This window comes from Streptomyces sp. NPDC030838, assembly GCF_055572035.1.
In genome coordinates this window covers 171727-227651 of the sequence record NZ_JBVIED010000017.1, presented here as the reverse complement: position 1 = coordinate 227651, position 55925 = coordinate 171727, and the positions used below count along the sequence as shown (strand labels likewise).

Below are 55925 nucleotides of genomic sequence, written 5' to 3'. Positions count from 1 at the left end.
AAGCGGGCCACGAAGAAGCCGCAGACCACGCCCAGGGCGATCAGGGCGGCCATGTCCAGGCCCCAGGTGCCCAGGCTGTGCTCCCACAGCGGGTCGTTGTCGGCGCCCTCCTCGGGCGGGCTGATCTTGTTGAAGTCCAGCGTGGCGCCCGCGGCGGCGACCGCCCAGCGCGACGGCATCAGGTACGAGAACTGGTTGACGCCGACCGTGCCGTTCAGGGCGAAGAGGCAGCCGGTGAAGACGACCTGGATGATCGCGAACATGACCAGCAGCGGCATCGTCTTCTCGGCGGTCTTCACCAGCGAGGAGATGATCAGGCCGAACATCATCGAGGTGAAGCCCAGCGCCATGATCGGCAGGGACAGCTCGACGAGGGTGGCGCCGCCGAGCAGCAGGCCCTCCTCCGGGATCTCCCGGCTGGCGAAGCCGATCACGCCGACCATCAGGCCCTGGAGCACGGTGATCAGGCCGAGCACGAACACCTTGGACATCAGGTACGCCGAGCGGGACAGGCCGGTGGCGCGCTCCCGCTCGTAGATGACCCGTTCCTTGATCAGCTCACGGACCGAGTTGGCCGCGCCGGCGAAGCAGGCGCCGACGGCGAGGATCAGCAGGACGGTGGTGGCCGTGCCGTTCGGGATGATCCGGCCGCTCTGCGGGTTGACCGGGTTGGGCAGCAGGCCGCGGTCCGGGTCGATGAGCAGGCTGACCGCGCCGAGGACGGCGGGCAGGATCACCATCAGGGCGAGGAAGCCCTTGTCGGAGGCGATCACCGAGACGTAGCGGCGCACCAGCGTGATGAACTGCGACATCCAGCCCTGCGGCTTCGGCGGCTTCATCGCCTGCAGCTGCGGCATCTGTACGGCCTGCGGGGCGACGGCGTCGATGTCCGCGGCGTACATCTGGTAGTGCTGCGAGCCCTTCCAGCGGCCCGCCCAGTCGTAGTCGCGGTAGTTCTCGAAGGCGGAGAAGACGTCGGCCCAGGTGTCGTAGCCGAAGAAGTTCAGCGCCTCCTCGGGCGGGCCGAAGTAGGCGACGGAACCGCCGGGCGCCATCACCAGGAGCTTGTCGCACATCGCCAGCTCGGCCACCGAGTGGGTGACGACGAGGACCGTGCGGCCGTCGTCGGCGAGGTCGCGCAGCAGCTTCATGACGTCGCGGTCCATGCCCGGGTCGAGGCCGGAGGTCGGCTCGTCCAGGAAGATCAGCGACGGCTTGGTCAACAGCTCCAGGGCGACGGAGACGCGCTTGCGCTGGCCGCCGGAGAGGGAGGTGACCTTCTTCTCCTTGTGGATGTCGAGCTTCAGCTCGCGCAGCACCTCGTCGATACGGGCCTCGCGCTCGGCCGCCGTGGTGTCGGCGGGGAAGCGGAGCTTGGCCGCGTACTTGAGCGCCTTCTTGACGGTCAGCTCCTTGTGCAGGATGTCGTCCTGCGGGACCAGACCGATGCGCTGGCGCAGCTCGGCGAACTGCTTGTAGAGGTTCCGGTTGTCGTACAGCACCTCGCCCTGGTTGGCCGGGCGGTAGCCGGTGAGCGCCTTGAGCAGGGTCGACTTGCCGGAGCCGGACGGGCCGATGACCGCGATCAGCGACTTCTCCGGGACGCCGAAGGAGACGTCCTTGAGGATCTGCTTGCCGCCGTCGACCGTGACGGTGAGGTGGCGGGCGGAGAAGGACACCTCACCGGTGTCGACGAACTCCTCCAGCCGGTCGCCGACGATCCGGAACGTCGAGTGGCCGACGCCGACGATGTCGGCCGGGCCGAGCAGCTGCGAGCCGCCCTTGGGGATCGGCTGGCCGTTGACGTACGTGCCGTTGTGCGAGCCGAGGTCGCGGATCTCCATGCGGCCGTCGGGCGTGGCGTGGAACTCCGCGTGGTGCCGGGAGACCTGGAGGTCGGAGACGACCAGATCGTTCTCCAGGGCACGGCCGATGCGCATGACGCGACCGAGCGCGAACTGGTGGAACGTGGTCGGGCTGCGGTCACCGTAGACCGGCGGCGCCCCCGCGGCACCACCGGGGACCTTCTGGGCGTAGTTCTCCGCCGGGGCCTGCTGCTGCGGCGGGATGTGCGCGGCGGGCTGCTGCGGCTGCTGCCAGCCGGCCTGCGGTGCCTGCTGCGGGACCTGCTGCTGCGGCGCCTGCGGCTGGGCCCAGCCGGCGCCGGCGCCCTGCGCGGCGTACGGCTGCTGCTGGGGCTGCGCCTGCGGTGTCACGGCGGCCGCGGCGCCGGAGAGCGTCACGAGCGGGCCGTCGGTCGCGTTGCCCAGGTGCACCGCCGAGCCCGGGCCGATCTCCATCTGATGGATCCGCTGGCCCTGCACGAACGTGCCGTTGGTGCTGCCGTGGTCCTCGATGACCCAACTGCGGCCGTTGAAGCTGACCGTGGCGTGCCGCCAGGAGACCCTGGCGTCGTCGAACACGACGTCACCCTGAGGATCGCGTCCGAGTGTGTAGGCCCTGGACGCGTCCAGCGTCCAGGTCCGTCCGTTTGATTCCAGTACGAGTTCCGGCACTCCATGCCCCACTGAGTTGTCCCCCGAGTTACCCCCATCGCAGGGAGTCTAGGGATGTCGAACATCGGGGGGAACTATTTCAGGAGCGGCCCCCTGACCGAAAGTCGGGCCTTGTGAAGACCGCGTACGGGCGCATCGAAGCACTGTCGTTGACGGGGTTGAAACCTGCCCGGAGAGTGGTAATCCCCCGCGAGGGGGACAAGCGCGGCAGTCGTGCCGCGCCGCGGATCGGGGGGTCTGCCATGAGCGTCGAGACCGCGCGGCACGGTACGAGGGTGCCCTGGGTGGATGTGCTGGTGTCCGCGATCGCCGCCGTGAGCTGGGCGTTGATCGGGATGGCGGGGACGGCCGCGCTCGGGCTGCGGCTGCTGGAGGCCGATGCGGCGGGTTCTTTGGGGCCGATGACCGCGGCGGTCGTGGCGCTCGGGGCGGGTGGTTCGGTCACGCCGTCCGGTGATGTGTCCGTGTTCGGCCTGGAGGGCGCGGAGGCCACGACCGCCATCGAGATCACGCCATTGGGCGTGAGCCTGGTCGGTGCGCTGCTGTTGTCATGGTTCTTTCTACGGTCCTTGCGGACGGCCGGAGTTGTCGTCGCGCCGGCCGAACTCCTCGCCCGCGCGGGGGCGGTGGTCGCGCTGTTCGTGGCGACGCTGGGCGGGCTGGCGTGGGCGGGGCACGACGTCATCACGCTCGACGGGGGCTCCCTCGGGCTCGACGACCTGACCGGCGGGAGTGGGAACGGGGGGCTTGAGGTTCCGGGGCTCGGGGACATCGGCGGGCTGCTGCCCGACCGGCTCGGCGACCTCGTCGGCGCGGAGGCGGCGGTCGGGTTCACCGTCGACACGGCGCCGACGCTGCTGGGCGGTGCGGTCTGGGTGACCGGGGTGCTGCTCGTCGCGTTGCTCGCCTCGCGCCGCACGCCCCTGCCGCGCGGCTGGGACGTGGTGCGCCGCGCGGTACGGCCGGCCGTGTCGGCGCTCGTCGCGGTACTGCTGGTCGCCGTGGCGGCGGGGTACGCGGCGGCGGGGTACGCGGCGATCGGCGACGACCACCCGAAGCGGATCGCGGGCGCCGCGCTGCTCGGGGCGCCGAACGGAGTGTGGCTCGGACTGTCGATCGGCCTGCTCGTGCCCTGGGACGGCGAGGCCTCGGGGGCGCTGACCCGTTTCCTCCCCGACCCGCTCGACGACCTGCTCGTCGACTCCGACCAGCCGGTCACGCTGGGTCGGCTCGCCGAGCTGGACGGGCGGGTGTGGCTGCTGGCGGTGGCGGCGGGGCTGGCGATGCTGCTGGCGGGGGTGGTGCAGGCGGTGCGGACGCCGGTCGCCTCGCGGGGTCTGGGGGCCGCCGGTTTCGCGGGCCGGTGCGCGGTACGGCTGGGCGCGGCGACGGCGCTCGCGCTGCCGCTGCTGGGATTGCTGACGGAGGTGTCGCTCGATGCCTCGCTGTCCGTGCTGGGGATCGACGCCTTCGGGGCCGGGGTGGACCTCCACGCCCACCTCGGCATGGCGCTGCTGCTCGGCGCGGTGTGGGGCGCGGCGGCGGGGGCCGGCGGGGCACTGCCGGCCTGGGCGAGCGGAGCGGCGGGGCGATGGGCGGCGCCGCCGGCAGGGGCTGACGCGCCCCGGGGTCGGGCTGTGTCCGCGCACGGGCCCGGCCCGTACGTCCCGGGCACCCCGTACCGCCCGCCGAACCCCGCCACCAACCCGTATCTGCGTCTCCCGGAGGGGCCGCGGGACCGGGACACGGAGGTGCTGCGAGCGCCGGAGGACCAGCCGCCGGCAGAGCACGAGCGGCAGGACCTGTACGGCGCCCCGACCATGGCGCGCCCTGTTGAGCCGCCTCCGCGTTCGCCCCGGCGGCCGCCGGGTGGGCGGGCACCGGGCTCGCCGGGGGGCGGGCCCCCGCCACCGCCGCCCCCTCCCCCGCCAGTGCCGCGGGGCCGGCCCAAGCCGCCACCGCCGGGCGAGTCCGAGTAGGGTCTCGGCGGGCTGCCGGTCCGGTCCGTGATCGGTATGTCAGGTGGACGTCACCTGGGCGACGCCCAGTGTTCCGTGTCCGCTAGGCGGACCTCGGGGGCGGGCGGCACTGGGTGCCGGTTACCGTGGGAGCACCATGAGCGCTTCGCAGACCTCTGACGTCCCCACTCTCCTGGTCAAGATCTTTGGCAAGGACAGGCCGGGCCTCACGGCCGGACTCTTCGACACCCTCGCCGCCTACTCCGTCGACGTGGTCGACATCGAGCAGGTCGTCACCCGAGGCCGGATCGTGCTGTGCGCGCTCGTCACCGAGCCGCCGCGCGGGACGGAGGGCGATCTGCGGGCGACCGTGCACAGCTGGGCCGAGTCGATGAAGATGCAGGCCGAGATCATCTCCGGCCTCGGCGACAACCGTCCGCGCGGGCTCGGCCGCTCCCTGGTGACCGTGCTCGGTCACCCGCTCACCGCGGAGGCCACCGCCGCCATCGCCGCCAGGATCACCAAGGTCGGCGGCAACATCGACCGTATCTTCCGGCTGGCCAAGTACCCCGTCACCGCAGTCGAGTTCGCCGTCTCCGGCGTGGAGACGGAACCGCTGCGCACCACTCTGGTCACCGACGCGGCGGCGCTCGGCGTCGACGTCGCGGTCGTCGCGGCGGGGCTGCACCGCCGGGCCCAGCGGCTGGTCGTGATGGACGTGGACTCGACCCTGATCCAGGACGAGGTGATCGAGCTCTTCGCCGCGCACGCCGGCTGCGAGGACCAGGTCGCCGAGGTGACCGCCGCGGCGATGCGCGGGGAGCTGGACTTCGAGCAGTCGCTGCACGCGCGGGTGGCGCTGCTGAAGGGACTGGACGCCTCGGTGGTGGACAAGGTGCGCAGCGAGGTCCGGCTGACGCCGGGCGCCCGCACCCTGATCCGTACGCTGAAGCGGCTCGGCTACCAAGTCGGTGTGGTCTCCGGCGGGTTCACCCAGGTCACGGACGATCTGAAGGAGCGCCTCGGGCTGGACTTCGCCCAGGCCAACACCCTGGAGATCGTCGACGGGAAGCTGACCGGCAAGGTCACCGGCGAGATCGTGGACCGCGCGGGCAAGGCGCGGCTGCTGCGCCGGTTCGCCGCGGAGGCGGGCGTACCGCTGTCGCAGACCGTGGCGATCGGCGACGGTGCCAACGACCTGGACATGCTGAACGCGGCGGGGCTCGGGGTCGCCTTCAACGCCAAGCCGGTGGTGCGGGAGGCGGCGCACACGGCGGTGAACGTGCCGTTCCTGGACACCGTGCTGTATCTGCTGGGCGTGACCCGCGAAGAGGTCGAGGCGGCGGACGCGCACGAGGAGAGCTGACCGGGCGGCTCCGGGGCCCGGGGCCGCCGCCGACAGCGTGAGGGGGCCGGCACCGCGGTGGTGCCGGCCCTTTTCAGCTGTGCCGGGGTCGGCTCACTCGCTCGGCGCCCAGTAGTCGAGCAGGGTGGCCACGCCCGGCTCCAAGGTCTTCCAGGAGCCGGAGAAGGACAGCACGGCGAAGGCGGCGGCAGGGAAGCCGCGGCGGGCCATGTGCTCGCGGGCCTCGTCGTCGGCCGAGCCGGCCAGCACCTCGGCGAGGCCGTGCACGCCGGGGTTGTGGCCGATCAGCAGGAGGTTCTGGGCGTCGTCGGGGGTTTCGTTGAGCACGGCGATCAGCTCGCCGGGCGAGGCCTCGTAGATCCGCTCCTCGTAGACCGTTTTCGGCCGGTGCGAGAACTCGTGGACGGCGAGCTTCCAGGTCTCGCGGGTCCGGGTCGCGGTGGAGCAGAGGGCCAGGTCGAAGGGGATGCCGGTGTCGGCCAGCCTGCGTCCGGCTTCGGCGGCGTCCTTGCGGCCCCGTTCGGCGAGCGGCCGTTCGTGGTCGTTCACCTGTGGCCAGTCGGCCTTCGCATGCCGGAAGAGGACGATCCTGCGGGGTTCTGCGACGCTCATGGCTCCCAGCTTCGCATGAAACAGACCATGAGGCGCAGGGAGTTGACGGGCGGCGGCGCCCGTGCTCAACGGGTCAGCAGCTGCTGCACGCGCTCCAGGAGCCGGGCTATGACCGGGTCGCCGGCCGCCGCGTGGGCGTCGGACGGGTTGAGGATCAGCGTCAGCAGGGCGACGAAGGCGAGCGTCGGCAGGGCGAGGGCCCACCAGGGCAGCCGCGTGTCGGCGCCACGCGGGGTCGCCGGGCGGGGGCGGGACTGGGTGCGGGCCGACATGATGCCTCCGGGGATCCGTCCTCGTCTGGGTGTGGTCCGCCTCCCGCGGCCACACTTCGACGCTACGGAATGGAGAGCCGCCAACCCATCCGGTGATCCACCCACTTGACCCTGAGCCTCGCCCCCTAGGGGATGGTGGGGCCAGCCCCACCATCGGCGGGACGCAGGACCTTCAGGCCGCCGGGCAGGCTGTCGGGCTCAGGGTGCGGCGATCGACGCGATGACGGCGATGATCACGAAGATGGCGAAGAACGAGCCGAAGACGAGCAGCATCTTCTTCTGGCCGTTCTGCGGGTTCGGGTCGAGCACTGGCATACGGCAAGTCTCGCACCCGCCATCCGCGCCCGCGCCGCCGGGGTCGGGTCAGCGCCCGCGCCACCGGGGTCGGGGTCGGGTCAGCGCGCGGCCGCCTCGTCCTCCACCGTGCGGTCGCGGCCCGCCAGCCAGCCCACCGCCATCTGCGGGATCATCAGGGCCACCATCAGCGCGATGGGCAGCCCCCAGCCGCCGCCGTGCTGGTAGAGCACGCCCACCAGGAGCGGGCCGGGGATGGAGATCAGATAGCCGGTGCTCTGCGCGAAGGCGGACAGCTGGGCCACGCCCGGACCGGACCGCGCGCGCATCCCGACCATGGTCAGGGCCAGCGGGAAGGAGCAGTTGGAGACGCCGAGCAGCAGGGCCCAGGCCCAGGCGCCGCCGGCCGGGGCGACGTACAGACCGGCGTATCCGGCGAGGCCGCAGACGCCGAGCGCGAGCACGATGGGCCCCTGGTGGGGCAGCCGGGTGGCCAGGCGCGGGATGACGAAGGCCAGCGGCACGCCCATCACCATCGTCACGGCCAGCAGCAGACCGGCCGTGCCGGCGGGAACGCCGGCGTCGCGGAAGATCTGCGCCATCCAGCCCATCGTGATGTAGGCGGCGGTGGCCTGGAGCCCGAAGAACACGGCGAGCGCCCACGCGGTACGGCTGCGGGTGATCCGCAGCGCGGGCGCCTGCGCCTCGCCCTGGGCGGCCCCGGAGTCGGCCTGCCCGGCACCGGAGGACGCGCCCCGGTCCCGCAGGACCGGCAGCCACGGCAGGACGGCCGCCGCCGCGAGCGCGGCCCACACGGCGAGCCCGGACCGCCAGTCGCCGCCCAGCGCGTCGGTCACCGGCACGGTCACGGCGGCGGCGGTCGAGGTGCCGAGGGCGAGGGCCATGGAGTACGCGCCGGTCATGGAGCCGACCCGGTCCGGGAACCAGCGCTTGACGATGACCGGCATCAGGACGTTGCTGACCGCGATGCCCATCAGCGCGAGCGCGGTGGCGGCCAGGAAGCCGGGCGTACCGCCGGTGTACGGCCGGATGATCAGGCCGGCGGCGATGGCGGCCATACCGGCGCACACCACCGCGGCGGGCCCGAAGCGGCGGGCCAGGCGGGGTGCCATGACGCCGAAGACGGCGAAGCAGAGCGGCGGCACGGAGGTGAGCAGTCCGGCGACGCTGCCGCTCATGCCGAGGCCGTCGCGGACCTCCTCCAGGAGGGCGCCGAGGCTGGTGATGGCGGGGCGGAGGTTGACGGCGGACAGCATGATGCCGACGACGACCAGGCGGATGGCCCAGGCGCGCGGGGTGCTCCCGCGCGTCGCCTCGTCGGTGCCGCCTGCCGCCGGATCGCGTACGTCCGGGTGCTTCCTCGTCTGAGTCTCCTCGCTTGCCATGCGGTCCATCATAGAATCATGGGATGATTGGTTGTCCATTCCCCCGGCGTCCGCTGCCGCCCGTCCCGTGCGAAGGTGTGCCATGCCCTTGAGCCACCCCCGTCGTTCGGCGCTGTCCGAGCAGGTCATCGCCGAGCTGCGCAACCAGATCACCTCGGGCGAATGGCCGGTCGGCTCCCGTATCCCGACCGAGCCGGAGCTGGTCGAACAGCTCGGGGTCGCCCGCAACACGGTCCGTGAGGCGGTCCGGGCGCTGGCGCACAACGGCCTGCTGGACATCCGCCAGGGCTCCGGCACCTACGTCGTGGCGACCAGCGAGCTGGCGGGCGTGATGCACCGCCGTTTCGCGGGCGCCGACCCGCGGCACATCGCCGAGCTGCGCTCCACCCTGGAGTCGGCCGCCGCGAAGCTGGCCGCCGAGCGGCGCACCGAGAAGGACCTCAAGCAGCTGGACGCGCTCCTGGTGCGGCGCGAGGAGGCCTGGGAGACGGGGGACACGGAGCTCTTCGTGACCGCCGACGCGACCTTTCACCTGGCGGTGGTCGCCGCCTCCCACAACGACGTCATGACCGCGATGTACGCGGACCTGGGCGAGGTGCTGCGGGACTGGCTGCGCGAGGACGTGGGCGAGGAGCTGACCCCGGAGACGTACATGGACCACACGCGGCTGGTGGACGCCATCCGCGCGGGAGACGCGGAGACGGCCGCGGCGGAGGCGGCGAGCTATCCGTTCCTGCTGTGCCGCCCGGGCCGGTTCAGCTCCCCTGGTTCTGGTGGCTGACCCACACCGCGCGGACCTCCTTCCAGCACCGGCCGGTCAGCCGTACGGTCATCGCGGGTTCGGTGTCGACCGGGGCGCTGTCGGTGTCCAGGTCCCACCAGCGGGCGCACTCGATGTGCAGCCGCACGCGATCGGTGTCGACATAGGGATTGTGGCAGTGGGCCGTCACCTCGGAGCCGCGGACACGGGTGCGGCATTCGGCGCCGAACAGCTTCGGGGCATCGGGATCGCGTACCTCCACGCGCGCGTGGGGCATCGCGTCGTACGGCAGGGACAGCACCAGGGCTACGGCTACGGTCACTGAGGCCAGGCTGCGGAACAGGCGCACAAGGGGGACCTCCTCGGCCGTGCTGGGGAGGGACGCGTGTGGTGAACGCGTAATCCAGAGTGCCCAGTTGCCCCGGCGCTCCGCCCGGCCGACTAGGCCGAACGGGGGACGCCCCGCTCCCCGCGCGGTGCGGGGAACGGGGCGTCGGCGGCGTACGGAAAACCGCCGGGAGGGTCAGGCGCCGATGGCGTGCAGACCACCGTCGACGTGGATGATCTCGCCCGTGGTCTTCGGGAACCAGTCGCTCAGCAGGGCGACGACACCGCGGCCCGCCGGCTCCGGGTCCTTCAGGTCCCACTCCAGCGGGGAACGGCTGTCCCACACCGAGGCCAGCTCGCTGAAGCCCGGGATGGACTTGGCGGCCATGGAGCCGATCGGGCCGGCCGAGATGAGGTTGCAGCGGATGTTCTGCTTGCCCAGGTCACGCGCCATGTAGCGGTTGGTGGCCTCCAGGGCGGCCTTGGCCGGGCCCATCCAGTCGTACTGCGGCCAGGCGTACTGGGCGTCGAAGGTGAGGCCGACGACGGAGCCGCCGTTCTGCATCAGCGGCAGGCAGGCCATGGTCAGCGACTTCAGCGAGAACGCCGAGACGTGCATGGCGGTGGCGACCGACTCGAACGGGGTGTTCAGGAAGTTGCCGCCGAGCGCGTCCTGCGGGGCGAAGCCGATGGAGTGGACGATGCCGTCGAGGCCGCCCAGCTCCTGGCCGACGACCTCCTCCAGGCGGCCCAGGTGCTCGTCGTTGGTGACGTCGAGCTCGATGACCTTGGTGGGCTTGGGCAGCCGCTTGGCGACGCGCTCGGTCAGCGTGGGCCGCGGGAACGCGGTCAGGATGATCTCGGCGCCCTGCTCCTGGGCCAGCTTGGCGGCGTGGAAGGCGATGGAGGACTCCATCAGCACACCGGTGATCAGGACGCGCTTGCCCTCGAGAATTCCGCTCATGGTGATCAGTGACCCATTCCCAGTCCGCCGTCAACGGGGATGACGGCTCCAGTGATGTACGAGGCGTCGTCCGAGGCGAGGAACCGCACCGTCGCGGCGATCTCCTCCGGCTGCGCGTACCGGCCGAGCGGCACCTGCGACACGATGTTGTCGCGCTGCTCGTCGGTGAGCGCCTTGGTCATGTCGGTGTCGACGAAACCGGGCGCGACGACGTTGAAGGTGATGTTGCGCGAGCCCAGCTCACGGGCGAGGGAGCGCGCGAAGCCGACCAGGGCGGCCTTGGAGGCGGCATAGTTCGCCTGGCCCGCGGAGCCGAGGAGGCCGACGACCGACGAGATGAGGACGACGCGGCCCTTCTTGGCGCGCAGCATGCCGCGGTTGGCGCGCTTGACGACCCGGAAGGCGCCGGTGAGGTTGGTGTCGATGACCGAGGTGAAGTCCTCCTCGGACATCCGCATCAGAAGCTGGTCCTTGGTGATGCCGGCGTTGGCCACCAGCACCTCGACCGGGCCGTGCTCGGCCTCGATCTCCTTGTAGGCCTGCTCCACCTGCTCGGGGTCGGTGATGTCGCACTTGACCGCGAGGCAGCCCAGTTCCTTCAGGGCAGCGGGCGGCTCCCCCGAGCGGTATGTGATCGCGACCTTGTCGCCGGCGTCGGCGAAAGCGCGGGCGATGGCGAGGCCGATGCCCCGGTTGCCTCCGGTGACGAGAACCGAGCGGCTCAACGGATCACCCTTTCCATAGCGGTCTGGATTCCCCCGCCCGGGCACCTGGACGACAGGCGGCGATGACAGGCGGCTTCACCGAAAACCTATCGGTCGGCTCCCGGGGTGGGACATTCGGGCACCGACAGTGGCATGGGGGACTCGCTGTGGGGTTTCTACAGTTCACGGCATCCTCGACCGCGCCGTGCGAGCCGGGTGACTAGGTGTCGTGCCCCCACCTGAGGTCGGCGGCCGTCAGCTTGGCACAGAGCTCGTCGAGGTGGTCGTCCTCCAGGACCTTGCGGTGGGACAGCGTGTTGCGGGCCTTGACCACGGTCGCCAGCAGCAGCCGCTCGTCGATCGGAAGGGATATGTGGCCCCTGAGGCAGGCGCGCTCCAGTTCGGATGCCTCCGCGCAGAGAAAGGTCCGCTCCGGGCGGGTGGTGTGATCCTGGAGGCGGTTGCGCACGTAGAGCTCCACCAGTTCGCGGACCGGCCGGTTCGCGTGGGCCAGCGCCAGCTCGGCGAGCCGTCGCCGCGCCTCCTCGATCCACGGCATCAGCACACGGGCCTGAGCCTGGCTGACCAGGATGCTGAGCTGGTCGGGGCGCCCCTCGCCGCCGTCGGTGTGCCAGAGGGCGGGGTGGAGCCTGGGTCTGCCCTCCCACGCCTGGACGGAGCCGCGCGCCCACGCCTCGCGGAGTACCGAGGGCGGTTTGTGCCGCAGGCCCGCCCCGCTGGGCACCGGTGGGCAGTCGGCACCGGAGGCGGGCGTCCGGGTCGCCAGGCAGGCGCGCAGGCAGTCGTCCAGGCTACGGTCGCTGCCGTCCCAGCAGCGGAACAGCTCCGCGGCGAGAACGAGGTCCGGGCCGCACAGCTCGCTCACCACTTCCGCGCGCAGCGCCCTGAGCACACGGGTGCGAAGGACGGTGCCGCCCATGGCGGTCCGGTGGCGGTCGGGTGCGCCGAGTCCGTGGAGAAGTGTGGCGCTGTCGAGCCGGCCCACGGTGCCCCACCACCAGTGCACCGAGGTCGTCGCCAGGTCGAGCTCCAGTTCGTCGGGGAGCTGCGGCGGCAGGTCGCGCAGCCGCCCGGTGATCATCACCCTGGGGCGCTGCTCCGGGAGCAGGCCGACGTCCTTGACCGCCGCGTCCAGGGCGCGCACGAGGCGGGCGATGTCGTGCCCGCGCTCTCCGTGCCGGGTGTCGGGCTCGGTCCAGGCGCGTACGCCGATGACGGGCCGCCAGTGAGCGGCGGGGTCGGTCAGCTCGTCGACCGCGCGCTCCGGGTCGACGGAGAGCTCCTTCGCGAGCCGGGTCACCAGCTCGGACGGCCCGCCGCCGACGGGTGCGGGCGGCATCTCCCGCCGGGGTCCCGGAAGGTCCCAGCCGATGTCGAAGCCGTCGTCGAAGCCGTCGAGCAGCGGGACGTCAGCGGTGACGTACGGGTGCGGGGCGGGCTCCGGGGGCACGAGTTCCGCCTGCACGGCCCCGGGCTCGGGCAACTGGATGTGTTCGGGCGCGCGGATCAGCACCGCGCGGTGCAGTTCCTCGGCGTGCCCGGCGACGACCAGGTCGTCCGGCAGCAGCCACACACAGTTCCGGCCGGCGGCCAGATCGGCCGCGACGCGCTCGATCTGGCCGCGCACTCCGGGAAATCCGACCAGCTCCTCCCCCGTCAGCCGCACCCGCTCACTCCCCCGCACGCGCGCGCACGGCGCGGAACGTCACCGGGTCGACCGCGATGCCGTCGGGCACGGCGTCGACGAGCCCCAGCCGGTCCAGCCGGGCGAGCCAGGTCTCGGTCTCCGGCTCGGGCAGTTCCACGGCCTCGGCGACCTGGTCGATGGGGACGCCCTGCCCCTCACTGACGTAGCCGTTCCACAGGGCGAGCAGATCGAGGTCCCGGATCTCCAGGCCGGCCGCCTCACAGTGGCGGTCGAGGTTGTCCGGCAGCCGGATGGCCCGGCCTATCTTGTCCAGGGCGCTGTCGAGCGTCGCGCCGTTGACGGTGACCTCGGCGATGGCGGGCTCGACCCAGGTGGCCCAGCCGCCGGTGACCTGGATCAGCCGGGTGCGGTCGGCCTTGGACACGAAGGGACACTCCGGCCACGCCCGCAGGCTCTCCACCGACCAACGCTCCGGACGCAGGAACCGGACGGGCAGAGGTTCCACGTCCTTCGGCTCCTGCACGGCGCCCACGGTGAGCGCGTCGGCCACGACGAACACCGAGCGGTGGTTCGAGCGTTTGCGTCCCTCGGCCTGGTGGACGAGGGCGTCGGCGGCCGGCCCCGCGTGCTCCACACACAGCCGTACGGCGTCCAGCAGCGCGTCGGCCTCGATGCCGCGCAGGTCGACGGCGAGGACGTAGTTCCTGCGCAGCCGGGAGGCGTCGGTGAGGACCGCGCGCAGGTCGTCCTGGGCGCTCACCCTGCGGACCTCCACGCCGCGCGCCTCGGCGAAGCGCTCGGTCGCCGTGATCATCAGTTCCGGGCGGTGCAGCCTGGTGGTGCCGATCACCGTGACGCCCGGCTGCGCGGCCTCGTGCAGCTGGCCCTCGGTGAGGGGGCTGTAGCGGGTCACGTAGCGGTTCGGGTCGCTGCCCATGTAGCGGCCGAGGAGGCGGCGCGCCGCGCGCGGGTCGTACTCGTAGGGCTGGCTGAACTCGGTCTCCCGGAGTTCCAGCAGCAGCTCGTCGCGGGTGCCCAGCATGTTGACGACGTTGGGGCTGCGTACCGCGAACCGGGAGCGGTCGCCGAGCTGCACCAGCAGGCCGAGGCCGACCATTTCCCTGAGGTAGATCTGGACCTGCTTGACGCCGAGTTCCTGGAAGCCCTCCTCCCAGGCCTCCCTCGCCCACTGCAGCAGTTCCTCGGCGGAGTAGTCGCCGCGGTAGCCGTCCTCGAGACTGCGCAGGGCGATGACCAGGGTCAGGACGCGGTAGCGGTCCTCCAGGTTGATGGTGAAACGCAGCCGCTCGGCCAGGCGGGTGCGCACGGTCTCCGAGGCCGCGACCTCCTGGACGTCCGACTCGGTGATCGGCGTGGGGCGGACATGGCCGCGCTGGGAGCGGCCCTGGAGGGTGCGGACGAGTTCGCTGCAGAAGATCTGCACCAGGTTGGCCTGGTAGTTGGTGATGGCGAGGATGCGCCAGACCAGCTCCGGCCGCTCGAAGACGAAGCCCAGGGCCGCCATGGGCTCGGTGACCAGCCGCACGGCCGCGGTCGGGTTCAGCGGTCCGACCAGGACGTCGGGGCCGCCGTGCGCGGTGGAGACATTGGACAGTTCGCCGAAGCGCTGCACCTGGTGGAGGCCCGCGAAGACCACCTTGAGACGGCGGTCCGTCTGCTCCATGAGGTGCTGGAAGCGCTTGACGTTCTGGAACGTGGACTCTCCTCCGGACCGGAAGACCCGGCGGGAGTCGGCGGTGAGGAACGCGTCCGCCTCGTCGGCGAGGATCAGCATCCGGCGGGAGTCGTCCGCGTCCAGCCAGCCGCGGATGGCGTTGGCCACGTGCTCGGGCTGGGCCTGGTCGGACACCTTCTTCGGGTCGATGACCCGCTGCCGCTTCAGGTCGTCGGCCAGCAGTTTCCAGATCCGCTCGGGGGACTCCGCCTGGCCGATCTCGGCCTTCACCAGGTCCAGGTACACGGCGACGTTGGCGTCGGAGCGGCGCGGGAACAGTTCGGCCACCCGGCGCAGCAGCGCGGACTTGCCGAGCTGGCGGCCGCCGTAGAGGAAGAGACCGCCGTCCGGGTTCATCACCTCCCGCAGCTCCTGGTCACGGCCGTAGAAGACTTCCGGCGGCACGGCGCCTGCGACGAACGGGGTGTAGGGGTCGTACGACGTCCAGGGCAGCGTGACGCGCTGCAGCGCACGGAAGGCGCCGGGCGCGCGGGCGGCCATCCAGCCGGCCACCGCCGGGTCGACCACCAGCGCCTGCTGGGCCTTGCGCCGCGAGGCCTCGGCGAGGGCCCGCCGCCCCTCCAGGCCGAGGGGGTGCAGGTAGAGCACGAGGTTGGCGTCGACGTCGGAGTCGTCGAGGTGGGCGAGGGGGCCGTCGGCGCGCTGTTCCTCCCAGATGAGCAGCACGGTGTACGACGTGGCGCGGGACCCGAGCGCGGCGACGTACCCGGGCGCTTCGATGACGCTCGCCCGTCCCTTGAAGCGGCGCACGCCCTGTCCCATCGGCTCGGCCTGGAAGTGCCCCAGGGGCTTCAGGCCGAGCAGCCGCAGCACGCGCGTGACGTGCTGGCTCCAGTCGCTGTTGCGCCCCTTCTTGGTGCACAGGGCCTTCCAGGAGGCGATGCCCTGCTCGGCGTTGGCGGTGACCTTCTCGCCGGAGCCGTAACGGTCGACCCACCAGCCGGCCGGCACGCCGTCGCCGCCGGGAGAGGGGGCGCCGGGGCCGGTCAGACCGGCCAGGAACTCGCGGAGTTCGGCGCCCTCGTCGTCCGGTCGCTCCGGCAGCCGCTGACCGCTCTCCGCGAGCGCGAGGAACTCCTGCGCGGTGACCGTGTCCCCCTCGTCGATCAGCCGCAGGATGCGGTCGTGGTCGGGGTCGGAGAGCGGGCGCTCCGGGTCGAGTTTCAGCGCGTCGAGCCGCTCGCGCAGGCGCTTGGTCGATTCCGCGACCCAGTCTGTCAGTTCGGCGACGAGGTCGCGCAGGGCGCTCAGCGCGTACCGGTAGCGCCCCGCCTCGTCGCCGTCCGCGAACTCCTGCAGGCGGCCGGTGAACTCGCGCTCCGTGTCGGAGGGCATCAGGTTGAGCGTTCTGATCTGCGCCAGGTGGGAGGCGGCCAGGCGATGGTGCTCGGCGATCTTCCGGCGCCATTCCTTCTCGGCCTCCCGGCAGCGCCGGACCGCGTCCTCCAGCCACGCCGCCTGGGCGGCGGGGTCCGCGGCGACGGTGTCACCGACCACCCGCACCAGGGCGCGGGCCAGATGCAGATCGCCGCGCGCCACGTACTCCGCCAGCGCCGACTCGGCGGACTCCGGGGTCAGCAGGCCGGCCAGGGCGGGAGCCGTGCGCGGGTCGTCGAAGTCGGGGCGGCCGTCGGCGTCGCGCGGCAGCTCCGGCAGGAACAGCAGGCAGTCGTCCGACGGGACGATGGCACCGTCGGCGTCGATCGTCGTCGCCGAGTGGCCTGTGGATTCGGCGGCCAGCCATCCGCGCAGCAGGCCGAGTGCGGCGCCGCCGACTCCCGACGGCTCGTCGTAGGACGCCAGCTCCGCCACCAGTGCCTCCCACCGGGGGGCGTTGGAGCCGGCGGCGGTGTCCTTGGCCTGCGCGGCCGCGGCCATCGCCTCGGCCTTCGCCACCAGCTCCCCCACCGACCTGATGGTCGCGTGCAGCTGGCGCAGCGCGCCGGAGTGGATGGCTTCCCTGGCCTGCTTGGGGGTGCGGAAGCGGCTGTCGGCGTCCTCGATGAGCCGGTCGACGTACTCACCGCGTCTGAGGTTCTCGCCGAAGGCCTTGAGCGCCGAGGCGTCGCCCGTACCGGTGGCCCAGTCCAGCACCGCGCGCAGGGCCTGGTGCAGTTGGCCCGAGGGGCCGGTCAGGTACTGCAGGGCCCGGGACGCACGCTGGTACTTGATCTTCCGGCGCGGGAGGTCCTCCAGGAGGACCCGCGCGGATTCCTCGATGTCGTCGACCGTGAGGTGGTGTTCCGGCTCGGTGGGCTCCTCCACCGAGCCGGGCACGAAGATGCGGCATTCGCGCACCGCCTCGTTCAGCGCCATCAGCAGGTGCTGCCAGGGCTGGGAGAGGCCGGACGGCATGGTGAAGTCGCTGACGAGGGCATGCGGCCAGCCGGCCGTGAGGCCGGAGCGCATCGCCGCGGCCAGGGCCACGAGGTGCGCGTCCCGGTCCTCGACGAGGTCGAGGGACGTGATGTCGTGCGCCATCTGCACCTGGGTGGCCCCGTCCACGTCGGTGCAGGAAAAGGCGGCCGCGAGGAAGGAGAGCGCCTTGGCGCGGTGGGGATGGTCGTCCGACGCCGCCGACATCCAGTACGCCTGCGGCAGGTCTCCGCGGGCCACGAGTCGCGCCACAGGAGAGGGGCCGTCGACAGCAGTCCAGGGCGAGGTCGTGTCGTCCGCGGGGAGTGGGGCGGAGGCCGGGTGGCCGTCGGAGGCGGGGGTGGGAGCGGTGAGGGCCGTGTCGCGGTCCTGCTCGGTCCTCGGCGTCGCGGGCTGCGCGGTGGCGACGGGCGAGGCTTCGGCGGGTGATGCTTCGGCGGGTGACTGTGGCTCCCATTGGGGCTGCGGCTGCGGCTGCGGCTGCGGCTGCGGCTGCGGGACAGACTCCGTGGGCGCGGGCGCGGGGTCGGGCGCGGACTCGAGGGGTCCTGGCGCCGGGATGACCTGCGGCTCGTTTTCCGGCTCCGCCCGCTGCTCCGGCTCCGGCTTCTCCTCCGGCCCCGGCTTCTCCTCCGGCTGCGGCTGCACGGTCGGCTGCGGCTGCACGGTCTGCTGCGGCTGCGACGTCGATTCCGAGGCAGACTCGACGGGCCCCGGCGACGGGATGACCTCCGGCTCGTCTTCCGGCTCCGGCTCCGACTTGTCCTCCGGCTCCGGCTCCACGGTCGGCTGCGCCCCCGATTCCGAGGCCGAGTCCGGGGCGACGGTGGACGACTGCTCCGACTCCGACTGTGCAGGCGGCTCCGGCAGGCTGCCCCGCAGAGCGGCCTCGAGCGCCGTCATCTGACCGCGGATGCCGTCCAGGGCCATGCGCAGCCCCTCGGCCTCCGCCTCGGCCTCCGCGCCCGCGATCAACTGCTCGTACTGGGTGGCGCGCCGCCGCAGCTTGTCCCTCTGGGCCAGGGCCTCCCTGACCCGGTCGAGGCGTTCGAGTTCCGCCTCCAACTCGGCATACCCGGCGTCGGAAGGCCAGTCGCCCCCCTGCTCGGAGAGCGTCTCCGCGAGAAGGGCGCGCTCGTGGACCCACGCGGCGAGGAGGTCGGTGAGCCGCTCCCTCGCCTCGGGCACCCTGCCGTCCCGCAGGGCGACGGCGGACCGCTCCAGGGCGTCGGCCAGTTCCCCGCCGGAGGAACGCAGGCCGGACAGGGCACGGCGGACGGTGTCGGCCCCTGCTCCCGCGTCGAGATGCGCTGTGGGCGCGGCGGCCGTCGTCGCCTCCCGGCTCTCCTCGTTTCGGCTGCCGTTCACGTCCGTCCTCTCCGAGCCCTCGTATCGCACCGCTGTTTCCCCCGCCTTCCCGAGCGCCCTCCGCCGCCGCATCGACGTTCGCGAGAGCCTCGGACCGATCTCCCGGGCGTCGGGCGGCGGTTCGCGATCGGCCGCGGCCCCGCACCGGGCCAGGTGCGCCATGGCCACCTCCGCCGCGGGCAGCTGACCCTGGGCCTCAGGGGCCAGCAGCCCGTACAGCGCGCAGCGAGCCAGTGCCGGGTCCAGCACCTCGAGCATCGTGACGAGGTCGGGCGCGGAGGGATCCTCCACGACGTCCCGTGGGAAACCGTAGGCACCGATGAGCGCGCGGGACGCCCAGGAAACGCCGCACGCGGCCACCCCGTGCAGCACCGGCTCCGTCGTGGTGGTCAACCACACGCGCACGGACTGTGCTTCGCGGCGCGATGCCACCTGGGCGTCTCCGCCCTCCTTGACGCGCCGTCGGTGCACACACCGCTTGCGGCGCAAGCACTGATGCTGCGTCAACAACCCCCGCATGCTTCGCTCATCGAGCGACAGCAGCCACGCACGGAACTCCCGCCCCCAACCCTGCATGGAGAGATACTGACACTTGCCGCTGACAATGACCCCCCGATGCCCGCAAAAGGCCCGGAGGCACGGGCGCGGGGGACCGGATTTTCAGCGGCTCGCCGCGGCGGGACATGATTCACTGCCTGGAACGGTCTTCGCAGGCGAGCCCGAAGGGATGCCCACCCGTGCCCCATGAAATCGATCAGTCCTTTCTGGCACTTCCGCTACGCGCCCTCGCCGACGCCGCCCTCGCCCGGGCCCGTGCCCTCGGTGCGGAGCACGCGGACTTCCGGTTCGAGCGGGTGCGCAGCGCGTCCTGGCGGCTGCGGGACGGCAAGCCGTCCGGGGCGTCGGACACCACCGATCTGGGATACGCGGTGCGGGTGGTGCACGGCGGGACGTGGGGGTTCGCGTCCGGCGTGGATCTGACCATGGACGCGGCCGCCAAGGTGGCGAGCCAGGCCGTGGCGATGGCGAAGCTCTCCGCGCAGGTGATCAAGGCCGCGGGGTCGGACGAGCGGGTGGAGCTGGCGGACGAGCCGGTGCACGCCGACAGGACGTGGATCTCGTCGTACGAGATCGATCCGTTCACCGTGCCCGACGAGGAGAAGGCGGGGCTGCTGGCGGAGTGGAGCCGGCGGCTGCTGGCGGCGGACGGCGTGGATCATGTCGACGCCTCGCTGCTCACCGTGCACGAGAACAAGTTCTACGCCGACACGGCCGGGACCGTGACCACCCAGCAGCGGGTGCGGCTGCATCCGCAGCTCACCGCCGTGTCGGTGGACGAGTCGAGCGGCGAGTTCGACTCCATGCGCACCCTCGCGCCGCCGGTCGGCCGCGGCTGGGAGTATCTGACCGGCACCGGCTGGGACTGGGACACCGAGCTGGCCGAGATCCCCGAGCTGCTGGCCCAGAAGATGCGCGCGCCGAGCGTGGAGCCGGGGCTGTACGACATCGTCGTCGATCCCTCCAATCTGTGGCTGACCATCCACGAGTCCATCGGGCACGCCACCGAGCTGGACCGCACGCTCGGCTACGAGGCGGCGTACGCCGGCACCTCGTTCGCCACCTTCGACCAGCTCGGCAAGCTGAAGTACGGCTCGGAGCTGATGAACGTCACCGGTGACCGCACCGCCGAGCACGGCCTGGCGACCATCGGCTACGACGACGAGGGCGTCGAGGCGCAGTCCTGGGACCTGGTGAAGGACGGCACGCTGGTGGGCTATCAGCTGGACCGGCGGATCGCGAAGCTCACCGGGTTCGAGCGGTCCAACGGGTGTGCCTTCGCCGACTCCCCCGGGCATGTGCCGGTGCAGCGGATGGCGAACGTCTCGCTCCGGCCGGATCCCGCCGGGATGTCGACCGAGGATCTCATCGGCGGCGTCGACCGGGGCATCTACGTCGTCGGGGACCGGTCGTGGTCCATCGACATGCAGCGCTACAACTTCCAGTTCACCGGTCAGCGGTTCTTCAAGATCGAGAACGGGCGGCTCACCGGACAGCTGCGGGACGTCGCCTACCAGGCGACGACCACCGACTTCTGGGGGTCGATGGCCGCCGTCGGCGGTCCGCAGACCTATGTCCTGGGCGGCGCCTTCAACTGCGGCAAGGCCCAGCCGGGCCAGGTCGCCGCCGTCTCCCACGGCTGCCCGTCCGCCCTCTTCCGCGGCGTGAACATCCTTAACACCACCCAGGAGGCCGGTCGATGAGCGCCCCCACCAACAAGCCGCACGAGATCGTCGAGCGGGCCCTGGAGCTGTCGGAGGCCGACGGCTGTGTCGTGATCGCCGACGAGCATTCCACCGCCAACCTGCGCTGGGCGGGCAACGCGCTCACCACCAACGGCGTCACGCGCGGGCGCACGCTCACCGTGATCGCGACCGTCGACGGCAAGGAGGGCACGGCGACCGGCGTGGTGTCCCGGTCCGCCGTGACCGCGGACGAGCTGGAGCCGCTGGTGCGCGCCGCGGAGGCCGCAGCGCGCGGCGCCGAGCCCGCCGAGGACGCGCGGCCCCTGGTCACGGACGTGCCCGCCTCCCCCGACTTCACGGACGCGCCCGCGGAGACCTCCTCGGCCGTGTTCGCCGACTTCGCGCCCGCTCTGGGCGAGGCGTTCGCCCGTGCGCGGGCGGGCGGCCGGGAGCTGTACGGCTTCGCCAACCACGAGCTGACCAGCAGCTATCTCGGTACGTCCACGGGGCTGCGGCTGCGCCACGACCAGCCCAACGGGACGCTGGAGCTGAACGCCAAGTCCCCGGACCGCACCCGCTCCGCCTGGGCCGGACGCTCCACCCGGGACTTCACGGACGTCGACCCGGCGGCGCTCGACGCGGAGCTGGCCGTACGCCTGGGCTGGGCCGAGCGCCGGATCGAGCTGCCCGCGGGCCGCTACGAGACGCTGCTGCCGCCGACCGCGGTCGCGGACCTGCTGATCTACCAGATGTGGTCGTCGTCGGGCCGGGACGCGAGCGAGGGCCGCACAGTGTTCTCCAAGCCCGGCGGCGGCACCCGGCTCGGCGAGAAGCTCAGCGAGCTGCCGCTGACCCTGCGCAGCGACCCGCACGAGCCGGGTCTGGAGGCCGCGCCGTTCGTGCTGGCGCACTCCTCCGGCGGTGACTCGTCGGTGTTCGACAACGGGCTGCCGCTCACAGCCACCGAGTGGATCGGCCAGGGCCAGCTGAAGCACCTGATCACCAGCCGGCACAGCGCGGACCTCACCGGGCTGCCGGTGGCGCCGGGCATCGACAACCTGATCCTGGACGGCGGCGACGACCGCTCTCTGGACGAGATGGTGGCGAGCACCGAGCGCGGGCTGCTGCTGACCTGCCTGTGGTACATCCGCGAGGTCGACCCGGCGACGCTGCTGCTCACCGGCCTGACCAGGGACGGGGTGTACCTGATCGAGAACGGCGAGGTGACCGGCGAGGTGAACAACTTCCGGTTCAACGAGTCGCCGGTGGGCCTGCTGGGCCGGGTCACGGAGGCCGGGCGCACGGAGAAGACGCTGCCGCGCGAGTGGAGCGACTGGTTCACCAGGGCCGCGATGCCGGCGCTGCGGGTGCCCGACTTCAATATGAGCTCTGTCAGCCAGGGCGTCTGAGCTGTCGGTGGCCCCCCATAGACTTCGGCGGCCCCCCATAGACTGGGGGGAGCCCTTTTCACCGTTCAAGGAGACATACGACCGTGACGGACATCGTCGACGAGCTGAAGTGGCGCGGGCTGTTCGCCCTGTCCACTGACGAGGACGCTTTGCGCAAGGCGCTCGCGGACGGTCCCGTCACGTTCTATTGCGGTTTCGACCCGACCGCGCCGTCCCTGCACGTGGGGCACCTGGTGCAGGTGCTCACCGTGCGCCGGCTCCAGCAGGCCGGGCACCGGCCGCTGGCGCTGGTGGGTGGCGCGACGGGCCTGATCGGCGACCCCCGCCCGACCGCCGAGCGCACGCTGAACGACCCGGAGACGGTCGCCGGCTGGGTCGGCAAGCTCCGCGCCCAGATCGAGCCGTTCCTGTCCTTCGAGGGCGAGAACGCGGCCGTGATGGTCAACAACCTCGACTGGACCGCGGGCCTGTCCGCGATCGAGTTCCTGCGGGACATCGGCAAGCACTTCCGCGTCAACAAGATGCTGACCAAGGACTCGGTCGCCCGCCGCCTGGAGTCCTCCGAGGGCATCAGCTACACGGAGTTCAGCTACCAGATCCTCCAGGGCATGGACTTCCTCCAGCTCTACCGCCGCTACGGCTGCACGCTCCAGCAGGGCGGCAGCGACCAATGGGGCAATCTCACGGCCGGTCTGGACCTGATCCACAAGCTGGAGCCGCACGCCAACGTGCACGCGCTGGCGACGCCGCTGATGACCAAGGCGGACGGCACCAAGTTCGGCAAGACCGAGGGCGGCGCCGTCTGGCTCGACCCGGAGATGACCACACCGTACGCGTTCTACCAGTTCTGGCTGAACGTGGACGACCGCGACATCTCCCGCTACCTGCGCATCCTCTCCTTCAAGTCCCGCGAGGAACTCGAGGAGCTGGAGAAGCAGACCGAGGAGCGGCCGCAGGCCCGTGCCGCGCAGCGCGCGCTCGCCGAGGAGCTGACCACGCTGGTGCACGGCGCCGACCAGACGGCCGCGGTGATCGCCGCGTCCAAGGCGCTCTTCGGCCAGGGCGAGCTGAGCGACCTGGACGAGCGGACGCTGGCCGCGGCGCTCTCCGAGGTGCCGCACGTCCAGGTCGCCGAGCTGGGTCCGGCCGTCGACCTGTTCGCCGAGGTCGGCCTGGTGGCCAGCAAGTCCGCCGCGCGGCGCACGGTGAAGGAGGGCGGTGCCTACGTGAACAACGTGAAGGTCGCCGCGGAGGACGCCGTGCCGGCGAAGGAGGATCTGCTGCACGGGCGGTGGCTCGTGCTGCGGCGTGGCAAGAAGAATCTTGCTGCGGTGGAGGTTCTGGGCGCGTAAGCGCTCCGCGGGAAGCGCCGTAGGGGTGCGGGTTGTCTGCGGGCCGCGGCTATCTTCGTGGTTTCTCGCGCAGTTCCCCGCGCCCCTTACGGGGCGCTCACACCCGGCGCCTGCGCTTGCCCAGGGTCGCCATGTACAGCATGTCGCCGAACGCCACGATGATGATGGCGGCCACGAGCTGGAAGGCGTGTCGGGCCCAGTCGATGCCCGGGGTCTCGTCGACGCCGAAGCCTCGCGCTATGGCGTTGCCCGCGATGGCGCCGAGCATGCCGAAGATGGTGACCAGCCAGAGGGGACTGTGCTGCTTGCCCGGGATGATCGCCTTGGCGAGCAGCCCCAGCACGAATCCCACGATGATCGCCCACAACCAGCCCATGGTTGCCTCCTCGTTCGGCTCGACGTGAGCAGTACGCCCAGTTTCGGCCCGTACGCCGTACGGCGCATGTCGGGTGCGGCCGTACGCGGGACGGGCGAGGACGTTCGCGCAGGCAGGAGGGTGACCCGGTCTCGTAGGCGGCGCAGGCGCGGCGTAACGTGGACCTGTCCGGGCCGGACGTCCGACCGGTGCGGCGGACGTTGGGACGGGCCGGGGAGAGTCCGATTGCGGGCGGATGGTGGAATGTGATGCGGAAGCTAGGGGACGGCGGCCATGCCCAGGTGTTCCGGATCACCGGAGCCCGGCAGAGCCTCCAGGACGACGTCCGCGGGCGGCAGCGCCGGTACGTCATCTCGATGAGCGTCCGTACGGTCTCGGTGATCCTGGCCGCGGTGCTCTGGAACGTTGAACGGCATGTCGCGGTCGTGGCGCTGGTGCTCGGCGCGGTGCTGCCCTATATCGCGGTGGTGATCGCGAACGCGGGGCGGGAGAACGCGCCGTCGCTGCCCTCGACGTTCGTCTCGGTGGCGCCGCCGCCGATGATCGCGCCGCCGCGGGCGGAAGCCGGTGCGGAGGACGCGGTGAACGATCCCGGAGCTAGGCCGGCGGGCGAGTCGCGGGACTGATCCCCGTACCGGGTCCGGTTGAAGCTCAGGAAAAGCTCAGATCAATCCTGTAGTTCCGGTGCCCGGCAACCGGTTACCCGTGACATACTGCGTACGCGCTCCGCATCCCCCGTCGGAGCGATGGACCGACGCCGGGCAGCTCCCCCCGTGGCTGCTCGGCGTCGTTTTTTCTGTGTTTTCTGTGTGTTCTGTGCGGTTTCTCTGTGCGGTTGTGAGACGAAGCGTGAGTGACGAGACCTCCCCCATCTGTTCCGCCAAGGGCTGCCGCGCCGCCGCGGTGTGGGTGCTGGCCTGGAACAATCCCAAGATTCACACGCCGGAGCGGCGTAAGACCTGGCTCGCCTGCGAGGAGCACCGGGAGCACCTGTCGCAGTTCCTGGGCGTGCGGGGATTCCTGAAGGACGTGGTCAGGTTCGAGGAGTGGGAGGCCCCCGAAGGGGCCTGACCGGTGTGCCCGGCGTCAGCCTCCGATGGCCGACATCGGGCGGTCCGGCTGGACGAACGTCGGGTCGTCCAGGCCCGCGCCCGCCTTCTTGCCCCACATCGCCAGGCGCCAGATGCGGGCGATCTCCTCGTCGGGGGCGCCGGAGCGCAGGGCCGCTCGGAGGTCGGTCTCCTCGGTGGCGAAGAGGCAGGTGCGGACCTGGCCGTCGGCCGTGAGGCGGGTGCGGTCGCAGGCCGAGCAGAACGGGCGGGTGACGGAGGCGATCACGCCCACGCGGTGCGGGCCGCCGTCGACCAGCCAGCGCTCGGCCGGGGCGGAGCCGCGGGCCTCGTCCCCCTCGGCGGTCAGCTCGAAGCGGGTGCGCAGGGAGGTCAGGATGTCGCCTGCCGTGATCATGCCCTCGCGCTTCCAGCCGTGCTGGGCGTCCAGGGGCATCTGCTCGATGAACCGCAGTTCGTAGTCGTGCTCGACGGCCCAGGCCAGCAGGTCGGGGGCCTCGTCCTCGTTGAGCCCCGGCATCAGGACCGAGTTGACCTTGACCGGGGTGAGGCCGGCCTCACGGGCCGCGTACAGGCCCTCGATGACGTCCTTGTGGCGGTCGCGGCGGGTGAGGGTCTTGAAGACGTCGGGGCGCAGGGTGTCCAGGGAGACGTTGACCCGGTCCAGGCCGGCGGCCTTCAGGGCGGGGGCGGTGCGCTTGAGGCCGATGCCGTTGGTGGTCAGCGACATCTGGGGCCGGGGCTCGAGGGCCGCGACGCGCTCGACGATGCCGACGAGGCCGGGGCGCAGCAGGGGCTCGCCGCCGGTGAAGCGGACTTCCGTGATGCCCAGGGTGCGCACCGCGATGTCGATCAGGCGGACGATCTCGTCGTCGGTGAGCAGGTCGGGCTTGGCCAGCCACTGCAGGCCCTCCTCGGGCATGCAGTAAGTGCACCGGAGGTTGCAGCGGTCGGTGAGCGAGACCCTTAGGTCGGTGGCCACCCGGCCGAAGGTGTCGATGAGCACGTGGCCCCCTCCCACATAGCGGATCGCGCGTTTTTCCGTCACCAGCGAGCCTACGTGACGACACCGACAACAACACCAGTCCCGATCCACCAGGTAAGACGCGGCCGTGTCGTAGAGAGCTACGACACGGCCGCGCCGCCGGTTGGTGCGATCAGTGGGCGCCGGTGCCGGTCAGGGACCGGACCTCCAGCTCCGCGTACTTGGCCTTGTCCGCCTCTTCCTTGGACAGGACCGTGCCGAGCCAGCCCATGAAGAAGCCGAACGGGATGGAGATGATGCCCGGGTTCTTCAGCGGGAACCAGGCGAAGTCCACGTCGGGGAACATCGCCTTGGGGTCGCCGGAGACGACGGGCGAGAACAGCACCAGGCCGACGGCGACGATGAGACCGCCGTAGATCGACCACAGCGCGCCCTGGGTGGTGAACTTCTTCCAGAACAGGCTGTAGAGGATCGTCGGCAGGTTGGCCGAGGCCGCGACCGCGAAGGCCAGGGCGACCAGGCCGGCGACGTTGAGGTCGCGGGCGAGGGCGCCGAGGAGGATGGAGACGGCGCCGATGCCGATCGTGGCGAGGCGGGCGGCCCTGACCTCCTGCTTCTCGGTGGCCTGGCCCTTCTTGATGACGTTCGCGTAGATGTCGTGGGCGAACGACGAGGACGAGGCCAGGGTCAGACCGGCGACCACGGCGAGGATCGTCGCGAAGGCGACCGCCGAGATCGTGGCGAGCAGGATCGCGCCCCAGGCCGAGTCGACGCCGCCCAGGTGCAGGGCGAGCAGCGGGGCCGCCGTGTTGCCGGACGGGTTGGACGCGATGATCTCGTCCTGGGAGATGAGCGCGGCGGCGCCGAAGCCGAGGGCGATGGTCATCAGGTAGAAGCCACCGATGATGCCGATCGCCCAGTTCACGGACTTACGGGCGGCCTTGGCGTTGGGCACCGTGTAGAAGCGGATCAGGATGTGCGGCAGGCCGGCGGTGCCGAGGACCAGGGCGATGCCGAGGGAGATGAAGTCCAGCTTGGAGGTGCCGGTCGCGCCGTACTGGAGGCCGGGCTCCAGGAAGGCGGCGCCCTTGCCGCTGTTCTCGGCGGCCTTGCCGAGCAGGTCGGAGATGTTGAAGTTGAACTTCAGCAGCACCAGGAAGGTGATCAGGATGGTGCCGCCGATCAGCAGCACGGCCTTGACCATCTGGACCCAGGTGGTGCCCTTCATGCCACCGATGGAGACGTACACGATCATCAGCACGCCGACGAGGGCGACGATGAGGATCTTGCCCGCATCAGAGGTGATGCCGAGCAGCAGCGAGACCAGGACGCCGGCACCGGCCATCTGGGCGAGCAGGTAGAAGATCGACACGACGATGGTGGACGTACCGGCCGCCGTGCGCACCGGGCGCTGGCGCATGCGGTACGCGAGGACGTCACCCATCGTGTAGCGGCCGGAGTTCCTGAGCGGCTCGGCCACCAGGAGCAGGGCGACCAGCCAGGCGACCAGGAAGCCGATGGAGTACAGGAAGCCGTCGTAGCCGAAGAGGGCGATGGCGCCCGCGATGCCGAGGAAGGACGCGGCGGACATGTAGTCGCCGGAGACGGCGAGGCCGTTCTGGAAGGCGCTGAAGGACCGGCCGCCCGCGTAGAAGTCGGCGGCGTCCTTGGTCTGCCGGCCCGCCCAGACGGTGATGAAGAGCGTCGCGATCACGAACGCGGCGAACAGGGAAATGATCAGCGGCCGGTGCTCGCTGGCCTCGTTGGCCGCGAGCTGGACCTGGGTCATCGCGGGGCTCATGCGCCGCCCTCCATACGGGTCTTGATGGCCTCGGCCTTGGGGTCGAGCTTGGCGCCTGCGTGCCGCGCGTACCACCAGGCGATGAGGAACGTGGTGACGAACTGGGCGATACCGAACACGAACGCGACGTTGATGTTGCCGAACAGCTTGGTGCCCATGAAGTCGCCCGCGTAGTTGGAGAGCAGGACGTACAGCAGGTACCAGGTGATGAAGGCGACGGTCAGCGGGAAGGCGAAGGAACGGTAGGAGCGGCGCAGTTCACCGAACTCCGCGCTCTCCTGCACCCTGGCGAACTCCTCGGTGGACGGGAGCCGGTGTTCGGTCTTCGAAGGGGGCGGTGCGTCGGTGGCCACGGAGTCTCCTCGCAGTGCGGGTTGTAACAGGGGTGAGCTGGATCACGTGAACCGGGCGGCGATGTTAGTGGCCCCCGGCGTGATCCGACAGGGGGCTCGCTCTGTGCTCGGCCTCTTGTCCAACGTCACGGCGCCGTCCGGGAACCGGTTCAACCCCGATCGCCGTAAATCTGTGAAGTCATCGCGGTGACAGCATTGCTGGCCAGCGAGTTCGGGAGATAGCGTCCCCCTGCACCATCGTCATGCACCTGCCCGAGCACCACCTGTGTCTCGGGCCGGTTTCGTTTCCGGATGATGTGGAGACCCCATGGCTCATCTGCGCTCCAGACGCCGACTCGCCCTCGCGGTGCCGGTCGTGCTGTCACTGACCGCCTCGCTCGGCTTCCTGCCCGCGACCGCCTCGGCCGCGCCGCAGCTGGACGCCGCGACGCAGGCGGCGGACGCGCCCGAGCTGGCCTACGTCGTGAACACCAAGGTGGACAAGGGCACGATCGCCGCGGTGAAGAAGGCCGTGACCGCGGCCGGCGGCACCGTCGTGACGACGTACGACAGGATCGGTGTCATCGTCGCGCACTCGGCGAACCCCGACTTCGCGAAGGAGATACGCACCGTCCGCGGCGTGCAGTCGGCGGGTGCCACGCGCACCGCGCCGCTGACCCCCGCGGGCACGACGGACGAGGGCGGCGCCGACTACCTGACCGCCGAGGAGGCCGCGAAGGTGAAGGCCGCGGCCGCTCCGGGCGCCGAGCCCCTCGAGGCCGACCAGTGGGACCTGCGGGCGATCGGCGCCGACAAGGCCGCGCAGATCAACCCGGGCAGCCGGAACGTCACCGTCGCCGTCATCGACACCGGCGTGGACGACACCCACCCGGACCTCGCCCCGAACTTCTCCAAGTCCCAGTCCGCCAACTGCACGGGCGGCGTGGCGGACACCAGCGAGGGCGCCTGGCGGCCGTACACCCCGCAGGACTACCACGGCACGCACGTGGCCGGTGAGATCGCCGCCGCCCGCAACGGCGTCGGCGTGGCCGGTGTCGCGCCCGGGGTCAAGGTCGCCGGCATCCAGGTGACCGACCCGAAGAACGGCCTGTTCTACGCGGAGAGTGTCGTCTGCGCGTTCGTGTTCGCCGCCGACCACGGCGTCGAGATCACGAACAACAGCTACTACGTCGACCCGTGGCTCTACAACTGCATGGACGACCCCGACCAGCGGGCCATCGTCGACGCGGTCAACCGCGCGCAGCTGTACGCGCAGAAGAAGGGCACGCTGCACCTGGCGTCCGCGGGCAACTCCAACCACGACCTCGACGCGGACGCGATCGTCGACGACTCCAGCCCGAACGACACCACGCCGGTCGAGCGCACCATCGACCCGCACGAGTGCTACGACGTGCCGACCCAGCTGCCGGGCATCGTCACGGTCAGCGCGACGGGCGTGAACAACCTCAAGTCGTACTACTCGTCGTACGGCAACGGCGTGGTGGACGTGGCCGCGCCGGGCGGCGACCGGCGCTACCAGCTGCCGGACACCCCGTCGAAGGACGGCCGCATCCTGTCCACGATGCCGAACAACGGCTACGCCTTCCTGCAGGGCACCTCGATGGCCTCGCCGCACGCCGCGGGCGTCGCCGCGCTGCTGAAGTCCGAGCACCCGTGGGCGACTCCGGCCCAGCTCCAGGCGCTGCTGAAGGCGCAGGCGGACAACCCGGGCTGCCCCGAGTCCTACGACCAGGACGGCGACGGCGACCAGGACGCGGTGTGCGAGGGCGGCAAGCGCGTCAACGGCTTCTACGGCTTCGGGATCGTCAACGCGCTGGACGCGGTGAACTAGCTCTCATCTGAGGGTTCTTGCGATGCCGGGCCGCGCGGGAGACCGTGCGGCCCGGCATAGTTCGTCCATGAAAAACATCTCTTACGCGTGGTCCGCGATCGGCGGCGATCCCGCACTGGTCGACCGGGTCGCGGTGACCGCCCGGCGGGGCGCCTTGGAAGCCCGGCTTCCGGTACGGGAGGAGGCGCGGGCCTGCGTCGCCGTGTGCGCGCTGGCCGCCGCCGAACTGGGGGCGCGCCGGGCCGGGCTCGCGCGGGTGCCCGGTGTACGGGTGGACGACGGGGCGGTGGCCACGGCGTTCACCAGCGAGCGGCAGCTGCTGGTCGACGGGCGCGCGCCGGTCAACTTCGCGCCGCTGTCCCGGTTCTGGCGCACGGCGGACGGCTGGGTGCGCACCCACGCCAACTACCCGCACCACCGGGAGCGGCTGCTGTCCGCTCTGTGGGTCCGGGAGGACGAGGTGGAGGCCGCGCTGGCCGAACGGTCCGCGCGGGAGGTCGAGGAGGCCGTGTACGCCGCCGGAGGACTCGCCGTCGCCGTACGGACGCCCGAGGAGTGGGCCGGGCACCCGCAGGCCGCGGAGGTGGCACAGCGGCCCCTGGTCGAGCGTGAACGCCTGGACACGGTCCCCGCGCGGAGGCTTGCCCCGACGGCCGGCACTCCCCTGCTGCCCGCCGCCGGGCTGCGCGTGCTGGACCTGTCACGCGTCATCGCCGGGCCCGTGGCCACCCGCACCCTCGCCCTGCTCGGCGCGGACGTGCTCCGCGTGGACCCGCCGCACCTTCCCGAACTCCCCGACCAGCACGCCGACACCGGCTTCGGCAAACGGTCCACGGCCCTGGACCTCCGCGCCGACCGGCGCGCCTTCGAGGAGCTGCTCGCCGCGGCGGACGTCGTCGTCACCGGCTACCGGCCGGGCGCGCTGGACCGGTTCGGGCTCTCCGCCGAGGCACTGATCGAACGGCGGCCCGGGCTGGTGGTGGCCCAGTTGTCGGCGTGGGGGGCGTACGGGCCGTGGCGCGGGCGGCGCGGCTTCGACAGCCTGGTGCAGGCCGCCACCGGTATCGCGGTCGTCGAGGGCACACCGGACCGCCCCGGCGCGCTCCCCGCGCAGGCCCTGGACCACGGCTCGGGCCATCTGCTCGCCGCGGCGGTCCTGCGGGCGCTGACGGAGCAGTCCTACGACGGGGGCGGCCGGTTCGTCCGGCTGGCGCTGGCGCGGACGGCGCGGTGGCTGACGGACGAGGTGACCGCCGACACCGCCCCGGCCGAGGCCGGGTACGACGGGGCCGGTCCCTGGCTGACCGAGCGGGACAGCCGTCTCGGCAGGCTGCGGTACGCGCTGTCCCCGGTCGCCTTCGAGGGCGGGCCGGGCGACTGGGCACGGCCGCCGGGATCGTGGGGAACGGACGCGGCGCGCTGGGCGTGAGCCGGGGCGGAATGCCCTCCATCCAGTTGTTTTCCGGGACTTGCCCGGTTCTGTGACACCTGGTGAAGATCCTGAGGTGACCTTGATACGACCGACCACCAAGGCCGCCGGCCCGGGCACCCCCGCGCGGCGGACCGGTACCGGCAGGGCCGTCTCCGTGCTGATCCTGGTGGCCCTGGGGGCGCTGATCCCGCTGCTCGGGCCGTCCACCGCCCTGCACGGCACCGGAGAGTCCGCCGCGCCCGGCGTCGGCGGCATCGCCCTGCTGCGCACGGTCCTCTTCGCGGCGCTCTGCGTTCCGCTGGGAGAGCTGTTCGCGCGTCGGCTGGCGCGTGCCGTGCCGGGCGCTCCGGCCGGACGGCCGCGCAGTTGGGCGGCGTGGGCGGCCGGTGCCGGGTTCCTCGCCGCGCTGGGGCTGGCCTCGGTGGTGGCGACCGGCAACCTGGTCCCGGACAGCCCCGGCCAGATCGACGTCGGCGGCCTGTACGCCTCCCGGGACGGCAAGCTCGCCCTGCTGGAGGTCAACGCGTTCGCGGCGGCGGGTCTGTGCGCCCTGTCAGGCCGCCCGGGGAGCCAGGTGTGGCCGCTGGCCGCGGTGGCGGTCGCGGAGGCGCTGCGCGCCCACCCGACGACCGAGCACAGCCCGCTCATCGGCGCGGGTCTGACGCTCGTTCATGTGGTGTGCGCGTCCCTGTGGGTGGGCGGTCTGCTGTACACGCTGCGCACCCTGCGCCTGTGGGGCGCGCAGCGAGCGGGCGTGGCCCTGTTGGGTCTCTACGCGCGCGTGGCGGCCGTGCTGCTCGCCGCGCTCACCGCGACGGGCCTGGTGAGCACCCTGCGCCGGATGCCGCCGGAGACGGTCCTTGAGCAGCTGACGACGACGGCGTACGGGCGCACCCTGCTCGCCAAGGTGCTGCTCGTGGCCGTCGTCGCCGCGCTGGCCCTGTGGGCGCGGATCCGGCTGTCCCGCGCGGCCGACCCGCTGACCGCCTGCGCCCCCGCACGCGCGGAGGTCGCCGTACTGGCGGTGGTGGTCGCGGTGTCGGGGCTGCTCACGGCGCTGCCGGTGCCGATCCGCTGGTGACGGCGCTTGGTGACGGCGCTTGGTGACGGTCAGGCCGTCACCATCACCTTGAGGGCGGTGCGCTGGTCCATCGCCTTGTAGCCCTCGGGGACGCCCTCGAGATCGACGGTCATGTCGAAGACTGGGGACGGGTCAATGGTGCCGTCCAGGACGTCGGGGAGCAGCTCCGGGATGTACGCGCGGACCGGGGCGACGCCGCCGCGCAGGGCGATGTTGCGGTCGAACATGACGCCGAGGTCGAGGCCGGTACCGCTGCCGTGCGGCACACCGACGAAGCCGATGGCGCCGCCGTCGCGGGCGATGTGCACCGCCGTCCGCATCGACTGCTCGGTGCCGACCGCCTCGACGACGGCGTGCGCGCCCTGCCCGCCGGTCAGTTCGCGGACGGCCTCCACGGCGGCGTCCCCGCGCTCGGCGACGACGTCGGTGGCGCCGAAGCGCCGGGCGATGTCCGTGCGTACCTCGTGCCGGCCGAGGGCGATGATCCGCTCCGCCCCGAGCCGCTTGGCCGCCAGCACCGCGCACAGGCCCACGGCCCCGTCGCCGACGACGGCGACCGTGGCGCCGGGGCGGGCGCCCGCGCCGAGGGCCGCGTGGTGGCCCGTGCCGAGCACGTCGGAGAGGGTGAGCAGGGCGGACAGCAGGTGGTCGTCGCCGGCCGCCTCCTTGGGAAGCCGGACGAGGGTGCCGTCGGCGTAGGGGACGCGTACGGCCTCGCCCTGCCCGCCGTCGTAGCCGACGGAGCCCCAGAAGCCGCCGTGCTCGCAGGAAGTGGTCAGCCCCTCACGGCAGTAGGCGCAGACGCCGTCCGACCACATGAAGGGCGCGACGACGAGGTCACCGCGCCGCACGCCCGTCACCTCCGAGCCGGTGTCCTCCACGACGCCCAGGAACTCGTGCCCGATCCTCCCCCAGTGCCTTAAGGGCCTGGGGGCACCCCCAGCCCGGGCTGCCGTACCGCCTCCCCGCGGTAGGCCCACAGGTCGCTGCCGCACATGCAGGCGCGCAGCACCCGTACGACGGCGTCGGTGGGCTGCCGCACCGCGGGGTCGGGCACGTCCTCCACGCGCATGTCGAAGGGGGCGTGGATGGTGGTGGCGCGCATGGCGGGGATCCTTCTCGTCGCTGACCTGCTGGGACCGGCACTCAGGGGGCCGGGCGCACCTCACCGCGCGGCCGCGCGGTCACGGGGTGCGCGTCGAGCGCCTTGAGTGTGCCACTGACGAGCAGGAACTGCGCGGCGATATACGTGAGCATGATCCACAGGTCGGGTCGCGGCGGCTGCGGCCAGTCGGCGACGCCGGTGGCGATGAGGGTGTCGGAGAGCACGAACAGCGCGCCGCCCACCCCGGCGGTGCGGCCGAACCGGGTCCCCGCGGTGTACGCCATGGCCGTCAGCAGCAGGCTGTATCCGGCGACGGGGACGCGCAGATCGGCGGGCAGGTCGGGCCAGAGCGCGGCGACGGTGCTGACGAGGACGACGGTGTAGGTGACGAAGAGGAAGGCGTGGTGGGCCCGGGGGCGGCCGTACGCCCGGAAGAGCAGCAGGTAGCAGACGTGTCCGGCGGCGAACGAGGCCATCCCGGCGAGGAAGGCGGGCTCCGCGTCGGACAGCAGCAGGACGTCGCCGCCCCACCCGCACAGCAGTGCCGCGACCAGCAGCCGGGGTGCGCCGGAGAGGGCGGCGTGGGCGGCCAGCAGGGGCATGAGGAGGGGCTTGGCGACCAGGTGCCCGGGGTCGTAGCCGGCCGCGAGGGAGACGAGGTCGACGAGGGCCGCGAGGCCGAAGGCCCCCAGCAGCGTGCGGCGAAGTCTCATGCGACGACGCTCTCCTCGGCGGCCTCCGCCTTTGGGGCTGCGGGCTGCCAGCCCGGCCCCCGGAACACGCGCCCCGCCCGTTCGCGCCAACCGGACGCGGCCTTCAGATCCTTGGCGATGGCGACGTACTCGTGGGTGGCGACCTTCAGCGGGTTGTAGGTGTCGATGTTCTTCGTCAGTCCGTAGACGGGCCGCTCGGTCTCGGGGGCGAAGGAGCCGAAGAGCCGGTCCCAGACGATGAGGATGCCGCCGAAGTTGCGGTCGAGATAGCCGCCCTGGGAGGCGTGGTGGACCCGGTGGTGGGATGGCGTGTTGAAGACGAACTCGAACCAGCGGGGCATCTTGTCGATGCGCTCGGTGTGGATCCAGAACTGGTAGACGAGGTTCGCGGAGGAGCAGAAGGCGAGCGCGGCCGGGTGGACGCCGGCGGCGATGAGCGGCACGTAGAACGGCCAGACGGTCAGCGAGGTCCAGGGCTGGCGCAGCGCGGTGGTGAGGTTGAACTTCCGGCTGGAGTGGTGGACGACGTGGCAGGCCCACAGGATGCGGATGACGTGGTGGCCGCGGTGCGACCAGTAGTAGAAGAAGTCCTGCGCGAGGAGCATCAGGGCCACGGTCCACCACAGCACGGGCACGCGTAGCGGGGTGAGTTCGTAGAGGGCCGTGTAGAGGGCGACGATCGGGAACTTCCAGAGGAAGTCGAAGAAGAGACTGCCGAGCCCCATGGTCACGCTGGTCGCGGCGTCCTTGGTCTCGTACCCGGCGTGGTCGTCGTCGGGATGGAGCCGGACGCTGATCATTTCGAGGATCGTGAGCAGCGTGAAGGCGGGTATCGACCACACCACGACGTTGGGGAGGTTCGGCATTCCTGCACCGTAGGACCGCTGTCCCGCCTGGTCCAGAGGTTGTTACCGATAAGTATTACCGGCGGTAAGCGCTTGTTTGTTGGCGATCTCCGCCAATGGCACACGAGACTCACACCCCCACCGCGTCCAGCAACGACCCCGCCGCGTACGTCACCGCCATCGCCAGCGCCCCGCCGCCCACGTTGCGGACCACCGCCCGCCCCGGCGCCGCCGCCCCCAGCCGGGCGCTGCTCCAGCCGGTGCAGGCGAGGGCGAGCAGTACGGACACCACGGTGACCGGCAGCCGCCACTCCCCCGGCGGCAGGACGATGGCGAGGAGCGGCAGCAGGGCGCCCGCCGTGAAGGCCAGGAAGCTCGCCCAGGCCGCGTGCCAGGGGTTGGTGAGGTCCTCGGGGTCGATGCCGAGCTCCACGCGCGCGTGGGCCCTGAGCGCGTCACGTTCCGTCAGCTGCACGGCCGCCTCGCGGGCCACGTCCCGGGACAGCCCCCGCTCCTCCAGCAGGTCCGTCAACTCCGCGAGCTCGGCCTCCGGCTGCTCTCTCAGCTCCCGCTTCTCGACAGCCAGCGCGGCCATCTCGGAGTCCCGCTGGGTGGAGACCGACACGTACTCCCCCGCGGCCATGGACATGGATCCGGCGAGCAGTCCGGCGAGGCCGGCCGTGAGGAGCGAGGAGCGGTCGTCGGTGGCGCCGGCGACGCCGACGACGAGACCGGCGGTGGACACGATGCCGTCGTTGGCGCCCAGGACGGCCGCGCGCAGCCAGTTCAGCCGCTCGCCCAGCGAGCCGCCACGTGCCGTGCCGGGCGTGGGTTCGGTCGGTTCGGTCACCTCCGGAGGATGACATTCCGGACATGGGCCGTCTCGTACCGACCCACGCGCACTCAGGTCCGGCGCTCGAACGGACAAGCCCGCCGGGGCACCTGAGGGACGGCGCTGTCAGTCCCGGCCCGTATCCTCAGTGACCATGCTCGAAGACCAGACGACCGCAGCGTCCTCCGCCACGACGTGGCCGGCCGCGTATCCGAACGGATACGCGGTCGTTGACGTGGAGACCACCGGCCTGGCCCGGGACGACCGGATAATCTCCGCCGCCGTCTACCGGCTGGACGGGCGCGGCCGGGTCGAGGACCACTGGTACACGCTGGTCAACCCGGAGCGCGACCCCGGCCCGGTGTGGATCCACGGTCTGACGAGCGAGGCACTGGAGGGCGCGCCGCTCTTCGCGGACATCGCCGACGAGTTCGCGACCCGACTGGAGGGCCGGGTGCTCGTCGCGCACAACGCCGTCTTCGACTGGCAGATGATCGCCCGGGAGTACGCGCGGGCGCGACGCGAGGCGCCGGTGCGGCAGCGGCTGTGCACCATCGCGCTGTCCAAGGCGCTCGATCTGCCGCTGCCCAACCACAAGCTGGAGTCGCTCGCCGCGCACTTCGGCGTCGTCCAGCGGCGGGCGCACCACGCGCTGGACGACGCGCGCGTGCTGGCCGAGGCGTTCCGGCCGAGCCTGCACGCCGCGGCCCAGGGCAACGTACGACTGCCGCTGCACGAGTGCCGGCCGCTGACCGAGTGGGCGGACCGGCCCGCGCCGCGTATCGGACAGCAGGCGACCGGCCCGGGCGGCTACGGCGGCTACCGGCCGACGAGTTGGCGCCCGTCCCGCAAGCGGCCCGCGTGCCCCTACCCCAACCCGGGGCGGTACGAAGAGGGCAAACGACTCAAACAGGGCATGCGAGTCGCGTTCTCCGGGGACACCTCCGTGGAGCGGGAGCTGCTGGAGGACCGGGCGACCGAGGCCGGGCTGCATGTCGCCACCAGCCTCTCCCGGCTGACCAGCCTGCTCGTCACCAACGACCCGGACTCGGGCACGTCCAAGGTACTGAAGGCACGGCAGTACGGCACACCGGTGATCGACGAGGCCGCGTTCGGCCAGCTGCTGAGAGACGTGGAACCGGCGTCGGAGCAGTGACCGTACGGACGGGTGATTGCCGCGCGACTCGCCCGTCGCCCGCTCGCCCGCGCGGCGGTGACGGCTCACCCTGTGGCGCATGGCGACTTGCGAAGTTTGCGGCAACAACTACGGAATGACCTTCGAGGTGCACGCGCAGGGCGCGGTGCACGTCTTCGACTGCTTCTCCTGCGCGATCCACCGCATGGCTCCGATCTGCGAGCACTGCCGGGTGCAGATCATCGGCCAGGGCGTCGAGGTCGAGGGCCACTGGTACTGCGGCGCCCACTGCGCCCGCGCGGAGGGAAAGGTGGGCATCGTCGACCGCGTCTGAGCCCGGCGCCCGGGCACCCCTGCCGACGGCACCCCACGAACCCCGAGGTACGGTCGTGGGGTGTACCGCTTCCTGTTGTCCCGGCAGTGGGTGATCCTCACCCTTGTCGTTCTCGCGCTCATCCCGACGATGATCGAGCTGGGCTTCTGGCAGCTGCACCGGCATGAGCACAAGGTCGCGCTGAACAAGGTGATCGCCGACTCGCTGGCGGCGAAGCCGGTGCCGGCGGAGTCGCTGACCGCGCCCGGGGCCGAGGTGAAGGACGCGGACCTGTACCGCCGGGTGACGGCGAACGGCCGCTTCGACACCGACCACGAGGTCGTCGTACGCCGTCGCACCAACGCGGACGACGAGGTCGGCTTCCACGTCCTGACCCCCTTCGTGCTCACCGACGGCACGGTCCTGCTGGTCAACCGGGGCTGGATCCCCTCGGGCGGGCTCGGCGAGACCACGTTCCCGAAGATCCCGGCGCCGCCGCGCGGCGAGGTCACGGTCACCGGGCGGCTGATGCCCGACCAGACGACCGCCGAGAGCGGCATCAAGAACGTCCAGGGACTGCCGGACCGCCAGGTCATGCTGATCAACAGCGAGCTGGAGGCGAAGCGGCTCGGCGAGCGGGTCCTCGGCGGCTACATCGAGATGACCGAGCCGCGGCCCCAGGGCGGCACCCCGCAGCTGATCGCCGCCCCCGACCACGACGACATCGGCCCGCACATGGCGTACGCCGTCCAGTGGTGGCTGTTCGCCGGTGCCGTCCCGGTCGGCTGGGTGGTTCTGGCCCGCCGCGAGGCCCGCGACCGGGCGCAGGCGAAGGAGCGGGAGAACCGGGAGAACGATGACGAGACTCCGGAGGCCGAACCGGCCACGGTGTGACCCCCGTCACTCGCCCGGCCGCAGCCCCGATTGGCCCCCCGGCCCGCCGGGAACCCGCACTCCGTGCATCCCCGCATCGAGGACTACGCGCTCATCGGCGACGAACAGACCGCCGCTCTGATCGGCCGGAACGGCTCCGTCGACTGGCTGTGCCTCCCCCGCTTCGACTCGCCCGCCTGCTTCGCCAAGCTGCTCGGCGACGAGGAGAACGGCCACTGGCGGCTGGCCCCCAAGGACGCCGACGGCCCCTGCACCCGCCGCGCCTACCGCCCCGGCACCCTGGTCCTGGACACCGAGTGGGAGACCGCACAGGGCGCGGTCCGGGTCACCGACCTGATGCCGCAGCGCGACCGTGCCCCGGACCTCATCCGCGTGGTGGAAGGCCTGAGCGGCAGCGTGACCATGCACGGCATGCTGCGTCTGCGCTTCGACTACGGCTCGATCGTCCCGTGGGTGCGCCGCTCCGACGGCCATCGGGTGGCCGTCGCCGGCCCGGACTCGGTCTGGCTGCGCAGCGAGCCCCCGGTGCACACCTGGGGTCAGGACTTCTGCACTCACTCCGAGTTCACCGTGCGGGCGGGCGAGCGGGTGGCGTTCGTGCTCACCTGGCATCCCTCGCACGAGCCGCGCCCGCCGCTGGTCGACCCGTACGCGTCGCTGAAGCACAGCGTCGCCGACTGGCAGGCGTGGTCGGCCCGCTGCCGCTACGACGGCCCCTACCGGGACGAGGTGATCCGCTCCCTGATCACCCTCAAGGCGCTCACCTACGCGCCGACCGGCGGAATCGTCGCCGCCCCCACCACCTCCCTGCCCGAGGAGATCGGCGGGGTGCGCAACTGGGACTACCGCCACTGCTGGCTGCGCGACTCCACCCTCACCCTCGGCGCGCTGCTCGCCGCGGGCTACCGGGAGGAGGCCGAGGCGTGGCGCGAATGGCTGCTGCGCGCGGTCGCGGGCGACCCGGCGGACCTGCAGATCATGTACGGCCTGGCGGGCGAGCGGCGGCTGCCCGAGACCGAGCTGCCATGGCTGCCGGGGTTCGCCGACTCGCGGCCGGTGCGGATCGGCAACGCGGCCGTCAAGCAGGTGCAGCTGGACGTGTACGGCGGGGTGATGGACACGCTGTCGCTCGCCCGCAGCGCGGGCATGCACCACGAGCCGCAGGCCTGGGACATCCAGCGGGCCCTGATGAACTTCCTGTGCCGGGTCTGGCAGCAGCCGGACGAGGGGCTGTGGGAGGTGCGCGGCGGGCGCCGGCACTTCGTGCACTCGAAGGTGATGGTCTGGGTGGCCGCCGACCGCGCGGTGCGGGCGCTGGAGCGCAATCCGAAGCTGAGGGGCGACCGGGAGGCCTGGCGTGCACTGCGCGAGGAGGTGCACCGCGAGGTGTGCGAGCGCGGCTACGACCCCGCGCGGAACACCTTCACGCAGTACTACGGCTCGCGGGAGCTGGACGCGGCGCTGCTGCTGATCCCGCGCGTCGGCTTTCTCCCGCCGGACGATCCGCGGGTGCTGGGCACCATCGAGGCGGTCCGCAAGGAGCTGAGCCGCGGCGGCCTCCTGCGCCGCTACACCTCCGACCGGACGACCGTCGACGGGCTGCCCGGCGCCGAGGGCACCTTCCTGGTGTGCTCGTTCTGGCTGGCCGACGCCCTGCACATGACGGGCCGTACGGACGAGGCCCGCGAGATGTTCGAACGGCTGGTGGGGCTCGTCAACGACGTGGGCCTGCTGGCCGAGGAGTACGACCCGTCGGCCGGACGCCAGCTCGGCAACTTCCCGCAGGCCTTCAGCCACATCGGGCTGGTGAACACCGCCCTCGCCCTGTACGGGGGCGAGCGGGCAGGATAGGGGCCATGGATCTTGGACTGAAGGACCGGGTGTACGTCGTCACCGGGGCCACCCGCGGCCTCGGCAACGCCTCCGCGCGCGAGCTGGTCGCCGACGGGGCGAAGGTGGTCATCACGGGGCGGGACGAGAAGACGGTGGCCGACGCGGCGGCGGCGCTGGGCCCGAACGCGGCCGGGGTGGCCGTGGACAACGCCGATCCGCAGGCCCCGGCCCGGGTGATCGCCGCGGCCCGGGAGCGGTTCGGGCGGTTCGACGGCATCCTCGTCAGCGTCGGCGGGCCGGCCGCCGGGTTCGTGGCCGACAACACCGACGAGCAGTGGCAGGCGGCGTTCGAGTCGGTGTTCCTGGGCGCGGTGCGGCTGGCGCGCGCGGCGGCCGCTGAGCTGGACGAGGGCGGCGTCATCGGGTTCGTGCTGTCCGGCTCGGTGTACGAACCGATCCCCGGGCTGACCATCTCCAACGGCCTGCGGCCGGGGCTCGCCGGTTTCGCCAAGTCGCTCTCGGACGAGCTGGGCCCGCGCGGCGTCCGGGTCGTCGGGGTGCTGCCCGGCCGTATCGACACCGACCGGGTGCGCGAGCTGGACGGCCTGTCCGCGGACCCGGAGGCGACGCGCGCGGCGGCCGAGTCGCGGATTCCGCTGCGCCGGTACGGCACGCCGGAGGAGTTCGGGCGGACGGCGGCGTTCCTGCTGTCCCCGGCCGCGTCCTATCTGACCGGTGTCATGGTGCCGGTGGACGGCGGGGCACGGCACGGCTTCTGAGCGGGGGCGCTCCGCTGGGTCCGGCCAGGTGACCGCGCGAGCGCCGTTGTGGGTTTCCCCTCGTGGGCGTCTGCGGGCCGTGGTGGTTGCTCGCGCAGTTCCCCGCGCCCCTGAGGTGGGGTACCGCGCCGTTGGTTTCAAGTGACACGCTCGGCGCGGTGCCTGACCCCCCGTAGGCGGACCTCCGTGGGCAGGCTCGCCAGGCCCGCCGACTCACGGGCGTGGGTCAGGGCCTGGGCCGAAAGGTGCTGGAGGGCGGCGCCCGGGTCGACGTGGGGCTCCAGCAACAGCCGTACTCGCGTCCTCGGCGCGCTGCGGCGGCCGGTGAGCTGGACGTGGGCGCGGGTCACGCCGTCCAGGCCGGCCGCCTCCGCCTCCAGGACGTCCTCCAGGGCCCGGCCGCGCAGCAGCGCGCCCTCGCCGTCGCCGGTGTCGACCAGGACCTCGGACAGCCGGCGCCGGCGCAGGACCGCGGCGAGCCACCACAGGGCGAGCAGGACGAGCACGGCGAGGACGGCGAGCACGGTGGGCCACCACCAGCCGGCGTCCCGCCAGCGGGTGCGTTCGGCGTCGCCGAGCAGCACGTCGTCGCGGCCGTGGTGGATCCACCAGGACGGTGCCGGAGCGCCGAGGCCGACGGCGAGGACGGAACCGCCCAGGACGACGAGGACGAGCCCGACGAGGCCGAGCAGTACGCGGTTGACGGTCCTGGCCACCGTCCTCACCCCTTCCGGCCCGGTCGCCGTACGCGCACGGACAGGGCGGGCGGCCGGGCCAGGCCCAGGGCCCTGATCGCGTCGGCGAGGACGGCGTCCAGGTCGTCGTGTACGTCGTCCAGGTCGCGGAAGTGGGACACCGCGCGGACGTCGGTTTTCCGGCGCCCCACCCGCACCCGCACCGACTGCACACCCGAGACCTCCATGGCCCGGTCGCGCAGCACCGTCGCGGCGGCCGGCCGGTGCAGGGCCGCGCGGACGTCGGGATGGGTGCGCCGCATCGGCAGCAGGCCGCGCAGACCGGGCGTGACGGCGAGGACGACGAGCCAGAGGCCGAGGGCCGCGGCGACGGCGGCGCCGGTGAGCGCCCAGATGTCGTCCAGGGGCCGTTCGGCGAGCTGCCGGGCGAGTTCGCGGCGCCAGCGCATGACCGGCTGGTCGGCGCGCACCGCGGCAATGTCGTAGAGGAAGAGACCCGCGCCGGCGAGCAGGAGCACGGCGACGACGCCCGCGGGGACGCGGCGCGCGGACCAGAAGCGGCGACCGCCGCCGTCCTCGCCGTCGAGCACGGGCGGCGGACCGTGGCCGGTGTCCGGTGCGGACCGGTCCGGTCCGTCCTTCTCGAGGACCGGCATCCGCCGTGTGGTGCCCTCGGAGCCCTGGGGCTCGCTCATCGCGTCCTCCCAAGTGCCGCGCCGGATGCCCTCGGCATGTGCAGCCGTTCCACCTGGACGGCGACCTCCGGCACTTCGAATCCCACCAACGCGCCTACCCGCTCCAGGACTTGGCGACGCACGTCCCGGCAGCGGGCGCCGACGTCGACGGGGTAGCCGAGTTCGAGGTGGACGCGGATGCGGGCGGTCTCGTGGTGCACGACCACCGTGGCGTGCGGGGGTGCGGCCTCGGCGGGCAGCGTGCCGACCGCCTCGCGGGCCGCCTGGGAGGCGATCTTCGCGACGACCCGGTCGGCGATCCGGGTCGCACCACGCTCGCCCGGCGGGACGACCGTGGGGGGTCGGGGGAACGCACCCGCCCCCTCGCTCACCGCGGTCACCGCCGCCGGTCGCCGCGCGGCCGGAAGAAGTCGCGGAGGTCCAGGTCTCCCTCCAGGAGCCTGCCGACGACGAACCCGACGGCGCCCAGGGCCGCCACCAGCAGGAACGCGCCGAAGCCGCCGAAATACCCGGCGAAGCCCAGCGCCATCCCGGCGATCATGCCGACCACGGCCATGCTCATGGTGCGCTCCTACGATGCGTCACTGGATCCGGGGCTCCGGCTCCTCTTCCTCTTCGTCCGGCAGTTTGACGTCGCTGACCGCGATGTTGACCTCGACGACCTCGAGGCCGGTCATCCGCTCGACGGCCGCGATGACGTTCTCGCGCACATCGCGGGCGACATCGGCGATCGAGACGCCGTAGACGACGACGATCTCCAGGTCGAGGGCGGTCTGCCGCTCGCCGACCTCGGCCTTCACGCCGCGCGTCACTGCTTTTGTGCCGCCGGGCACCCGGTCGCGTACGGCGCCGAAGGTGCGGCTGATGCCGCTGCCCATGGCATGCACGCCGTCGACGTCCCGGGCGGCCATTCCGGCGATCTTCTCCACCACGCCGTCGGCGATGGTGGTCCGCCCTCGGGTGCCGGGGTCGCCACCGCCGCGCCGGGTGGCCTTGCGGGTCTGCACCGGCGGCTCGTTCTCGCCCTCCGGGATCTGCGTCCGGTTCCGGTCGGTCATATCGGTCATCGCCGTACGTCCCTCTCGGTTCGTCGTTCTACGACCACCGTAAGCGCGGTTGCTCGGATGCGCGCCGGGAATGCGGCAGGCTGGAGGAATGACGGACCGGTGGACGCGGGCGGTGCGGGAGCAGCTGCGGCTCGGCAGGATCCTGCCGCTGGGCGATGCGCGCGACGGGGCGTGGATCGCGGAGGAGGCGGCGCGGGCGGTGCTGCGGGCCGCGGCGGACGAGGTGGCGGGGGTACGGCTGGGCGCGCTGCGGATCGCCCTGGCCGACCCGGAGCACACCTACGACCCGGCCGTACCGGCCCCGCCGAGCGCGCTGCCGCCGGGTCCGCTGCGGCTGACGGCGGAGCTCGCGGCGGCGGCGACCCTGCCGCTTCCGGAGTCCGCGGAGCGGGTACGCGCGGCACTCGTGGGGGCCTCGGCCGAGCGGCTCGGGCTGCGGGTCGCCGAGGTCGACCTGCGGGTGACCGACCTGCTGGACGAGGAGCCGGAACCGGTCGTCGTACGGCCGCCCGAACCGCCGGACGCGCAGGAGGCCACGGCGGGCGACGAGGCGCTCGTCGCGGGCGTGGCGCTCGCCGTGCCCGGGGTGGCGCGGCTGACCGGCACGCTGGGCGGGCTGGGCCGGGCCGTGCACATCGAGGAACGGCGGGGCCCGGACGGCGCACTGGCGCGCCGGCACGTGTGGCTGGAGCTCGCCCTGCGCGCGGACCACCGGGCCGTGGAGGTGGCCCGGGAGGTCCGCGCGCGGGTGGGTGAGGCGCTGCGGGATCACCCGACGGTGGCGGTGCTGGTCACCTCGGTGGGGTGATCCGTTGTGGGCCGCGCGGTGTGGATCGGTCGCGGCCCGCGCGGTGTGTCAGTCGCCGATGCCGGCCAGGTCGCGCAGGCGGCGGGCCTGGGCCTGGCGTTCGGCGGTGCGCTGTTCCTCGTAGGTGCGGTCCTGGGCGCCGTGCAGCAGGGCCTTGGTCTCGATCACGGCGTCGCGCGGCGCGGCCAGCAGTGCGGCGGCCAGGTCGCGGACGGCGGCGTCGAGCTGGTCCAGGGGCACGGCGATGTTCGCCAGCCCGGTGGTCACGGCCTCCTCGGCCTGCACGAACCGTCCGGTGGCGCAGATCTCCAGCGCGCGGGCGTACCCGACGAGGCCCACCAGCGGATGGGTGCCGGTGAGGTCGGGCACCAGCCCGAGGCTGGTCTCGCGCATGGCGAACTGCACGTCGTCGGCGACGACGCGCAGATCGCAGGCGAGTGCGAGTTGGAACCCGGCGCCGATGGCATGCCCCTGGACGGCGGCGATCGACACGAGGTCGCTCCGCCGCCACCAGGTGAACGCCTCCTGGTACTCGGCGATGGTGGCGTCCAGCTCGGCGTCCGAGCCACGCGCGAGGTCGAGGAACGACGGCTCGCCGTCGAAGCCCTCGGGCGTGAACGCCTGTCGGTCGAGCCCGGCCGAGAAGGACTTACCCTCGGCGCGCAGCACGACCACGCGAACGCTGCCCGGCAGCAGCCGGCCGGCCTCGGCCAGCGCCCGCCACAGAGCGGGGCTCTGCGCGTTGCGCTTGGCCGCGTTGGTCAGCGTCACCGTGGCGATCGCGTCGTCGACGGTGAGCCGTACGCCGTCCTTGTCGAGTACCGGATCGATTACCGGGTCGAGCGAAGCCATGGGGCGCCTCCGATGGGTGCGGTCATCGTGAGTGCCGTGCCGTGTGGCGGGCACTCCTAAGTGACTGCACAGTAACCACCCGACCGGTCACCTGAACGACCGGGTGGCCACCATCGTGGGCGCGGGCGCCCGGGGTCAGGCCGACTGGGCCTTCTTGCCCCGCGTCGCCCCGCCACGCCCACGGAGCGTGACGCCCGACTCGCTCAGCATGCGGTGCACAAAGCCATACGAGCGGCCGGTCTCCTCGGCCAACGCCCGGATGCTCGCACCGGCGTCGTACTTCTTCTTCAGGTCTGCCGCGAGCTTGTCGCGCGCGGCGCCGGTCACCCGGCTGCCCTTCTTCAGAGTCTCGGCCACCCGTGCCTCCTCATGGGAAGTGCGCTCTGGTCTCCTCATGATCACCCCTCCGGGGCTTCATGGCCACCCATTCGGCAAGGTCCGTGGATGAGGGTTGTGACGACAGGAGCGCATCCCCACAAGTGGAATCAGGGATTCAACTCGCTCGACCGCATACGTCCGAACGGGTTGTTCCGCGAAGTGCCAGGTCAGCGACGCAAGGCGGCCGACCCTTGTCGACAAAGGGATCGGCCGCGATATCGATGTAGGACACACCCTGGGATGAGGAGATCTCACACAGATGATGGATCACGGATCGTCCGAATGATCCATACGCCGTGGATCACTCCTTCGATCACGCCCGGGTGACAGGATCCGGGCCGGGTCCGGCCTGGATCCAGGCCGCGTCCGGGCCGGGATCCGGGTCAGGCCAGGGCGACCAGATCGGCGTAGTCCGCGCCCCACAGGTCCTCGACGCCGTCCGGCAGCAGGATGATCCGCTCCGGCTGGAGCGCCTCCACCGCGCCCTCGTCGTGGGTGACGAGGACGACCGCGCCCTTGTAGGTGCGCAGCGCGCCGAGGATCTCCTCGCGGCTGGCCGGGTCGAGGTTGTTGGTGGGCTCGTCGAGCAGCAGGACGTTCGCGGAGGACACCACCAGGGTGGCCAGGGCGAGCCGGGTCTTCTCGCCGCCGGAGAGCACCCGGGCCGGCTTGTCGACGTCGTCGCCGGAGAACAGGAACGAGCCGAGCACCTTGCGGACCTCGACGAGGTCCATGTCGGGCGCGGCGGAGCGCATGTTCTCCAGGACCGTGCGGTCGGCGTCCAGGGTCTCGTGCTCCTGGGCGTAGTAGCCGAGCTTGAGGCCGTGGCCCTCGATCACCTGGCCGGTGTCGGGCTTCTCGACGCCCGCGAGGAGGCGCAGCAGGGTGGTCTTGCCGGCGCCGTTGAGGCCGAGGATGACCACGCGGGAGCCCTTGTCGATGGCCAGGTCGACGTCGGTGAAGATCTCCAGCGAGCCGTACGACTTGGACAGGCCCTCGGCGGTCAGCGGGGTCTTGCCGCAGGGCGCGGGCTCGGGGAAGCGCAGCTTGGCGACCTTGTCGGACTGGCGCACCTCCTCCAGACCGGCGAGCAGCTTCTCCGCGCGGCGGGCCATGTTCTGCGCGGCGACCGTCTTGGTGGCCTTGGCGCGCATCTTGTCGGCCTGGGCGTTGAGGGCGGCGGCCTTCTTCTCGGCGTTGGCGCGCTCGCGCTTGCGGCGCTTCTCGTCGGCCTCGCGCTGCTGCTGGTAGAGCTTCCAGCCCATGTTGTAGATGTCGATCGCGGCGCGGTTGGCGTCCAGGTAGAACACCTTGTTGACGACCGTGTCCACCAGGTCGACGTCGTGCGAGATGACGATGAAGCCGCCGCGGTAGGTCTTCAGGTAGTCCCGCAGCCAGACGATCGAGTCGGCGTCGAGGTGGTTCGTGGGCTCGTCGAGCAGCAGGGTGTCCGCGTCCGAGAAGAGGATGCGGGCCAGCTCGACACGGCGGCGCTGACCGCCGGAGAGGGTGTGCAGCGGCTGGCCGAGCACCCGGTCGGGCAGGTTGAGCGCGGCGGCGATGGTGGAGGCCTCGGCCTCGGCGGCGTACCCGCCCTTGGTCAGGAACTCCGTTTCCTGCCGCTCGTACTGCCGCATGGCCTTCTCGCGGGTGGCGCCCTGGCCGTTGGCGATGCGCTGCTCGTTCTCGCGCATCTTGCGGATCAGGACGTCCAGGCCGCGCGCGGACAGGATGCGGTCGCGGGCGAGGACGTCGAGGTCGCCGGTGCGGGGGTCCTGCGGGAGGTAGCCGACCTCGCCGGAGCGGGTGATGGTGCCGGCGGCGGGGATGCCCTCGCCGGCCAGGCACTTGGTGAGGGTGGTCTTGCCGGCGCCGTTGCGGCCGACCAGGCCGATGCGGTCGCCCTTGGCGACACGGAAGGTGGCGGACTCGATGAGGACGCGGGCACCGGCGCGCAGCTCGATACCGGAGGCGGAGATCACGGACAGACTCCAGGGCGGATGGTGGGCGGGACGGGGGGCTGAGAGACGTTCCCGCTGTCTAATGCGCGAGGAGAATGGCCATGGGCCCAGTCTAACGGGGCGGTGCAACCACTTTTTCTGCGTTCGAGTGTTCGGTCCGGGCGCCGGGGACGCCGTCGGGCAGGTCGTTGCCGAGGGGGCGGCGGCGCGGGGCGATCCGGCCGAGGTCGTCGACGGCGATGAGCTGGGCGGTCCAGGCGGCGGACGGTCCGCAGGGCTGGGCGAGCAGCAGCACCCCGCTGTGACGGACGGCACGTCCGGGGGCGAAGGCGCAGCCCGGGCGGGCGGGCAGCACCCAGCGCAGATCGCCGTCGGCGATGCGGTACGCGGTGACGCGGCCCGGGGTGACGGCCGCGAGCATGCCCCGGCCGAGGGGGCGCAGGACGCCGGTGCCGCCCCGGGCGCGGAGCCACTCGGCGGCCGCCGGGAGGGCGCGGTGCCAGCGCACCCGGCCGCCGTCGGTGGCGGTGACGAGTCCGTCGTCCCACAACACGATCGCCTCCCCGCGCGCGGGGAGCACCGCGAGGGGGCGCCGGCCGTCCCGGGTGTGCCGCCAGTGGAGGGCGCCGGTGCGGGGGTCGCGGGCCTCCACGGCGGTCCGGTGGATACGGGGCCGACCGGCGTGGCCGTGGTCCACGCGCGCGTGGACGGTGAGGCGGTCCCCGTAGGGAGCGGCGGGCCGGGCCTGGTGGGCGGCGGCCAGGAGGGGCACGGCGAGGAGCAGGGCGAGGGCCGCGGGGAGCAGGCGCGGTACGCGGCGGAACCGGGATGGGGCGGGGCGGAACCGGGATGGGGCGGGGCGGAACCGGGAAGGGGCGGGGCGGAACCGGGGCGGGGCGGGGAGCGGGTCCCCGACGGGTTCCCCGGCCGGTTCGGCCGGTCGAGCCGTCTTCACCGAGAGAGCCGCCGTCACCGGCACACCGCCCACGACGCCCCCTTCCGGGCTTCCGGGCCCTGGGGCATGGGCGTTGGGCACCGCGCAGAGCGTAGCCACGCGGGCGCCGGGCGGCCGGGCGTACGGGGATGACACGCGGGCCTGCGGGGGTGCGTCGCCCGTTCGGCCGCAGGGGTTGGGCCGAGGGAACGGAAGGGCCGCGACGGCGCCGGAGCGGCCGCGGCGGCGGGGACAGGGCCGGGGGCGCCCTCCGCCGACGGCGGCCGACGGCCGGGGCGTTGTCAGTGGTGGCTGCCAGACTGATGTCGGTGGTGGTCGCCGGCTGCCGGTGACGGCCGGTGGCGATCGCCGCCGACTCGATGTCGAGCACGAGGGAGTGATCGATATGGCGGGGACGGGCAACGGACGCCCGAGTGTCTTCCCGGCGCTGCTCTACGCGGACGCGAAGGCGGCGATCCGGCAGCTCACGGAGGCCCTGGGCTTCACCGAGCTGTCGGTGTACGAGGGCGAGGACGGCGCGGTGCTGCACGCCGAGCTGGTGCAGGGCAACGGCGCGGTGATGGTCGGTTCCAAGGGCCGCGGCGGCGTCTTCGACTCGGCGATGAAGAGCGCGGGCCCGACCGGGGTGTACGTCGTGGTGGACGACGTCGACGCACACCACCGGCGGGCGGTGGACCACGGCGTGGAGATCCTGATGCCCCCGACGGACCAGGACTACGGCTCACGGGACTACATGGCCCGTGACGTCGAGGGCAACATCTGGACCTTCGGGACCTACGCCCCGCAGATACCGGCCTGAGCCGCCTCAGCTGCCGCCGGTGTGCACCTGGAAGGCAGCGCGGCGCACTGCCTTGGCCAGTGCCGGGTCGGGGTGGGCGGCGGCGAGGGCGACCAGGACCTGCACGGTGCGGGGGTGGCCGACGGCGCGCACCTCGTCGAGCAGCGCGGGCACGGTCGGCTGCACCGCGGACTCCAGATGCCGGACCAGCATCGGGGCCTCGCCGTGGTCGGCGACGGCGGCGGCCGTGTCGACCCACAGCCAGGTGGCCTCCTCCCGGGTCAGCACCTCGTGGGCGTCCTCGGGGTCGGTCCCCTCGTGCTCGGCGAGCCACAGCAGGGCGTAGGGCCGCAGCGTCGGCTCGTCCAGCACGGCGCGCACATCGGGCTCGGCGGGGGCGCCGACCACCCGCAGCGCCTCGAAGGCGAGGCCGCGCAGCAGGGCGTCGTCACCGCGGGCGGCGTCCAGCAGCTCGGTGACGGCGCTGCCCACGGGCCGGGCGGCGAGCCACGCGCGGTACTCGGCGCGGGCCGCGTTGGGGCGCAGCTGGGCGCAGCCGCGCAGCATGTCCTCGGCGGCGGCCTCGATGTTGCCGGCGGGGCTCTGGGCGGCGACGCAGATCTGCTCCAGCTTGACCCAGACCGCCCAGCTGCCCAGCGGGGTGAGGGTGGCCTGTCCGTCGCCGCAGGTGAGGGCGCCGACGGAGGCGAGGGCGTGCAGGGCCCAGTCGAGCAGCGGGGCGAGTTCGGCGTCGGCCGGGTCGGCGGGCTGCGCGAGGCCGGTGCCGGCGGCGGGGCGCGCGGGTTCGCGCTGCGGGCCGTACGGGACCTCGCAGCGCTCGGTGCGCAGTTCCCGCACCCGCTGCTGGAGCAGGTCGAGCAGCTGCTCGACGGGGACGGGTCCGGCGGACAGCTGGAGGAAGGAGAGCACCTGCGGCATGGCCGAGACGACTTCGGCGACGGCGGCGGGCTCGTGCTCGGCGGGTTCCGGGTGGGCGAGCGACCAGGCGTCGAACAGGGCGACCCAGCCCCGCAGGACGGCGCTGTCGTCGCGGTCCCAGGCGCGCAGCCGCCAGCCGGGGCGGGCGCTGTCGCCGTGCACCTCGACGAGGCCGGCCAGCCGGGCGGTGTCCCAGTCGGCGCGGACCTGGGCCGGTGTCAGGCCCAGCTCGGCGGCCGCCCGTTCGGCGGTCGCGTCGGCGAGGGTGGCCTTGCCGTCGGAGGCCCCGCCGGCTCGGCCGGGGCGCAGGGCGGTGTCGGCCCAGCGGGCGACACGGGCGGCGCCGGCCAGCCTTGAGCGTGCCATTCCGGCCAGCTCCGCGGGGGCCGGGGTGCCCTCCGGCGGGCGCGGGGCGGGGCGGCGCGCGGGCCGCTGGTTCATCGCTCGGGGGGCGGCGGCCAGGGGTCGCGGGCGGACGAGTCGAAGCCTGGAGTCGCGCGGGATACGGGACGTCACGGGGGCAGTCTTCCGGTTGACGGTCCGAAAACCCAAACGGAATGTCACGGGGGGCGACGGGACTGGCCAAGGGGCTGAGGTCCGTAGGGGGCTGAAGGGCGTGAACCGGACAGTGGTACGCCGTTAAACGGAATCACCGCGACCGGGCGATGAGGGGTGTTCGGGACGAATGGCCGAAAGCAGGCGGACAGGTTGGGCCGGCGGATCGGTTGGGCCGGTGCCGGCCCACGGACTCACATCGGGCGGCGGGCGGGCTCACATCAGGGGAGTCAGGAAACGGCGGAGGGCTTCCTCGTAGGCCTTCGGGTCGGCGTTCCACATGGCGCCGTGCGGGGCGTGCGGGACCGTCTGCAGGGCGACCAGGCCGGGGCGGCGCGCGACGAGCCGCCGGGAGAACTCCCAGGGGGCCACCGTGTCGTCGGGACCGTGGAAGATCAGCACCGGGACCTCGAGATAGCCGGCGTGCGCGGCCTCGTCGACACGGTCGCCGAGCAGGCCGGTGCGGCCCTGTGCGGCGCGCACCGCGAGCGGCAGCAGAGCCCCCGGCATACGGCGCGCGGAGGCCAGGGCACGCAGGGTGGACTCCCAGTGCAGCACCGGGGAGTCCAGCACCAGCCCGGCGATCCGGTCGCGGACGGCGGAGTGGGCGGCGGCGCGCAGCGCCATGGTGGCGCCGGTGGACCAGCCATGCAGGACGACGCGTTCGGCGCCGTACCGGGTGGCGTAGCGGATGGCGGCGTCCAGGTCGCGCCACTCGCTCTCGCCGAGGTGGTTCAGGCCGTCCGCGGGGCGGGGCGCGCCGAGGTCGCCGCGGTAGGCGAGGTCGAGGACCGGGAAGCGGTGGCGGTGCAGGAACTCCATGACGTTCATGGGGTGTTCCCGGGTGGTGCCGAGGCCGTGCACGGTGATGACCCAGGTGTCGCGGGCGCCGGGCACGAACCAGGCGGGCAGGGCGCCGAGTTCGCCGGGGACGTCCACGTCGGCGTGGTCGAGGCCGAGGGCGGAGTGCGGATCGCCGATGTACGCGTTCGGGGTCAGCCAGACCTTGTCGCCAGGCTCCAGGGTGCCGTGGGTGACGCGGAGCAGCCGGCGGACGACGGTGTCGGCGGGGTGCGGGGCGGCCTCCAGGACGGGTCCGACGACCGCGTGCAGGCCGTCCCCGGCCAGGCCGTAGGTGCCGGGGCGCAGCGAGGCGAGGTCACGGGTGAGGGTCACCTGGCCCGCGGCCGTGCCGTGCACGGTGAGCCGGGGTTCGGTGGGCAGCGGACGGCCCGGCGGCGCCTTGAGCGCGGCGTCGCTGGCGAACCGGCCGGCGGCCACCGCGGCGGCACCGGCGACTGTCATGGCGGTGACGGCAGCGGCCGTCGCTTTGACAGGGCGCACGGGTCCAGTGTCCGGGCGAAGGGGGCGGGCGGCCAGCGGGAGGACATGATCCGAGTGACGGTCGTGTGCGGCCGTGCCGGGCGTCAGCCCCGCTGTCCGTATCCCTTGAGCCGTTCCGTCACGTCCTTCAGCCGGCTCTCGGACAGCAGCGTCGGCGTCAGGCCCGGCACGGAGGAGGCCGTCAGCCACAGGCGGCACATCCACTCCAGCTGGGCCGTGCGGTCGTAGGCCTGGTCGAGGGTGGCGCCGTAGGTGATCGTGCCGTGGTTCTGGAGGAGGCAGCCGGAGCGGCCGTCGAGGGCGCGGAGCATGTTCTCGGCCAACTCCTCGGTGCCGTATGTCGCATACGGGGCAACCCGGACGGGTCCGCCGAGCGCGGCGGCCATGTAGTGGATCAGGGGAAGCTCCGGGACGAGCGTCGAGACGGCCGTCGCGTGCACCGCGTGGGTGTGGACGACGGCGCGGGCTTCGGTGTGGCGGTAGACGGCGAGATGCATGGGCAGCTCGCTGGTCGGCACGAGGGTGCCGCGCACCTGCCGGCCGTCGAGGTCGACCCCGGTGAGGTCGGCGGGGGTCAGCCGGTCGTAGGGCACGCCCGAGGGCGTGACCAGGACGATCTCCCCGACCCGTACGGACACGTTGCCGGAGGTGCCGACGACCAGCCCGTCGGCGACGGTCCGCCGGGCCGCCGCGACCAGCGCGTCCCACGCCCGGGCCTCCTCGTCGCGCACACCGCTCCCGCGCGGCTCCGTCACATCCGGTACGCCTTCCCGGCCATCCCGTACGTCCCGCTGGTCCCCTCGCTGCTCAGCCATGGCGCGATCCTGCCAGGCGGAGCCGGGAGCGGCGCGGCGCCGGGGCACTGTAGGCCGGAAGCCGCCGGTCCGGAAGTTCACATATCGGCATACATCCCTCTGTAGCCGTGCTTGGCCGGAGATCGACGAGCATGGAGTGATCTTCCACTACTGTCTGGCTGGATTTGTCATGCACGACGCCATTTCCGGGGGGACACATGGCCCGTGACCGCAGACCACCCAGCCGCCGCGCCCGCGCCGCCGCGACCTTCGTGGCGGCGCTCGCCCTGACCGGCACCGCCCTGGCCGAGATTCCGGCCGCGGCGGCCGGCAAGCCCAAGGGCCACGACGTCTCGTCGCACCAGAAGAACGTGGACTGGCAGAGCGCGAAGGCCAAGGGCGCCCGGTTCGTCTACGTCAAGGCGACCGAGTCCACCACCTACCGCAACCCGTATTTCAGCCAGCAGTACAACGGCTCGCGCGCCGCGGGCCTGATCCGGGGGGCGTACCACTTTGCCCTGCCGGACAAGTCGTCGGGCACGGCGCAGGCCGCCCACTTCGTGCGCAACGGCGGCGGGTGGCGGGCGGACGGCTGGACACTGCCGCCCGCACTCGACATCGAGTACAACCCGTACGACAAAGAGCACAAGTGCTACGGCCTGAGCAAGACACGTATGGTCGCCTGGATCAAGGCCTTCAGTGACGAGGTGAAACGACTGACCGGCCGTCGCCCGGTGATCTACACCACCACCCACTGGTGGAACACCTGCACGGGCGCGAGCCGCGCCTTCGCCGCCAGTCACCCGCTGTGGATCGCCCGCTACAACGCGGCGGGGCCGGGAACACTGCCGGCCGGCTGGTCGTTCTGGACGTTCTGGCAGTACGACAACGGCGGCAGCCTGCCGGGTGACCAGAATCTCTTCAACGGATCGACGGACCGGTTGAGAGCGTTCGCGAACGGCTCCTAGCCGTGCGGCGCGGGGGCCGTCGGGCCGTCCGGATGCAACCGGAACGCCGACGAATCGACGGCGGAACGACGGTCCCCCCTTGGCGACACCGTGATGCCCTCCCCAGTTCACCTTTCGTTCACCTGGGTTACCTACGTTCGTCCAGCCAATGACCTCGAACGATTGCCTGGGTAAATGGAAGGCATCTCGCTGATCCTCGCGATTGTGGTGGTAACCGCACTCGCGTTCGATTTCACGAACGGTTTCCACGACACCGCCAACGCGATGGCCACCACCATCTCGACCGGTGCGCTCAAGCCGAAGGTCGCGGTGGCCATGTCCGCCGTCCTCAACCTCGTCGGTGCCTTCCTCTCGGTGGAAGTCGCCAACACCATCTCCAAGGGCCTGGTCGACGAGAGCGGCATACGTCCCGAGGTCATCTTCGCCGCGCTGGTCGGCGCGATCCTGTGGAATCTGCTGACCTGGCTCGTGGGACTGCCGTCCTCCTCCTCGCACGCCCTGATGGGCGGCCTGATCGGCGCCACCATCGCCTCGGCGGGCGTCGGCGCCGTCCACGGCGACGTGCTGGTCACCAAGGTGCTGATCCCGGCGATCGCCGCCCCGCTGGTCGCGGGCATCGCCGCGATGATCGCGACCCGGCTGACCTACACGCTCGGCAAGAAGGCCGACGGCCAGGCCTCCGCCAAGGGCTACCGGGCCGGGCAGATCGCCTCCGCGGGCCTCGTCTCCCTCGCCCACGGCACCAACGACGCGCAGAAGACCATGGGCATCATCACCCTCGCCCTGGTCGCCGGCGGCACCCTCGCCCCCGACTCCGACCCGCCCATGTGGGTCATCCTCTCCGCGGGCATCGCCATCGCGCTCGGCACCTACCTCGGCGGCTGGCGCATCATCCGCACCATGGGCAAGGGCCTCACCGACCTCCAGCCGCAGCAGGGCTTCGCCGCCCAGACCAGCGCCGCGACCGTCATCCTGGCCTCCTCCCACCTCGGCTTCTCCCTCTCCACCACGCACTCGGTCTCCGGTGCGGTGATGGGCGCGGGCCTGGGCCGCAAGGGCGGCGTGGTCCGCTGGTCCACCGCGACCCGGATGTTCGTCGCCTGGGGTCTGACCCTGCCGGCCGCCGCGCTGGTCGGCGCGCTCGCCGAGTGGGTGACCAACTTCGGCGACTGGGGCACGGCGCTCGTCGCGGTCTTCCTCGTCACCTCCAGCTTCGCGATCTGGAAGATCTCGCGGCGCGAGGTCGTCGACCACACCAACGTCAACGACGTCGACGAGACCGCCGAGCAGGAGTCGCCCGGCGTGGTGACCGCCGCCATCGCAGCCGTCACCCCGCCGCCGGCCGGCGCCCCCGCCGAGGAACTGACGGCCACCATCCCGGCCCAGGCCAAGCCCGCCAGCACGGACCCGGCGCCCTCGCAGGCCGCGGTCTGAGCCCCGCGCACCCCGGTACGTAAGGAATCAGCAGCATGAAGATCGACTGGGCGGCCCTCGGCTCCGTCTTCGGCGTCAGCCTCGTGGTCACCGTGGCCCTCGTGGGCCTCTTCACCCTCGGCATCACCGGCCTCTCCCGCCGCGAGCGCGCGGCGGAGCGGGGCGACACGGCGGCCCTCGCGGTCACCGGCGCGTACGCGTGCTTCGCGGCGTGTGCGGCGGCGGTGGCGTACGGGATCTATCTGATCGTGGTCTGAGGCGTCGTGATCTGACGTACGGCACGCAGCGCACCGGGCGGGTGCGGGGACGGGGTTCCTCGCACCCGCCCGGTCGGCGTTCGCGGGCCGCTACGGCTTCTTCTCAGGACATGGATCGTCCGTCACCGCTCCGGCACGGTCGAGGATGCGCAGTTCGGCCTCGGTGTAGGGAACGGTCCAGTGGCGGCAGAGGGCGGCGTGCCAGTCCTCGGGTTTCAGGGGGACGGAGAACTCGTCGTTCTCCCGCTGGACGAAGAGCCGGTCGGGGGTGAGCCGGAGGTCTTCCGAGCGGGCGCCGAAGGGCAGGGTGACGTAGGGCTGGTCCGTGTCCTGCGGGCGCCATAGCTCCATGTAGTCGTCGTCGCTCAGCAGGGTGCCGTCGTCGGCCAGTGCGCTCACGTACATCTCGTCGCTGCTCGCGATCGTGGCGCCCACACGAGCGCCGTTCGTCACGTCCCGTCGGGCGATGGTCCTGCTGTCGAGCGACGCGGCGAGGAGACCGCCGTGCGGGGCGAAGACGAGCCACACGCCGGCCCAGTCGAACGCGATGGTGAAGTCACCGTCGGCGATCTTCTTCCTCTGGTCGACGTTCCAGAGGCTGACTCTTCCCTCGCCGTCCGCGATGGCCACCTGGTGCCGGTTGTCGGGGCGTACCGCGTATCCGAGGCAGCCCCCGTCGGCGCCGCATGGACGGTCGGCCACGGGCCACTGGTCC

51 protein-coding genes and 1 pseudogene (2 of these 52 only partly in view) are annotated in these 55925 nt (G+C 72.3%); 21 read left to right on the top strand and 31 right to left on the bottom strand.

Annotated features, from left to right (window positions below):
• Positions 1-2528: the 5' portion of an ABC transporter ATP-binding protein/permease gene (locus ACZ42A_RS34210; protein ID WP_468531205.1), read on the bottom strand. It extends 37 nt beyond the left edge of the window; only the first 2528 of its 2565 coding nucleotides appear in the window; its start codon is at positions 2526-2528; its stop codon lies off the left edge, out of view.
• 230 nt (positions 2529-2758) lie between these two features.
• Between ACZ42A_RS34210 and ACZ42A_RS34205 the strand changes: the two genes are divergently transcribed.
• Both ACZ42A_RS34205 and serB read left to right on the top strand, forming a co-directional pair.
• Positions 2759-4495, top strand: a complete 1737-nt coding sequence (locus ACZ42A_RS34205; RefSeq protein WP_468531204.1) for a streptophobe family protein — start codon at positions 2759-2761, stop codon at positions 4493-4495.
• A gap of 136 nt (positions 4496-4631) precedes the next feature.
• Entirely contained in the window at positions 4632-5840 is a 1209-nt protein-coding gene (gene serB / locus ACZ42A_RS34200) for a phosphoserine phosphatase SerB (RefSeq protein WP_468531203.1), read from the top strand.
• A gap of 93 nt (positions 5841-5933) precedes the next feature.
• Here serB and ACZ42A_RS34195 read toward each other — a convergent pair whose 3' ends face one another.
• The 4 genes from ACZ42A_RS34195 to ACZ42A_RS34180 form a co-directional block, all read right to left on the bottom strand.
• Positions 5934-6452: a SixA phosphatase family protein gene (locus tag ACZ42A_RS34195; RefSeq protein WP_468531202.1), complete on the bottom strand. Its 519-nt coding sequence runs from the start codon at positions 6450-6452 to the stop codon at positions 5934-5936.
• Positions 6453-6517: 65 nt separating this feature from the next.
• Positions 6518-6724 carry a hypothetical protein gene (locus ACZ42A_RS34190; protein WP_468531201.1) on the bottom strand — a complete coding sequence of 69 codons (207 nt, stop codon included), beginning with the start codon at positions 6722-6724 and terminating at the stop codon, positions 6518-6520.
• 198 nt (positions 6725-6922) lie between these two features.
• Positions 6923-7039 carry an SGM_5486 family transporter-associated protein gene (locus tag ACZ42A_RS34185; protein ID WP_399639348.1) on the bottom strand — a complete coding sequence of 39 codons (117 nt, stop codon included), beginning with the start codon at positions 7037-7039 and terminating at the stop codon, positions 6923-6925.
• Positions 7040-7119: 80 nt separating this feature from the next.
• Positions 7120-8433, bottom strand: coding sequence for a CynX/NimT family MFS transporter (locus ACZ42A_RS34180; RefSeq protein WP_468531200.1), 1314 nt, complete (start codon positions 8431-8433; stop codon positions 7120-7122).
• 73 nt (positions 8434-8506) lie between these two features.
• Here ACZ42A_RS34180 and ACZ42A_RS34175 point away from each other — a divergent pair, with 73 nt between their 5' ends.
• Positions 8507-9205, top strand: a complete 699-nt coding sequence (locus ACZ42A_RS34175) for a FadR/GntR family transcriptional regulator (protein WP_468531199.1) — start codon at positions 8507-8509, stop codon at positions 9203-9205.
• Here ACZ42A_RS34175 and ACZ42A_RS34170 read toward each other — a convergent pair.
• The 5 genes from ACZ42A_RS34170 to ACZ42A_RS34150 all read right to left on the bottom strand — a co-directional run bounded on the left by ACZ42A_RS34170 (position 9180) and on the right by ACZ42A_RS34150 (position 18747).
• Complete coding sequence (locus ACZ42A_RS34170) at positions 9180-9533, bottom strand: hypothetical protein (protein WP_468531198.1); 354 nt, start codon at positions 9531-9533, stop codon at positions 9180-9182. The genes ACZ42A_RS34175 and ACZ42A_RS34170 overlap by 26 nt on opposite strands.
• Before the next feature lie 174 nt (positions 9534-9707).
• Complete coding sequence (gene fabI / locus ACZ42A_RS34165; protein ID WP_468531197.1) at positions 9708-10475, bottom strand: enoyl-ACP reductase FabI; 768 nt, start codon at positions 10473-10475, stop codon at positions 9708-9710.
• 5 nt (positions 10476-10480) lie between these two features.
• Positions 10481-11200, bottom strand: coding sequence for a 3-oxoacyl-[acyl-carrier-protein] reductase (gene fabG / locus ACZ42A_RS34160; RefSeq protein WP_468531196.1), 720 nt, complete (start codon positions 11198-11200; stop codon positions 10481-10483).
• A gap of 199 nt (positions 11201-11399) precedes the next feature.
• The gene (locus ACZ42A_RS34155; protein ID WP_468531195.1) at positions 11400-12866 is read right to left on the bottom strand and encodes a hypothetical protein; all 1467 of its coding nucleotides are present in this window, start codon (positions 12864-12866) and stop codon (positions 11400-11402) included.
• A gap of 4 nt (positions 12867-12870) precedes the next feature.
• Positions 12871-18747, bottom strand: a complete 5877-nt coding sequence (locus ACZ42A_RS34150) for a hypothetical protein (protein WP_468531194.1) — start codon at positions 18745-18747, stop codon at positions 12871-12873.
• Positions 18748-19085: 338 nt separating this feature from the next.
• On the opposite strand from ACZ42A_RS34150, the gene ACZ42A_RS34145 reads away from it, so the two are divergent.
• From ACZ42A_RS34145 to tyrS, 3 genes are all read left to right on the top strand, one after another.
• Positions 19086-20609, top strand: coding sequence for a TldD/PmbA family protein (locus ACZ42A_RS34145; protein ID WP_468531193.1), 1524 nt, complete (start codon positions 19086-19088; stop codon positions 20607-20609).
• The gene (locus tag ACZ42A_RS34140; protein ID WP_468531192.1) at positions 20606-22000 is read left to right on the top strand and encodes a metallopeptidase TldD-related protein; all 1395 of its coding nucleotides are present in this window, start codon (positions 20606-20608) and stop codon (positions 21998-22000) included. The genes ACZ42A_RS34145 and ACZ42A_RS34140 overlap by 4 nt, the downstream gene beginning before the upstream one ends.
• Before the next feature lie 83 nt (positions 22001-22083).
• The gene (tyrS, locus tag ACZ42A_RS34135; protein ID WP_468531191.1) at positions 22084-23352 is read left to right on the top strand and encodes a tyrosine--tRNA ligase; all 1269 of its coding nucleotides are present in this window, start codon (positions 22084-22086) and stop codon (positions 23350-23352) included.
• A 97-nt stretch (positions 23353-23449) separates the two neighbouring features.
• Here tyrS and ACZ42A_RS34130 read toward each other — a convergent pair whose 3' ends face one another.
• Positions 23450-23728: a GlsB/YeaQ/YmgE family stress response membrane protein gene (locus ACZ42A_RS34130; RefSeq protein ID WP_468531190.1), complete on the bottom strand. Its 279-nt coding sequence runs from the start codon at positions 23726-23728 to the stop codon at positions 23450-23452.
• A 248-nt stretch (positions 23729-23976) separates the two neighbouring features.
• Here ACZ42A_RS34130 and ACZ42A_RS34125 point away from each other — a divergent pair, with 248 nt between their 5' ends.
• Both ACZ42A_RS34125 and ACZ42A_RS34120 read left to right on the top strand, forming a co-directional pair.
• Positions 23977-24354, top strand: coding sequence for a DUF3099 domain-containing protein (locus ACZ42A_RS34125; protein WP_468531189.1), 378 nt, complete (start codon positions 23977-23979; stop codon positions 24352-24354).
• A 223-nt stretch (positions 24355-24577) separates the two neighbouring features.
• A complete protein-coding gene (locus ACZ42A_RS34120; RefSeq protein WP_468531188.1) occupies positions 24578-24799 on the top strand; it encodes a hypothetical protein in 222 nt (73 codons plus the stop codon).
• 15 nt (positions 24800-24814) lie between these two features.
• Here ACZ42A_RS34120 and moaA read toward each other — a convergent pair whose 3' ends face one another.
• The 3 genes from moaA to ACZ42A_RS34105 all read right to left on the bottom strand — a co-directional run bounded on the left by moaA (position 24815) and on the right by ACZ42A_RS34105 (position 27937).
• Positions 24815-25804 carry a GTP 3',8-cyclase MoaA gene (moaA, locus tag ACZ42A_RS34115; protein ID WP_468531187.1) on the bottom strand — a complete coding sequence of 330 codons (990 nt, stop codon included), beginning with the start codon at positions 25802-25804 and terminating at the stop codon, positions 24815-24817.
• Positions 25805-25955: 151 nt separating this feature from the next.
• Complete coding sequence (locus ACZ42A_RS34110) at positions 25956-27584, bottom strand: solute symporter family protein (RefSeq protein ID WP_468531186.1); 1629 nt, start codon at positions 27582-27584, stop codon at positions 25956-25958.
• Complete coding sequence (locus ACZ42A_RS34105) at positions 27581-27937, bottom strand: DUF485 domain-containing protein (RefSeq protein ID WP_468531185.1); 357 nt, start codon at positions 27935-27937, stop codon at positions 27581-27583. The genes ACZ42A_RS34110 and ACZ42A_RS34105 overlap by 4 nt, the downstream gene beginning before the upstream one ends.
• A gap of 307 nt (positions 27938-28244) precedes the next feature.
• On the opposite strand from ACZ42A_RS34105, the gene ACZ42A_RS34100 reads away from it, so the two are divergent.
• From ACZ42A_RS34100 to ACZ42A_RS34090, 3 genes are all read left to right on the top strand, one after another.
• A complete protein-coding gene (locus ACZ42A_RS34100) occupies positions 28245-29768 on the top strand; it encodes a S8 family serine peptidase (protein ID WP_468531184.1) in 1524 nt (507 codons plus the stop codon).
• 67 nt (positions 29769-29835) lie between these two features.
• Positions 29836-31197, top strand: a complete 1362-nt coding sequence (locus tag ACZ42A_RS34095; protein ID WP_468531183.1) for a CoA transferase — start codon at positions 29836-29838, stop codon at positions 31195-31197.
• Positions 31198-31273: 76 nt separating this feature from the next.
• Positions 31274-32281: a CopD family protein gene (locus ACZ42A_RS34090; protein WP_468531182.1), complete on the top strand. Its 1008-nt coding sequence runs from the start codon at positions 31274-31276 to the stop codon at positions 32279-32281.
• A gap of 29 nt (positions 32282-32310) precedes the next feature.
• Here ACZ42A_RS34090 and ACZ42A_RS34085 read toward each other — a convergent pair.
• The 4 genes and pseudogenes from ACZ42A_RS34085 to ACZ42A_RS34070 form a co-directional block, all read right to left on the bottom strand.
• A pseudogene (locus tag ACZ42A_RS34085) lies at positions 32311-33386 on the bottom strand (zinc-dependent alcohol dehydrogenase family protein).
• Between the two features lie 41 nt (positions 33387-33427).
• Complete coding sequence (locus ACZ42A_RS34080; protein WP_468531181.1) at positions 33428-34099, bottom strand: lysoplasmalogenase; 672 nt, start codon at positions 34097-34099, stop codon at positions 33428-33430.
• A complete protein-coding gene (locus ACZ42A_RS34075; RefSeq protein ID WP_468531180.1) occupies positions 34096-34965 on the bottom strand; it encodes a sterol desaturase family protein in 870 nt (289 codons plus the stop codon). The genes ACZ42A_RS34080 and ACZ42A_RS34075 overlap by 4 nt, the downstream gene beginning before the upstream one ends.
• Positions 34966-35074: 109 nt before the next feature.
• The gene (locus tag ACZ42A_RS34070) at positions 35075-35794 is read right to left on the bottom strand and encodes a VIT1/CCC1 transporter family protein (RefSeq protein WP_468531179.1); all 720 of its coding nucleotides are present in this window, start codon (positions 35792-35794) and stop codon (positions 35075-35077) included.
• A gap of 136 nt (positions 35795-35930) precedes the next feature.
• On the opposite strand from ACZ42A_RS34070, the gene ACZ42A_RS34065 reads away from it, so the two are divergent.
• From ACZ42A_RS34065 to ACZ42A_RS34045, 5 genes are all read left to right on the top strand, one after another.
• A complete protein-coding gene (locus ACZ42A_RS34065) occupies positions 35931-36932 on the top strand; it encodes a DEDDh family exonuclease (protein ID WP_468531178.1) in 1002 nt (333 codons plus the stop codon).
• 79 nt (positions 36933-37011) lie between these two features.
• On the top strand, positions 37012-37245 hold the full coding sequence (locus ACZ42A_RS34060) for a hypothetical protein (RefSeq protein WP_188291435.1): 234 nt from the start codon (positions 37012-37014) through the stop codon (positions 37243-37245).
• A gap of 60 nt (positions 37246-37305) precedes the next feature.
• Positions 37306-38118, top strand: coding sequence for an SURF1 family cytochrome oxidase biogenesis protein (locus ACZ42A_RS34055; RefSeq protein ID WP_468531177.1), 813 nt, complete (start codon positions 37306-37308; stop codon positions 38116-38118).
• Between the two features lie 63 nt (positions 38119-38181).
• Positions 38182-39969, top strand: coding sequence for a glycoside hydrolase family 15 protein (locus tag ACZ42A_RS34050; RefSeq protein WP_468531176.1), 1788 nt, complete (start codon positions 38182-38184; stop codon positions 39967-39969).
• A gap of 5 nt (positions 39970-39974) precedes the next feature.
• Positions 39975-40730, top strand: coding sequence for an SDR family oxidoreductase (locus ACZ42A_RS34045; protein WP_468531175.1), 756 nt, complete (start codon positions 39975-39977; stop codon positions 40728-40730).
• A gap of 137 nt (positions 40731-40867) precedes the next feature.
• Here the strand turns inward: ACZ42A_RS34045 and amaP are convergent, their stop codons facing one another.
• From amaP to ACZ42A_RS34020, 5 genes are read right to left on the bottom strand one after another with little or no spacing between them, the layout of a single operon-like run.
• Entirely contained in the window at positions 40868-41446 is a 579-nt protein-coding gene (amaP, locus tag ACZ42A_RS34040) for an alkaline shock response membrane anchor protein AmaP (protein WP_468531174.1), read from the bottom strand.
• Between the two features lie 5 nt (positions 41447-41451).
• On the bottom strand, positions 41452-42120 hold the full coding sequence (locus ACZ42A_RS34035) for a DUF6286 domain-containing protein (protein ID WP_468531173.1): 669 nt from the start codon (positions 42118-42120) through the stop codon (positions 41452-41454).
• Positions 42117-42500 (bottom strand): Asp23/Gls24 family envelope stress response protein, encoded by a 384-nt coding sequence (locus ACZ42A_RS34030; RefSeq protein WP_468531172.1) that lies wholly within the window; start codon positions 42498-42500, stop codon positions 42117-42119. Before ACZ42A_RS34030 ends, ACZ42A_RS34035 begins: the two co-directional genes overlap by 4 nt.
• Positions 42497-42682, bottom strand: coding sequence for a hypothetical protein (locus tag ACZ42A_RS34025; RefSeq protein WP_468531171.1), 186 nt, complete (start codon positions 42680-42682; stop codon positions 42497-42499). Before ACZ42A_RS34025 ends, ACZ42A_RS34030 begins: the two co-directional genes overlap by 4 nt.
• 19 nt (positions 42683-42701) lie before the next feature.
• Entirely contained in the window at positions 42702-43187 is a 486-nt protein-coding gene (locus tag ACZ42A_RS34020; RefSeq protein ID WP_468531170.1) for an Asp23/Gls24 family envelope stress response protein, read from the bottom strand.
• Positions 43188-43275: 88 nt separating this feature from the next.
• On the opposite strand from ACZ42A_RS34020, the gene ACZ42A_RS34015 reads away from it, so the two are divergent.
• On the top strand, positions 43276-43995 hold the full coding sequence (locus ACZ42A_RS34015) for a nucleopolyhedrovirus P10 family protein (protein WP_468531169.1): 720 nt from the start codon (positions 43276-43278) through the stop codon (positions 43993-43995).
• A 48-nt stretch (positions 43996-44043) separates the two neighbouring features.
• Here the strand turns inward: ACZ42A_RS34015 and ACZ42A_RS34010 are convergent, their stop codons facing one another.
• The 4 genes from ACZ42A_RS34010 to ACZ42A_RS33995 form a co-directional block, all read right to left on the bottom strand.
• On the bottom strand, positions 44044-44847 hold the full coding sequence (locus tag ACZ42A_RS34010) for an enoyl-CoA hydratase/isomerase family protein (protein WP_468531168.1): 804 nt from the start codon (positions 44845-44847) through the stop codon (positions 44044-44046).
• Positions 44848-44982: 135 nt separating this feature from the next.
• The gene (locus ACZ42A_RS34005; protein WP_043499642.1) at positions 44983-45204 is read right to left on the bottom strand and encodes a helix-turn-helix domain-containing protein; all 222 of its coding nucleotides are present in this window, start codon (positions 45202-45204) and stop codon (positions 44983-44985) included.
• A 404-nt stretch (positions 45205-45608) separates the two neighbouring features.
• Positions 45609-47207, bottom strand: coding sequence for an ABC-F family ATP-binding cassette domain-containing protein (locus ACZ42A_RS34000; RefSeq protein ID WP_468531167.1), 1599 nt, complete (start codon positions 47205-47207; stop codon positions 45609-45611).
• 91 nt (positions 47208-47298) lie between these two features.
• A complete protein-coding gene (locus tag ACZ42A_RS33995; RefSeq protein WP_468531166.1) occupies positions 47299-48174 on the bottom strand; it encodes an outer membrane protein assembly factor BamB family protein in 876 nt (291 codons plus the stop codon).
• 352 nt (positions 48175-48526) lie between these two features.
• Between ACZ42A_RS33995 and ACZ42A_RS33990 the strand changes: the two genes are divergently transcribed.
• A complete protein-coding gene (locus tag ACZ42A_RS33990; protein WP_468531165.1) occupies positions 48527-48940 on the top strand; it encodes a VOC family protein in 414 nt (137 codons plus the stop codon).
• A gap of 6 nt (positions 48941-48946) precedes the next feature.
• Here ACZ42A_RS33990 and ACZ42A_RS33985 read toward each other — a convergent pair whose 3' ends face one another.
• From ACZ42A_RS33985 to ACZ42A_RS33975, 3 genes are all read right to left on the bottom strand, one after another.
• Complete coding sequence (locus ACZ42A_RS33985; protein ID WP_468531164.1) at positions 48947-50374, bottom strand: hypothetical protein; 1428 nt, start codon at positions 50372-50374, stop codon at positions 48947-48949.
• 255 nt (positions 50375-50629) lie between these two features.
• A complete protein-coding gene (locus tag ACZ42A_RS33980; RefSeq protein WP_468531163.1) occupies positions 50630-51757 on the bottom strand; it encodes an alpha/beta hydrolase in 1128 nt (375 codons plus the stop codon).
• Positions 51758-51840: 83 nt separating this feature from the next.
• Positions 51841-52572: a class II aldolase/adducin family protein gene (locus ACZ42A_RS33975; protein ID WP_468531162.1), complete on the bottom strand. Its 732-nt coding sequence runs from the start codon at positions 52570-52572 to the stop codon at positions 51841-51843.
• A gap of 197 nt (positions 52573-52769) precedes the next feature.
• Between ACZ42A_RS33975 and ACZ42A_RS33970 the strand changes: the two genes are divergently transcribed.
• The 3 genes from ACZ42A_RS33970 (at position 52770) to ACZ42A_RS33960 (ending at position 55210) form a co-directional block, all read left to right on the top strand.
• Entirely contained in the window at positions 52770-53519 is a 750-nt protein-coding gene (locus ACZ42A_RS33970; protein WP_468531161.1) for a lysozyme, read from the top strand.
• 174 nt (positions 53520-53693) lie between these two features.
• Entirely contained in the window at positions 53694-54953 is a 1260-nt protein-coding gene (locus ACZ42A_RS33965; RefSeq protein WP_468531160.1) for an inorganic phosphate transporter, read from the top strand.
• A gap of 35 nt (positions 54954-54988) precedes the next feature.
• The gene (locus tag ACZ42A_RS33960) at positions 54989-55210 is read left to right on the top strand and encodes a hypothetical protein (protein ID WP_468531159.1); all 222 of its coding nucleotides are present in this window, start codon (positions 54989-54991) and stop codon (positions 55208-55210) included.
• Positions 55211-55300: 90 nt separating this feature from the next.
• Here the strand turns inward: ACZ42A_RS33960 and ACZ42A_RS33955 are convergent, their stop codons facing one another.
• Positions 55301-55925, bottom strand: partial view of an nSTAND1 domain-containing NTPase gene (locus ACZ42A_RS33955; RefSeq protein ID WP_468531158.1) — the 3' end only. It continues 3722 nt past the right edge of the window; only the last 625 of its 4347 coding nucleotides appear in the window; the start codon falls outside the window, past its right edge; it ends in the stop codon at positions 55301-55303.

What these genes read in the sequence shown, in the direction of transcription:
- ACZ42A_RS34205 (WP_468531204.1), top strand. Translation starts at nt 2,759, where the DNA reads ATGAGCGTCGAGACCGCGCGGCACGGTACGAGGGTGCCCTGGGTGGAT.
- serB (WP_468531203.1), top strand. Translation starts at nt 4,632, where the DNA reads ATGAGCGCTTCGCAGACCTCTGACGTCCCCACTCTCCTGGTCAAGATC.
- ACZ42A_RS34195 (WP_468531202.1), bottom strand. Translation starts at nt 6,452, where the DNA reads ATGAGCGTCGCAGAACCCCGCAGGATCGTCCTCTTCCGGCATGCGAAG.
- ACZ42A_RS34190 (WP_468531201.1), bottom strand. Translation starts at nt 6,724, where the DNA reads ATGTCGGCCCGCACCCAGTCCCGCCCCCGCCCGGCGACCCCGCGTGGC.
- ACZ42A_RS34185 (WP_399639348.1), bottom strand. Translation starts at nt 7,039, where the DNA reads ATGCCAGTGCTCGACCCGAACCCGCAGAACGGCCAGAAGAAGATGCTG.
- ACZ42A_RS34180 (WP_468531200.1), bottom strand. Translation starts at nt 8,433, where the DNA reads ATGGACCGCATGGCAAGCGAGGAGACTCAGACGAGGAAGCACCCGGAC.
- ACZ42A_RS34175 (WP_468531199.1), top strand. Translation starts at nt 8,507, where the DNA reads ATGCCCTTGAGCCACCCCCGTCGTTCGGCGCTGTCCGAGCAGGTCATC.
- fabI (WP_468531197.1), bottom strand. Translation starts at nt 10,475, where the DNA reads ATGAGCGGAATTCTCGAGGGCAAGCGCGTCCTGATCACCGGTGTGCTG.
- ACZ42A_RS34140 (WP_468531192.1), top strand. Translation starts at nt 20,606, where the DNA reads ATGAGCGCCCCCACCAACAAGCCGCACGAGATCGTCGAGCGGGCCCTG.
- ACZ42A_RS34130 (WP_468531190.1), bottom strand. Translation starts at nt 23,728, where the DNA reads ATGGGCTGGTTGTGGGCGATCATCGTGGGATTCGTGCTGGGGCTGCTC.
- ACZ42A_RS34125 (WP_468531189.1), top strand. Translation starts at nt 23,977, where the DNA reads ATGCGGAAGCTAGGGGACGGCGGCCATGCCCAGGTGTTCCGGATCACC.
- ACZ42A_RS34110 (WP_468531186.1), bottom strand. Translation starts at nt 27,584, where the DNA reads ATGAGCCCCGCGATGACCCAGGTCCAGCTCGCGGCCAACGAGGCCAGC.
- ACZ42A_RS34100 (WP_468531184.1), top strand. Translation starts at nt 28,245, where the DNA reads ATGGCTCATCTGCGCTCCAGACGCCGACTCGCCCTCGCGGTGCCGGTC.
- ACZ42A_RS34095 (WP_468531183.1), top strand. Translation starts at nt 29,836, where the DNA reads ATGAAAAACATCTCTTACGCGTGGTCCGCGATCGGCGGCGATCCCGCA.
- ACZ42A_RS34080 (WP_468531181.1), bottom strand. Translation starts at nt 34,099, where the DNA reads ATGAGACTTCGCCGCACGCTGCTGGGGGCCTTCGGCCTCGCGGCCCTC.
- ACZ42A_RS34075 (WP_468531180.1), bottom strand. Translation starts at nt 34,965, where the DNA reads ATGCCGAACCTCCCCAACGTCGTGGTGTGGTCGATACCCGCCTTCACG.
- ACZ42A_RS34065 (WP_468531178.1), top strand. Translation starts at nt 35,931, where the DNA reads ATGCTCGAAGACCAGACGACCGCAGCGTCCTCCGCCACGACGTGGCCG.
- ACZ42A_RS34060 (WP_188291435.1), top strand. Translation starts at nt 37,012, where the DNA reads ATGGCGACTTGCGAAGTTTGCGGCAACAACTACGGAATGACCTTCGAG.
- ACZ42A_RS34045 (WP_468531175.1), top strand. Translation starts at nt 39,975, where the DNA reads ATGGATCTTGGACTGAAGGACCGGGTGTACGTCGTCACCGGGGCCACC.
- ACZ42A_RS34035 (WP_468531173.1), bottom strand. Translation starts at nt 42,120, where the DNA reads ATGAGCGAGCCCCAGGGCTCCGAGGGCACCACACGGCGGATGCCGGTC.
- ACZ42A_RS34025 (WP_468531171.1), bottom strand. Translation starts at nt 42,682, where the DNA reads ATGAGCATGGCCGTGGTCGGCATGATCGCCGGGATGGCGCTGGGCTTC.
- ACZ42A_RS34020 (WP_468531170.1), bottom strand. Translation starts at nt 43,187, where the DNA reads ATGACCGATATGACCGACCGGAACCGGACGCAGATCCCGGAGGGCGAG.
- ACZ42A_RS34015 (WP_468531169.1), top strand. Translation starts at nt 43,276, where the DNA reads ATGACGGACCGGTGGACGCGGGCGGTGCGGGAGCAGCTGCGGCTCGGC.
- ACZ42A_RS34010 (WP_468531168.1), bottom strand. Translation starts at nt 44,847, where the DNA reads ATGGCTTCGCTCGACCCGGTAATCGATCCGGTACTCGACAAGGACGGC.
- ACZ42A_RS33990 (WP_468531165.1), top strand. Translation starts at nt 48,527, where the DNA reads ATGGCGGGGACGGGCAACGGACGCCCGAGTGTCTTCCCGGCGCTGCTC.
- ACZ42A_RS33975 (WP_468531162.1), bottom strand. Translation starts at nt 52,572, where the DNA reads ATGGCTGAGCAGCGAGGGGACCAGCGGGACGTACGGGATGGCCGGGAA.
- ACZ42A_RS33970 (WP_468531161.1), top strand. Translation starts at nt 52,770, where the DNA reads ATGGCCCGTGACCGCAGACCACCCAGCCGCCGCGCCCGCGCCGCCGCG.
- ACZ42A_RS33965 (WP_468531160.1), top strand. Translation starts at nt 53,694, where the DNA reads ATGGAAGGCATCTCGCTGATCCTCGCGATTGTGGTGGTAACCGCACTC.
- ACZ42A_RS33960 (WP_468531159.1), top strand. Translation starts at nt 54,989, where the DNA reads ATGAAGATCGACTGGGCGGCCCTCGGCTCCGTCTTCGGCGTCAGCCTC.